The sequence below is a fragment of the Methanobacterium paludis genome (assembly GCF_000214725.1).
Lineage (GTDB): Archaea > Methanobacteriota > Methanobacteria > Methanobacteriales > Methanobacteriaceae > Methanobacterium_C > Methanobacterium_C paludis.
Genome location: NC_015574.1, coordinates 2158015 through 2215415 on the forward strand (window position 1 = coordinate 2158015; position 57401 = coordinate 2215415).

At 36.2% G+C, this 57401-nt stretch carries 61 protein-coding genes and 5 tRNA genes (1 of these 66 running past the window's edge); 37 read left to right on the forward strand and 29 right to left on the reverse strand.

Features of this window, described 5'->3' with window-relative positions; translation table 11 throughout:
* The 3 genes in view from mcrC to mcrB are tightly spaced (at most 30 nt apart) and all read right to left on the reverse strand, a layout consistent with a single transcriptional unit that may run on beyond the window.
* On the reverse strand, positions 1–104 hold the 5' end (the start) of the coding sequence (gene mcrC / locus MSWAN_RS10175; RefSeq protein ID WP_013826566.1) for a methyl-coenzyme M reductase I operon protein C. The gene continues 493 nt to the left of window position 1, outside the view; the window shows 104 of its 597 coding nt (coding positions 1–104); it begins with the start codon at positions 102–104; the stop codon falls past the left edge of the window.
* Position 105: 1 nt separating this feature from the next.
* Entirely contained in the window at positions 106–540 is a 435-nt protein-coding gene (mcrD, locus tag MSWAN_RS10180; RefSeq protein WP_013826567.1) for a methyl-coenzyme M reductase operon protein D, read from the reverse strand.
* Positions 541–570: 30 nt separating this feature from the next.
* Positions 571–1902 carry a coenzyme-B sulfoethylthiotransferase subunit beta gene (gene mcrB, locus MSWAN_RS10185; RefSeq protein ID WP_013826568.1) on the reverse strand — a complete coding sequence of 444 codons (1332 nt, stop codon included), beginning with the start codon at positions 1900–1902 and terminating at the stop codon, positions 571–573.
* 276 nt (positions 1903–2178) lie between these two features.
* Between mcrB and mmp10 the strand changes: the two genes are divergently transcribed.
* Entirely contained in the window at positions 2179–3432 is a 1254-nt protein-coding gene (gene mmp10 / locus MSWAN_RS10190) for a methyl coenzyme M reductase-arginine methyltransferase Mmp10 (protein WP_013826569.1), read from the forward strand.
* Positions 3433–3727: 295 nt separating this feature from the next.
* On the opposite strand, the gene MSWAN_RS10195 is transcribed toward mmp10, so the two are convergent.
* The 8 genes from MSWAN_RS10195 to MSWAN_RS10225 all read right to left on the reverse strand — a co-directional run bounded on the left by MSWAN_RS10195 (position 3728) and on the right by MSWAN_RS10225 (position 9387).
* Positions 3728–4390, reverse strand: coding sequence for an MBL fold metallo-hydrolase (locus tag MSWAN_RS10195; protein ID WP_013826570.1), 663 nt, complete (start codon positions 4388–4390; stop codon positions 3728–3730).
* Positions 4391–4581: 191 nt separating this feature from the next.
* Complete coding sequence (locus MSWAN_RS10200) at positions 4582–5430, reverse strand: Mrp/NBP35 family ATP-binding protein (RefSeq protein ID WP_013826571.1); 849 nt, start codon at positions 5428–5430, stop codon at positions 4582–4584.
* Between the two features lie 89 nt (positions 5431–5519).
* The gene (locus MSWAN_RS10205) at positions 5520–5885 is read right to left on the reverse strand and encodes a NifB/NifX family molybdenum-iron cluster-binding protein (RefSeq protein WP_013826572.1); all 366 of its coding nucleotides are present in this window, start codon (positions 5883–5885) and stop codon (positions 5520–5522) included.
* Between the two features lie 13 nt (positions 5886–5898).
* Positions 5899–6210, reverse strand: a complete 312-nt coding sequence (locus tag MSWAN_RS13150; RefSeq protein WP_265101184.1) for a hydrogenase maturation nickel metallochaperone HypA — start codon at positions 6208–6210, stop codon at positions 5899–5901.
* 118 nt (positions 6211–6328) lie between these two features.
* Positions 6329–6490, reverse strand: coding sequence for a DUF134 domain-containing protein (locus MSWAN_RS13155; RefSeq protein ID WP_265101169.1), 162 nt, complete (start codon positions 6488–6490; stop codon positions 6329–6331).
* A 284-nt stretch (positions 6491–6774) separates the two neighbouring features.
* Complete coding sequence (locus MSWAN_RS10215; RefSeq protein ID WP_013826573.1) at positions 6775–7869, reverse strand: metallophosphoesterase; 1095 nt, start codon at positions 7867–7869, stop codon at positions 6775–6777.
* Between the two features lie 58 nt (positions 7870–7927).
* A complete protein-coding gene (locus tag MSWAN_RS10220; protein WP_013826574.1) occupies positions 7928–8839 on the reverse strand; it encodes a methanogenesis marker 7 protein in 912 nt (303 codons plus the stop codon).
* The gene (locus tag MSWAN_RS10225; RefSeq protein ID WP_227716958.1) at positions 8824–9387 is read right to left on the reverse strand and encodes a V-type ATP synthase subunit I domain-containing protein; all 564 of its coding nucleotides are present in this window, start codon (positions 9385–9387) and stop codon (positions 8824–8826) included. The genes MSWAN_RS10220 and MSWAN_RS10225 overlap by 16 nt, the downstream gene beginning before the upstream one ends.
* 146 nt (positions 9388–9533) lie before the next feature.
* On the opposite strand from MSWAN_RS10225, the gene MSWAN_RS10230 reads away from it, so the two are divergent.
* The 5 genes from MSWAN_RS10230 to MSWAN_RS10250 all read left to right on the forward strand — a co-directional run bounded on the left by MSWAN_RS10230 (position 9534) and on the right by MSWAN_RS10250 (position 14071).
* Positions 9534–9746 (forward strand): TRAM domain-containing protein, encoded by a 213-nt coding sequence (locus MSWAN_RS10230; protein WP_013826576.1) that lies wholly within the window; start codon positions 9534–9536, stop codon positions 9744–9746.
* 48 nt (positions 9747–9794) lie between these two features.
* On the forward strand, positions 9795–10463 hold the full coding sequence (gene comB / locus MSWAN_RS10235; RefSeq protein ID WP_013826577.1) for a 2-phosphosulfolactate phosphatase: 669 nt from the start codon (positions 9795–9797) through the stop codon (positions 10461–10463).
* Between the two features lie 199 nt (positions 10464–10662).
* Positions 10663–11823: a TraB/GumN family protein gene (locus tag MSWAN_RS10240; protein WP_013826578.1), complete on the forward strand. Its 1161-nt coding sequence runs from the start codon at positions 10663–10665 to the stop codon at positions 11821–11823.
* A gap of 328 nt (positions 11824–12151) precedes the next feature.
* Positions 12152–12364 (forward strand): DUF1922 domain-containing protein, encoded by a 213-nt coding sequence (locus tag MSWAN_RS10245; protein ID WP_013826579.1) that lies wholly within the window; start codon positions 12152–12154, stop codon positions 12362–12364.
* A 117-nt stretch (positions 12365–12481) separates the two neighbouring features.
* Positions 12482–14071: a GTPBP1 family GTP-binding protein gene (locus tag MSWAN_RS10250; protein ID WP_013826580.1), complete on the forward strand. Its 1590-nt coding sequence runs from the start codon at positions 12482–12484 to the stop codon at positions 14069–14071.
* A gap of 114 nt (positions 14072–14185) precedes the next feature.
* Here the strand turns inward: MSWAN_RS10250 and MSWAN_RS10255 are convergent, their stop codons facing one another.
* Positions 14186–15049: a TIGR00269 family protein gene (locus MSWAN_RS10255; protein WP_013826581.1), complete on the reverse strand. Its 864-nt coding sequence runs from the start codon at positions 15047–15049 to the stop codon at positions 14186–14188.
* Positions 15050–15084: 35 nt separating this feature from the next.
* Here MSWAN_RS10255 and MSWAN_RS10260 point away from each other — a divergent pair, with 35 nt between their 5' ends.
* A complete protein-coding gene (locus MSWAN_RS10260; protein ID WP_013826582.1) occupies positions 15085–15384 on the forward strand; it encodes an MTH1187 family thiamine-binding protein in 300 nt (99 codons plus the stop codon).
* 268 nt (positions 15385–15652) lie between these two features.
* Here the strand turns inward: MSWAN_RS10260 and MSWAN_RS10265 are convergent, their stop codons facing one another.
* Both MSWAN_RS10265 and MSWAN_RS10270 read right to left on the reverse strand, forming a co-directional pair.
* Complete coding sequence (locus MSWAN_RS10265; RefSeq protein ID WP_013826583.1) at positions 15653–16747, reverse strand: DegT/DnrJ/EryC1/StrS family aminotransferase; 1095 nt, start codon at positions 16745–16747, stop codon at positions 15653–15655.
* Positions 16748–17139: 392 nt separating this feature from the next.
* A complete protein-coding gene (locus MSWAN_RS10270) occupies positions 17140–18084 on the reverse strand; it encodes a CPBP family intramembrane glutamic endopeptidase (RefSeq protein ID WP_013826584.1) in 945 nt (314 codons plus the stop codon).
* Between the two features lie 189 nt (positions 18085–18273).
* Here MSWAN_RS10270 and MSWAN_RS10275 point away from each other — a divergent pair, with 189 nt between their 5' ends.
* On the forward strand, positions 18274–19461 hold the full coding sequence (locus MSWAN_RS10275) for a tRNA (guanine(10)-N(2))-dimethyltransferase (RefSeq protein WP_013826585.1): 1188 nt from the start codon (positions 18274–18276) through the stop codon (positions 19459–19461).
* A 160-nt stretch (positions 19462–19621) separates the two neighbouring features.
* Here the strand turns inward: MSWAN_RS10275 and MSWAN_RS10280 are convergent, their stop codons facing one another.
* Positions 19622–20308, reverse strand: coding sequence for a hypothetical protein (locus MSWAN_RS10280; RefSeq protein ID WP_013826586.1), 687 nt, complete (start codon positions 20306–20308; stop codon positions 19622–19624).
* 633 nt (positions 20309–20941) lie between these two features.
* Between MSWAN_RS10280 and MSWAN_RS10285 the strand changes: the two genes are divergently transcribed.
* The 4 genes from MSWAN_RS10285 to MSWAN_RS10300 all read left to right on the forward strand — a co-directional run bounded on the left by MSWAN_RS10285 (position 20942) and on the right by MSWAN_RS10300 (position 24245).
* Positions 20942–21706 carry a DUF4013 domain-containing protein gene (locus MSWAN_RS10285; RefSeq protein ID WP_013826587.1) on the forward strand — a complete coding sequence of 255 codons (765 nt, stop codon included), beginning with the start codon at positions 20942–20944 and terminating at the stop codon, positions 21704–21706.
* Between the two features lie 89 nt (positions 21707–21795).
* Entirely contained in the window at positions 21796–22494 is a 699-nt protein-coding gene (locus MSWAN_RS10290; RefSeq protein WP_013826588.1) for a DUF4013 domain-containing protein, read from the forward strand.
* Positions 22495–22597: 103 nt separating this feature from the next.
* Positions 22598–23317 (forward strand): DUF4013 domain-containing protein, encoded by a 720-nt coding sequence (locus MSWAN_RS10295; RefSeq protein WP_013826589.1) that lies wholly within the window; start codon positions 22598–22600, stop codon positions 23315–23317.
* 211 nt (positions 23318–23528) lie between these two features.
* Positions 23529–24245, forward strand: a complete 717-nt coding sequence (locus tag MSWAN_RS10300; protein ID WP_048188093.1) for a DUF4013 domain-containing protein — start codon at positions 23529–23531, stop codon at positions 24243–24245.
* A gap of 419 nt (positions 24246–24664) precedes the next feature.
* On the opposite strand, the gene MSWAN_RS10305 is transcribed toward MSWAN_RS10300, so the two are convergent.
* Positions 24665–24895: a hypothetical protein gene (locus MSWAN_RS10305; protein ID WP_013826591.1), complete on the reverse strand. Its 231-nt coding sequence runs from the start codon at positions 24893–24895 to the stop codon at positions 24665–24667.
* A 120-nt stretch (positions 24896–25015) separates the two neighbouring features.
* Between MSWAN_RS10305 and MSWAN_RS10310 the strand changes: the two genes are divergently transcribed.
* From MSWAN_RS10310 to cofG, 6 genes are all read left to right on the forward strand, one after another.
* On the forward strand, positions 25016–25498 hold the full coding sequence (locus MSWAN_RS10310; RefSeq protein WP_144011581.1) for an Lrp/AsnC family transcriptional regulator: 483 nt from the start codon (positions 25016–25018) through the stop codon (positions 25496–25498).
* 277 nt (positions 25499–25775) lie between these two features.
* Complete coding sequence (locus MSWAN_RS10315; RefSeq protein WP_048188096.1) at positions 25776–26825, forward strand: histone deacetylase family protein; 1050 nt, start codon at positions 25776–25778, stop codon at positions 26823–26825.
* Positions 26826–26834: 9 nt separating this feature from the next.
* A complete protein-coding gene (locus MSWAN_RS10320; RefSeq protein ID WP_013826594.1) occupies positions 26835–27509 on the forward strand; it encodes a DUF2100 domain-containing protein in 675 nt (224 codons plus the stop codon).
* A gap of 392 nt (positions 27510–27901) precedes the next feature.
* Positions 27902–28879: a GTP cyclohydrolase MptA gene (gene mptA, locus MSWAN_RS10325; RefSeq protein WP_013826595.1), complete on the forward strand. Its 978-nt coding sequence runs from the start codon at positions 27902–27904 to the stop codon at positions 28877–28879.
* A complete protein-coding gene (locus MSWAN_RS10330) occupies positions 28851–29291 on the forward strand; it encodes a DUF2120 domain-containing protein (RefSeq protein ID WP_013826596.1) in 441 nt (146 codons plus the stop codon). The genes mptA and MSWAN_RS10330 overlap by 29 nt, the downstream gene beginning before the upstream one ends.
* Before the next feature lie 140 nt (positions 29292–29431).
* Positions 29432–30511, forward strand: a complete 1080-nt coding sequence (cofG, locus tag MSWAN_RS10335; RefSeq protein WP_013826597.1) for a 7,8-didemethyl-8-hydroxy-5-deazariboflavin synthase CofG — start codon at positions 29432–29434, stop codon at positions 30509–30511.
* A gap of 84 nt (positions 30512–30595) precedes the next feature.
* On the opposite strand, the gene MSWAN_RS10340 is transcribed toward cofG, so the two are convergent.
* From MSWAN_RS10340 to MSWAN_RS10350, 3 genes are all read right to left on the reverse strand, one after another.
* A complete protein-coding gene (locus MSWAN_RS10340; RefSeq protein ID WP_013826598.1) occupies positions 30596–31207 on the reverse strand; it encodes a DUF429 domain-containing protein in 612 nt (203 codons plus the stop codon).
* A gap of 159 nt (positions 31208–31366) precedes the next feature.
* Complete coding sequence (locus MSWAN_RS10345) at positions 31367–31897, reverse strand: nitroreductase family protein (RefSeq protein ID WP_013826599.1); 531 nt, start codon at positions 31895–31897, stop codon at positions 31367–31369.
* A gap of 67 nt (positions 31898–31964) precedes the next feature.
* Positions 31965–32690 carry a class I SAM-dependent methyltransferase gene (locus MSWAN_RS10350; RefSeq protein WP_013826600.1) on the reverse strand — a complete coding sequence of 242 codons (726 nt, stop codon included), beginning with the start codon at positions 32688–32690 and terminating at the stop codon, positions 31965–31967.
* Positions 32691–33025: 335 nt separating this feature from the next.
* Here MSWAN_RS10350 and MSWAN_RS10355 point away from each other — a divergent pair, with 335 nt between their 5' ends.
* The 9 genes from MSWAN_RS10355 (at position 33026) to comD (ending at position 43813) form a co-directional block, all read left to right on the forward strand.
* Complete coding sequence (locus MSWAN_RS10355) at positions 33026–33286, forward strand: hypothetical protein (protein ID WP_013826601.1); 261 nt, start codon at positions 33026–33028, stop codon at positions 33284–33286.
* Between the two features lie 663 nt (positions 33287–33949).
* Complete coding sequence (locus MSWAN_RS10360; RefSeq protein ID WP_013826602.1) at positions 33950–34798, forward strand: formate/nitrite transporter family protein; 849 nt, start codon at positions 33950–33952, stop codon at positions 34796–34798.
* Positions 34799–35175: 377 nt separating this feature from the next.
* Positions 35176–36267 (forward strand): formate--phosphoribosylaminoimidazolecarboxamide ligase, encoded by a 1092-nt coding sequence (locus MSWAN_RS10365; RefSeq protein WP_013826603.1) that lies wholly within the window; start codon positions 35176–35178, stop codon positions 36265–36267.
* A gap of 506 nt (positions 36268–36773) precedes the next feature.
* The gene (psmB, locus tag MSWAN_RS10370; RefSeq protein ID WP_013826604.1) at positions 36774–37397 is read left to right on the forward strand and encodes an archaeal proteasome endopeptidase complex subunit beta; all 624 of its coding nucleotides are present in this window, start codon (positions 36774–36776) and stop codon (positions 37395–37397) included.
* Positions 37398–37513: 116 nt separating this feature from the next.
* Complete coding sequence (locus MSWAN_RS10375; RefSeq protein ID WP_013826605.1) at positions 37514–39418, forward strand: beta-CASP ribonuclease aCPSF1; 1905 nt, start codon at positions 37514–37516, stop codon at positions 39416–39418.
* 658 nt (positions 39419–40076) lie between these two features.
* On the forward strand, positions 40077–41069 hold the full coding sequence (locus tag MSWAN_RS10380; protein WP_013826606.1) for a HEAT domain-containing protein: 993 nt from the start codon (positions 40077–40079) through the stop codon (positions 41067–41069).
* A 53-nt stretch (positions 41070–41122) separates the two neighbouring features.
* Positions 41123–42151: a phosphoribosylformylglycinamidine cyclo-ligase gene (gene purM, locus MSWAN_RS10385; protein ID WP_013826607.1), complete on the forward strand. Its 1029-nt coding sequence runs from the start codon at positions 41123–41125 to the stop codon at positions 42149–42151.
* 120 nt (positions 42152–42271) lie between these two features.
* Positions 42272–43300 carry an L-sulfolactate dehydrogenase gene (gene comC / locus MSWAN_RS10390; RefSeq protein ID WP_013826608.1) on the forward strand — a complete coding sequence of 343 codons (1029 nt, stop codon included), beginning with the start codon at positions 42272–42274 and terminating at the stop codon, positions 43298–43300.
* 21 nt (positions 43301–43321) lie between these two features.
* A complete protein-coding gene (gene comD, locus MSWAN_RS10395; RefSeq protein ID WP_013826609.1) occupies positions 43322–43813 on the forward strand; it encodes a sulfopyruvate decarboxylase subunit alpha in 492 nt (163 codons plus the stop codon).
* Positions 43814–44005: 192 nt separating this feature from the next.
* Here the strand turns inward: comD and MSWAN_RS10400 are convergent, their stop codons facing one another.
* Both MSWAN_RS10400 and MSWAN_RS10405 read right to left on the reverse strand, forming a co-directional pair.
* On the reverse strand, positions 44006–44650 hold the full coding sequence (locus tag MSWAN_RS10400) for a flavodoxin family protein (protein ID WP_013826610.1): 645 nt from the start codon (positions 44648–44650) through the stop codon (positions 44006–44008).
* Between the two features lie 74 nt (positions 44651–44724).
* Positions 44725–45279, reverse strand: coding sequence for a flavodoxin family protein (locus MSWAN_RS10405; RefSeq protein ID WP_013826611.1), 555 nt, complete (start codon positions 45277–45279; stop codon positions 44725–44727).
* 251 nt (positions 45280–45530) lie between these two features.
* Between MSWAN_RS10405 and MSWAN_RS10410 the strand changes: the two genes are divergently transcribed.
* The gene (locus tag MSWAN_RS10410; RefSeq protein WP_013826612.1) at positions 45531–45959 is read left to right on the forward strand and encodes a MarR family winged helix-turn-helix transcriptional regulator; all 429 of its coding nucleotides are present in this window, start codon (positions 45531–45533) and stop codon (positions 45957–45959) included.
* A 126-nt stretch (positions 45960–46085) separates the two neighbouring features.
* Entirely contained in the window at positions 46086–46631 is a 546-nt protein-coding gene (gene comE / locus MSWAN_RS10415; protein ID WP_013826613.1) for a sulfopyruvate decarboxylase subunit beta, read from the forward strand.
* Between the two features lie 315 nt (positions 46632–46946).
* Here comE and hisE read toward each other — a convergent pair whose 3' ends face one another.
* The 5 genes from hisE to MSWAN_RS10440 all read right to left on the reverse strand — a co-directional run bounded on the left by hisE (position 46947) and on the right by MSWAN_RS10440 (position 50840).
* Positions 46947–47234 carry a phosphoribosyl-ATP diphosphatase gene (gene hisE, locus MSWAN_RS10420; protein ID WP_013826614.1) on the reverse strand — a complete coding sequence of 96 codons (288 nt, stop codon included), beginning with the start codon at positions 47232–47234 and terminating at the stop codon, positions 46947–46949.
* Entirely contained in the window at positions 47231–48043 is an 813-nt protein-coding gene (locus MSWAN_RS10425) for a CBS domain-containing ParB/RepB/Spo0J family partition protein (RefSeq protein WP_013826615.1), read from the reverse strand. The genes hisE and MSWAN_RS10425 overlap by 4 nt, the downstream gene beginning before the upstream one ends.
* A 22-nt stretch (positions 48044–48065) precedes the next feature.
* On the reverse strand, positions 48066–48293 hold the full coding sequence (locus MSWAN_RS10430) for a DUF504 domain-containing protein (RefSeq protein WP_013826616.1): 228 nt from the start codon (positions 48291–48293) through the stop codon (positions 48066–48068).
* Between the two features lie 82 nt (positions 48294–48375).
* A complete protein-coding gene (gene gatB, locus MSWAN_RS10435) occupies positions 48376–49731 on the reverse strand; it encodes an Asp-tRNA(Asn)/Glu-tRNA(Gln) amidotransferase subunit GatB (protein WP_013826617.1) in 1356 nt (451 codons plus the stop codon).
* Positions 49732–49826: 95 nt separating this feature from the next.
* Positions 49827–50840 (reverse strand): radical SAM protein, encoded by a 1014-nt coding sequence (locus MSWAN_RS10440; protein WP_048188101.1) that lies wholly within the window; start codon positions 50838–50840, stop codon positions 49827–49829.
* 696 nt (positions 50841–51536) lie between these two features.
* Between MSWAN_RS10440 and MSWAN_RS10445 the strand changes: the two genes are divergently transcribed.
* The 8 genes from MSWAN_RS10445 to MSWAN_RS10480 all read left to right on the forward strand — a co-directional run bounded on the left by MSWAN_RS10445 (position 51537) and on the right by MSWAN_RS10480 (position 53893).
* A tRNA-Asn gene (locus tag MSWAN_RS10445) sits at positions 51537–51609 on the forward strand.
* A gap of 4 nt (positions 51610–51613) precedes the next feature.
* Positions 51614–51687 (forward strand) — tRNA-Ile (locus MSWAN_RS10450).
* A gap of 47 nt (positions 51688–51734) precedes the next feature.
* Positions 51735–51809, forward strand: a tRNA-Glu gene (locus MSWAN_RS10455).
* 72 nt (positions 51810–51881) lie between these two features.
* Positions 51882–51966 (forward strand) — tRNA-Leu (locus MSWAN_RS10460).
* Positions 51967–51987: 21 nt separating this feature from the next.
* Positions 51988–52060, forward strand: a tRNA-His gene (locus tag MSWAN_RS10465).
* Between the two features lie 408 nt (positions 52061–52468).
* A complete protein-coding gene (locus MSWAN_RS10470; protein ID WP_013826619.1) occupies positions 52469–52774 on the forward strand; it encodes a hypothetical protein in 306 nt (101 codons plus the stop codon).
* Positions 52775–52900: 126 nt separating this feature from the next.
* The gene (gene hjc, locus MSWAN_RS10475) at positions 52901–53308 is read left to right on the forward strand and encodes a Holliday junction resolvase Hjc (RefSeq protein ID WP_013826620.1); all 408 of its coding nucleotides are present in this window, start codon (positions 52901–52903) and stop codon (positions 53306–53308) included.
* Between the two features lie 78 nt (positions 53309–53386).
* A complete protein-coding gene (locus MSWAN_RS10480; protein ID WP_013826621.1) occupies positions 53387–53893 on the forward strand; it encodes a CARDB domain-containing protein in 507 nt (168 codons plus the stop codon).
* A gap of 307 nt (positions 53894–54200) precedes the next feature.
* Here the strand turns inward: MSWAN_RS10480 and MSWAN_RS10485 are convergent, their stop codons facing one another.
* The 3 genes from MSWAN_RS10485 to MSWAN_RS10495 all read right to left on the reverse strand — a co-directional run bounded on the left by MSWAN_RS10485 (position 54201) and on the right by MSWAN_RS10495 (position 57354).
* Positions 54201–55271 (reverse strand): AI-2E family transporter, encoded by a 1071-nt coding sequence (locus MSWAN_RS10485; RefSeq protein WP_013826622.1) that lies wholly within the window; start codon positions 55269–55271, stop codon positions 54201–54203.
* A gap of 179 nt (positions 55272–55450) precedes the next feature.
* On the reverse strand, positions 55451–56248 hold the full coding sequence (locus tag MSWAN_RS10490; protein ID WP_048188458.1) for a dihydroorotate dehydrogenase electron transfer subunit: 798 nt from the start codon (positions 56246–56248) through the stop codon (positions 55451–55453).
* 203 nt (positions 56249–56451) lie between these two features.
* Positions 56452–57354 (reverse strand): dihydroorotate dehydrogenase, encoded by a 903-nt coding sequence (locus tag MSWAN_RS10495; protein WP_013826624.1) that lies wholly within the window; start codon positions 57352–57354, stop codon positions 56452–56454.
* Between the last annotated feature and the right edge of the window lie 47 nt (positions 57355–57401).

A 57401-nucleotide genomic window follows, 5' to 3' on the forward strand; every position in this document is an offset into this window, starting at 1 on the left:
TCACTTCCACACTGTGCAAAGGTTCCTCTCTGGGCAATTCCTCCTCCTTCACCCATTCCCATGGTTTCTCTGCAATCTACAACATGTGTGGATTTTCCAATCATGTTATTTTTTCCTCTTGAGTATTTTGGCCCTTTCACTGAGTTTGGCGTTTTGATCGGTCAGACCGATCATTTCTTCTGGAACTTCGTCCAGTTTGTCTCCATACTTTATCTGATCTGTTACTGTTTTCTGTTTCCTTATGAACAAACCCATGTGTATGTTGTAGCCAAAGGGTAGATTATCCTCACATATTTCACGTATTTCATCTATTGTCTCTTCCCCGTCGATTTCCATTAAAACTCGACCAGTTTTGACTTGTAAATCTACTTCTTCCCCTTTGACGATTATAATCCTGCGATCTGGGTTTCCTGCTTCAGGAGGAAGTCTTTGTCCATGTAGAACCATTCTTTTAACGCCTGCAACCTTATCAAGATCATTTAACAATCTTTCAGTTGTATCAGCGCTTAACAATCTGTGTGGAAATATTTCAATGTCCATTTACTGTCTTACCCCCAAGTGTGGATTAATTTAGACCTGATCTTTTATGTTGACTGCTGCCTCCACTACATATTTGAGTGGTTCTCGGAATGCATCAACTTGGCTGAATACTTCTTTTATTAATCCGGAAGTTGCTTCTGGGGAAAACATCTGTGTACCTGCATCTAAGGCCATTGCGGCTGCTACACAAGGTATAGCGAACCCTTTACTGTGCCTTGTAACAATGTGGTTTCCGTTGAATATACCTGGACCTCCACCACCGTATATGGAGTGGCTGAAGAAGGAGAATCCTACAGCTGTACCTTCTACCCTACCAAAGTCTACGCCTGGTAATCCTGTTTCAAATTCCATTATATCATTGAAGTATAGTAAAGATGAAGCAACGTTCTGTGCAGCCCTTGAGGCACCTGCATTAACCATTGCGGCAGAAGTCATACCTGCTGCTGCATATGCGTTCCATTTTGCGAGGTCGTCTGTACCGTATAGTCCAAAGCCGTTTAGGTCTTTTTCAACACCTATAACACCGTCAGCTTCAGCCCTTGCAACTGTGTCAGCTACAACGGATCCAACTGTACCTTCTTTACCGTTTGCTTTAACTAAATCAAATACCATGTTGTCAGCGTTAAATCCTTGGTATGCAAGTCCGAGGAGGTGCATCCTTTCAAATGCTCCTACTGCGTCTCCCATCTCAAACATTGCTGATTGTTCTAATAAGCTAGATAGAGCAGTTGTCTGCATTGTGTTTTTGAGTGTTGTTGCTACAACGTGGTTTACCATGATGTTCCTTAATGCGTAACCTACACCTTCAAGTTTCTGAGGCACATCAAGCATTGTTGCTAAGTTTCCACCCATATAATCAACTGTCTGTGGGTATCTACCTAAAATAGCTGCTTTAACCATGTTTGCATCGTACATGCTTACATCACAAACATCTATTATGGCTTGGATAAATGCTGAAGCAGTTACTGAAGCTGCTGCTGAGTATTCAGCTGCTGCATCAAACCTTACGGTTGGTATCTGCACAAGTACCCTTTTTCCACCTGCTAATAATTTTACGTTTGTGTTGTCAGTTTCTTCAACTTGGATAATTTCTTTTGCTTTTTCTGCAATGGCTTCAGCATTTCCAACTAGGTCAAGATCTAATTCTCTACCTAAGATTTTACATGCCTTTCCACCGACAGTTGCGTTCCTTAAAGTGTTTTCTGTACCTTCTAGGTTTACAGCTACAGTCCTTTTTACACCCTGAATGATCCCTTTAATTGCTGGGTTCCTCAATGGACTTAGAGCTTCTAATGGTACTTGTTCTTCAACGAGATTGCCTCTGTCGTCGTACAAGTCGATCTTATCTTCAAACTTTGCCATTTTTTCCCTCCTACGAATTCTTGTACACCATTTCTTTTGTACTACAAATTTCTGTGAACTATTATTGATTCAGTTCACAGTGAGGTTACCCTCTTAGTACTCTTTTGATATACGGAACTCAATCTTTGGCTTATATGTTATTAAAGTTTCTTCTTGAATCAATTAGAAAGATTTATAAATGAGGATAAGTTAAAAGTTTCCTAGTGTTTAAGTTAGTTCTTAAGGTACTTTAATACCCAAAATTACTTATTTTACATATTAAAAGAAGTAGGTATTATGCAGATAATAGCAGATGTAGGTGGAATACCTGGTAAAGACTGCAGAGGATTCTGTAAATATTGTTATTTCAGAAAAGTAAAGGGTAACGATCCTCTTGGATGTAGATATTGTTCACCAGGGAAGGTTGGTTGTGAAAAATGCACAACCGGAGTTAGAGAAACAAAAAACGAATTTATACCTCCTTTCATGGTTGTAAACTCGGTCCAGAATTCCCTTATGATGGGTAACTACCTTGAAAATGATCTCAAGGTGAATATAAGCGGAGGAGGCGACGTTAGTTGTTATCCCTACCTTCAAGAAGTTACTTCAGCATTAAACCAATGGAATCTTCCCATACACCTTGGTTATACAAGCGGCAAAGGAATAGACAATTCAAAGACTGCAGAAGACCTCATGTCTCAGGGAGTTAACGAAGTAACTTTTACGGTGTTTTCAACAGATCCTGGCCTCAGGAAAGAGTGGGTTGGAGACCCAAATCCTGAAGAAGCTTTGAAAGCTCTTAAGCTGTTTTGTGAGAGCTGTGAAGTTCATGCAGCGTCTGTAATAGTTCCAGGTGTAAACGACGGTGAAAAACTCTTTGAAACCTGCAGCAAACTCGAAGAATGGGGTGCAAAGGCGTTCATACTCATGAGGTTCGCAAATTTCAGAAATCAAGGTCTTATTTTAGGTAACGAACCCATTTTGGAGGGAGTAGAACCACACAGCTTAAATCAGTTTGAAGAACTCGTTAGAAGAGTTAACGATGAGTTCAATCTTCGAGTTACAGGTACACCACTTTGTGATCCTGAAAATGACACACCTTTTGCAATTTCAAAGGATAAAAACAAGGAATACTTGGATATTCTTTCGGAAATTAAATCTGAAGCCACAATATTAACAAGTAAAACTGCAGCACCATTTATAGAAAAAATAATTAGGAATATTGGAGCTGATGACTTTGTAAACGTTGTTGCGGTGGACCAGGATATAGGATGTTTAATTACCCAGCAAGATCTTGAAAATCTGGACCTTAAAGAGCTCAAAGAGACTGTAATATTTCCTGGACGTGCCTTTGTACATAATAAAATGGCTGAAAAGGTTCTGACTAGGGATGGTGTGGATAGGATAGTCATGCGAGGCCCCGAAAAACTTTCCGTTGATGGTGAGATGAGTGGAACGCTTACAAAAGAACAAGTTCTTAAAAAAGAATTGATAGCCTTCGAAGATTTAATTGAATATATAAATTTCTTCGGGGTTCGAAAAAATAAATAAACTAACTATTTTTATTTTTGTTGTATTTATTCTATAATAAAATATTTTCATCTAATAAGCCCAATTAAACTTTAAAATTGTTAGTTCACCCATTTTAAATGCTTTTTTAAATTTAAATTTGTCTCAATTCTTTGTCAAAATCAAAATATTCAGTATAATAATATATAACTCAAATTCTAAAAAATTTTAATTAAACATAAAATCTAATAAACTGGTTTTAGATAACTTAACAGTTGATTTGGTTGTTTTAGGTGAAGTTGACTTCCAACCAAATTTCCAAACACAAATAAAAAAATTATCTCAATTCATTAAAGCTTATGTTTCCACATTCATGATAACTATCGGGAAAAGCTGTTTTTATGTCATTTTTATGCCTTGTACAGTGACATGGCATTAAAAAAGGTATTTCTTCAAGAAAATCGATACTCTGTAAGTCATGCAACCCCCCTACAACACCATAAATCTTCCCAAATCTTTTTGCAGTTTTAATTATATTTTCAAGACCGGGATGTGCACAGCCCGTCAAAACAACCACTCCCTTAACTGTTTGGAGTATTAAAGATTGTTCAATTTTTTCATTCCCCAGTTCACCTGTTGAATAAACTCCTTCACATATTTCAACTGGATTTGAAACCTCAAAAAGATTTGAATATCTCTTTATTTCATTTTTAAGATTTTCTGAGAAAGATTTAGGAACATACACTTCTGGAAAATCAGTGCCAGCCAAAATGTGATTCAGTCCACTTATATGATCCCAGTCCTGGTGGGACAAAACCAAATTTTGGATATTTTCAGGTTTTACATCAAATAATTCCATATTATGAAGCAATACGTTACCATCCCACCCTGTGTCAAATAAGACGTTGTTTTTATCTGTTTCTACAAGACATGAAAATCCCCAGCTTTTCATGAAATTTTTAACGCCTGATTCATTGTTGTAAAGGATTTTAAGGTTCATTTTACACCTTTGATTCATTGTATGTAATTTGATATTCTAATTATCCTATAACAAATACACATTTTACCGGCCTTTTCAAAAAAATGGGAGATTTATAGAGGATTTATAGGAGATTTATAAGCATATACCACACATATGTTACCTATGGCTTATAAATCGTTTTACTTTCTATTTATTCCTATTTAAATGGTTTACTTCTCGATTTCAAACTCTATTTTACCCACAATTTCTAGGAATTTCTTTGATAGTACTGATTCGGGGTGTTTAACCACCATTGGTGATCCTTCATCTGGTGCTGTTGGAGCCTTAGGGTCTATTGGCAGTCTACCTAGGAAAGGAATACCCATAGATTTTGCCATTTGTTCTCCGCCGCCTTGACCAAATATTGGGGTTTCTTCGCCGCAGTGGGGACAAACAAAACCGGACATGTTTTCTATTACACCAATGATTTTGATCTTCAACTGTCTGGCCATGTTAACAGATTTTTCAACATCATCAATTGCAACGGACTGGGGCGTGGTGACCACAACAACCCCATCAAGGAATGGAAGGGTCTGTAAAACGGTTAATGGTTCGTCACCAGTTCCCGGAGGATTGTCTATGATCAGTACATCCAAGTTTCCCCATGAAACATCTGCTAAAAACTCTCTTATTGCTCCAGTTTTTTGCGGACCCCTCCAGATAATTGGTGAGTCATGAGACTCAAGTAAAAATGCCATGGACATCACTGCTATGCCTTCATCAGTTTTCACAGGCAGTAATGAATTTCCTTCAATTTCAATCTTCTTTTCCTCAACTCCCATCATCTTAGGAACGTTTGGTCCGTGTATATCTGCATCCATGATTCCCGCTTTATATCCCTTCTTGGAAAGGGCAGCTGCCAGGTTCACAGCAACCGTGGATTTACCAACCCCTCCCTTTCCACTCATAACTGCAATTTTATATTTTATATTATTCATATTCTTTGTAATTTTGATATTTTGCTCCATTAAAGCTAATTTCTGTTGTTCTTGAGGGTTTCCTTGATGTTCATTGACCATTTAATTCACCAGCATATTTTAAGATATTTTAAGATTTACTCAATAACCTATTAAAAACGAACTTCTATTTAAAAATAAATAAAACGATTTTAATTGTCTTTAGGACAGGAGTTCTCATTTGTTGAAGAAAGTTTTCCTGCGTTCCATTGTTTAATTACATCTTCAACAGTTCCTGAAGCTCCTGAAAATATGGTTATACCATTTTGGGTTAATATGGATATTGCCTTCGATCCCAAACCTCCGCAGATCAAGATATCAGCACTTGATTCTGCTATTATTTCAGCAGGGGTCATAGTTCCACCTTCATGTCTCCCTGTACATTTTTTAGATTCATAACATTTAATTATTCCATTTTCAACTTCGGCAAAGACGAAGTAAGAAGTTTTACCGAAATGTGCTGACATTTCAGCGTATGGGCCTATATCGCTTTCTGTAGGTACGCAAATCATGGTCATTTTTGTTACCTCCTTACTCTGCACCGCATAAAGATGTGTCACATTTGGGACATTTAGCTGTTCTGCATGGGATTCCCGGAGTTTTTTCAGATTCGTAACCACACTGGGGGCATTTGCATACCCTTGGAGCACCGGCACCCATCCGTGCGCCACTTCCTCCTCTCCTTCCTAAACCTGGTTGTCCCATCGCTTTGGGAATTTCTTCCTCAAGAGAAATTGTGTATATGTCTTCAGATTCACAGTCAGGACATTTCTCATATTCTTTTTCAGGACTGTGCCATTCAAAGCCACATACCCTGCATTTATACCTTCTTTCGTTTGTCATATAGTTTCCTCCAATTATTTCTATTATTTTGCCTTCGACCAGTGCTTGGGCAATCTTTTGCCGGGACAAATTTATAACGGTGAAATGTGGGCTGTGAAATTCCCATTAACGTAGTTGCTTACTTTTGCTGTATCTGCTGATAATCTCGAAGTCTCACTGCCTCAAATTCATCTAAATTTATTTTTATAACTTCAAATTGCCCGTTATTTTTAGTATCTGGTTTAAAACACCTTACTGATGGTTCTCCAAATATTTTCCTGCATCTTCTTGGTCTAGGCATGTTATGAATATATATTCATAACTCTATTTAAAACTATTGAAATTTAATCAAAAAATTAATCAAAAAAAGATTTAAAGCCCATATCCGGATTTAATCCCAATTTAAACTTATTTAAAACTTATTTAAAACTTATTAAAATTATACATATTCTAAAAACAGGAAAATAACTAATAAATTAAAGAGTTTCTAAATCAAAACAAGATAAAAAAAATAGAATAACTTTCTAATTCGAAAACAAGTTAAGATAATAAACAAGTTAAAAAAAATGATATATCTTTAAATATTTAACCTTGAACTCCACTTCTCAAATTAATCAATGTTATCTCACATTTTGATCCCAGTCTCATAGGCGGTCCCCATGTCCCGGTACCTGGAGAAACGTATAAATAAGTCTTCAATTGTGCACCATTATACTCATAAATGCCCTTCACATACGGGAACATTAATTTGACCAGAAAATTAAAAGGAAACATCTGGCCTTTGTGTGTGTGGCCTGAAAGTTGCAAATCAACTCCTGCTTCATTTGCAGTCTTCAATCCCCGTGGTAGATGATACAAAAGGACTGAAGGTTTTTCATTGTTAATATCAAGTTGAGATAGTACTTTCTTCAGATGATCCTTCTTAAAAGAGTAGTTTACACCAACTATCTGCAATCCACAACACTCCACCATCTCATCGCAAAGAATCTTAATTTTTATATCCTTTAAAACCCGGAAAACCTCATCCAATCCTTCATAAAAATCATGATTTCCAGTTACAAAGAATACTGGTGCATCTAAATCATTTATAGACTTGAAGGTATGAGTGTGAAGCCTTGCACTTCCATCCACCATATCTCCAGTTATTAAAACAATGTCAGGTTTTAATTTATTTGTTTCAGCTACTATCTTTTCCATATAACCAGAATTTCTTATAGAACCTATATGAATATCGCTTAGTTGAACAACCTTTAAATCTTCATTTAAACCAGTTATATGAATGTTGATTTCTTTTGTATTTAATAATAAGCTGTTAACAATTGAATAAATACTTAATGCAAGTGTTAATATCCCTATTATAATTCCTGCTGTTTCATGAGGTATTTTAACAAAAAATGACAATATTCCATAAATTACCAGGAAGAAGAGTAAATAAAAGGATATTCCCATCCATGCAGAGGCTGCAGCGTAGAAAATTCGGGTTAAATTGTTTGAGACAGTTTTTTCAATAAGTGTGGCTACAGGATATGAAGCTGCTGCAGTGAACATGAGAATGTAAAAAATTATGTTCTGGGACATGCCCAATAAAAATGCCATCCCATAAAAAACAAAGTAGTTAAGGGCTAAAAATCCCACAAAGAACAGGGATAGAAAACTTGCAAACTGAAGGATTCTTCTCATGGATAAACCTCTACTAAATGGATATTCTAAGATAAAAAAATTTTAATATTAAACCATATTAGATAATTGAAGTCTCTGGAAGCAGTTTGACCAGTGTATAATCGTACATAAACGATTTTTTTATATCTGAGATATCACCAAGGACATAGTCGTTCACAACAACCTTTGAAATTTCCTCATGGTAATCATCATAGTTTAATTTGACCCTTACACCATCAAGCTGGCTTACAACCGGTAATGGAGAATAAATCTCTTTTACAGCAGGCACCTGATTTTCTATCTCTGTTTTTACAAGTATGGATGGCACAATCGGTGGATCGTCCGCCATTTCAACCCTTTTCTTGTCAAGAATTCCCTCAACAACCTCAACAAGTTTTCTAAGTGCCCTTATATCTTCTCCCCTTTTAAGTCTCCTTGGAATTCTACCAAGACCCCCAACATAAGCGTCTGCCCCCGGTATTTCAGAAACGTCAATGTTGGGAGCTCCTGTTACTACCACAGGTATTTCTATATCCTCAAAGAGATGAGTTTTATTTGTTATGCATTCTTTAAAGCTTCCAAGGGCAAATACTGCCAGATCATGCTCCTCTATGAGGTTTTTTTCGTCTTCGGATATTCTGGATATCCCTTTTCCAGCGCCCCTGGCGAGTCCTATCATGTTATCCTTTGCACCGTATCTACGTAGATATTCAGAGATGTCACAGGCAGAATGGGGAAGATGCTGCCTTGCAAGGGTTGGTGAAACTACCGCTATTTCAGTACCGGCCATTGGAGCAATTTGAACCTTTCCAAGAAGTTGCTTTGCTTTTTCCTTTACCTTGTCAACGTCTTCAATTGGGACTGCAAGCGTTAGAACTAGATCCATTTGACTTGTGGTCTCCTGGAGCACAAAACCCCCAAGATCTTCTATAAGCTCATTCATTTCTTCGTGCTTGTGAATTCCACCAGTATAAGTCAGAGTTTCATACATAAGTTTTTCTCCAGAATGTTGTATCTCAGTTCAGCCCTTTTAATTGGGTTTAAGGGTGCATTTTTATGGGATGGTATCTCAACAGCCCTGAACCCATTGAGCTTTATTTCATCTGTTATCTCATCTTTCATGTAATCCGGATAAACCAAAAAATCATATGTATTTTGATCATCGTTTTCGTGGACAACCGTGAATCCAAGATCCTCCACAATATCCTTTAAAAAATTTGAATATACTTTAACTTTTATTTTTCGATTTTCATTGGAAGAATCCAGAACACCTGCATTTCCCACGGATGATACGGGCTGTGTACCAAACATATCTGAAATCGTTTTTATACTGTTATTTATCTGTGAAAATGTGTTTAACTTTATTTTTATTGACTTCTTATTTGTATTTGTTTCTGAAAGGACTACCGCAACGTCTGCACCTGCAGAATCCGTATCTTTCATCACAGTAAAATCCCGGACACCTGCAAGTCTCAGTATTTCCTGACACATGGGTGTTGTAACGATCTTCATATCAGCGAACCTCATAAAATAATTCAAGAGTTACTCCTATAATAATATATTTATAAAGCTTGAAACAAGGCTTAAAATTTTACTTTATTATTATGCTACACAAGATTTATATAATTAGTTAAACAGAATAAATTATACTAAGACCGTTTAAGTTGGTCTGGGGATGTGAATAAATGTTTAGAGTAGATCAAAGTCCAAAAACAGCTCCTATTCAAGAAGGGGAAGAATACGACGTTAAAATTGAGGATGTAGGTAAAGAAGGAGATGGCATAACCCGTATAGAAGGTTTTGTTGTGTTTGTGCCGGATACTAAAGCAGGTGACGAAGTTAAAGTGAGGATAACATCTGTAAGAAGACGTTTTGCTTTTGCTGAGAAAGTCGAGTGAATTAAGAGATTTTTTTTAAATATTTTTTTCTATTTTTTTGGTGTTCAAATGAAAGTTTCCCTAAGTCTAGAAAGATCAAACTCCCGCGACGTTGCAATAATGGTAGATACATTAAGGGCCAGTACCACCATGACGGTTGCACTTGAAAATTTCAAGAAGATATTACCGGTAAAAAACATAGAAGAGGCAGAAAAACTTGCAGATAAATACAATGCAGTTCTGGCAGGCGAAAGAGACGGAGCACGAGTAGAAGGTTTCGATGCAGGAAATTCACCTGTTGAAATCAAAAACTTTAAAGGAGAAATTCTAGTTCTCACAACAACCAACGGAACCCGGGTACTTGAAGGAATAAATTCAAAAACTCTTGTAGGATCCTTTATAAACGCAAAAGCGGTGGCAGAAAAGGCGGTTGAAATTGCAGACAGCCACATTGAAGTTGTGATGGCCGGAGTGAATGGAAAATTTGTCATAGAAGACTTTCTTGGAGCAGGTGCGATAATATCCAATCTGCAGGATCAAGAACTGGATGAAGCAGCTATTGCAGCCTGCATGGCTTCTCATGATAAAAAAATGGTGAATGATGCCGTTAAAAATTCAAAATCTGCAGCTGGACTCTACAAACTAGGATTGGGCAAAGATGTTGAATTTTGCCTCAATCGAAATATATATGATACTGTTCCAGTATACAAAAATGGAACAGTTGAAAAGATGCTGTAGTTCAATAACTTAATAATTAATGAATTTCAAAGTAATACATAACAGTTAATGGATAAAAACATCTAAGTTAGAGCTTATAAAAGAATCTAAACTAACCAATTTAAAAAATAGCTAAAAAATGGAGTATATCCTTATTTTTAAGGATTATTTTTAATTTTTACAAAAGAAACTCTAACTTAAACATATAAAGTGAGACCAAATGGCACCAGAAAATCTTAAAATAATTGGCACAGCCCATGTATCGGATAAAAGTGTTGAAGAAGTAAGACAAACAATACTTGAAGAAAACCCCGATGTTGTGGCAGTTGAGCTGTGTCAAAACCGTTATCTAAATATGATGGCTGAAAAAAACGGCCAGCAAAAGCAGGATGTCCCAATAAAGGAGATCATAAAAGGGAACAACCTTACCATGTTCCTTGTGAGCACCTTCTTATCCTACTTCCAAAAGAAAATAGGGGAAGATGTGGGAGTTAAACCTGGTTCTGAAATGATTGCAGCCATAGAAGCTGCTGATGAGGTTGGGGCGAAGGTGGCACTCATTGATAGGGACATTCAAATAACCCTGAAACGCGCTTTAAACCAGATGAGTTATTTTGAGAAGGCAAAATTTGTATATGGTATAATAGCTTCATTTTTCAGTAAAGAAGAGGCCATAGAAGATATTGAAAGCATTAAAGAAGGAGATACATTGGCAGAAATTATGGGGTATTTTAAAGACATGTCACCCAAAGCCTTTGACGTGCTAGTAACAGAAAGGGACGCTTTTATGGCCAGTAGACTCCTTGAAATCAACGAAGAAAATGTTGTGGCCGTTGTTGGAGCCGGACATCAGGAAGGAATAAAAAAGAACATGGAAAACCCCAAGGATATTCCCCCGCTTCAAGAGCTTTTGAACATCAAAAAATCAAAAATTCCCATTGGGAAGCTCATTTTATTCTCAATACCTGCTATTTTTATCATAATTTTTGTACTTGCATTTATAAACGGTATAAACATCAAAACCAGCATAATGCAATTTGTATTGCTCACAGGAGGGCTTTCGTTTATCGGTTCAATTTTATCGGGTTCAAAAATATACTCTGCAGTAACAGCATTTTTAGTGGCCCCCGTAACCTCTATACATCCACTTTTAGCTGCAGGATGGTTTTCAGGGATAGTTGAAGCCAAATACAGACATGTTTCCATGGACGATATGTCCAACATCACAAAATGCGAAAGTTTCAGGGAGCTTCTAGGAAACAACCTTTTCAGGGTGCTTCTTGTAGTCGTAGGGACAGATATAGGCTGTACAATCGGTACCCTTATCTCTATACCAAATGTGTTCTTACCTCTCTTCAACAAGATATTTGGATTTGGATAGTAAAAAAGTAGAATAGAATTAGAAATAGATAAGGTTAGAAGAATCTATTTAAAAATTTTTGAAAGAATTTTTTTATTTATCACTAATTTTTAAGAATAAAACATCAAATAGACTTAGCGAACTATTTAATGACTGATGTTTGATTTTTTATTATACTGAACGAAGTTTACTAGACTCAAAGATTTAAATGAACCAAGATTTAAATGGAACATAAAAACATATTCCAAATAAACATTCCAAATAAAATTATATCAAATAGAGTGATACAAGATCAAATAGTATTAAAAAAAGTTCAAAGGATAAAAAAATCGATCTGAAAGTGATATCCATGTACCTCATCTTTAGATGTGACTGCGGCCGCACAATGTACTCCAAAGAGGAAGTAGCTCGCAAAAAATGCGTTTGCGGTAAAAACCTTAAGGTTAAGGAGAGGAGAATCCTGGCCAAAACAGACAATGCTGAATCAGCTTCTCAAATGGTTAGAAAGTTTCAAGAAGAAAAGTACGGTGGGTTACAGTTCACCACAGCCGATAGGATCTGATATTGATAAGAAATGGATCAATTTTTTGAACTAAGCAACCTCCTAAAACTGAAAAAAATATCCTAAAATTATCTTAAATTATCCTAAATATTAATCATCACCCCAAGACTGGTTCTTATGACCGATAATATCTACGATATTACAAAAAAGGGCGAAAGAAAAAACATAGAATTCAAAGAAAATCTTAAAACAGATTACCATCTCAAAAAAGACCGAAAACAGCAACTTGCAAGCCAAATGAAGTATCGTATGGAACGGGGCAATGGTGAAGCAATTTATTTCATAGGGGTTCATGATGAAGGCCGCCTCATAGGACTTTCAGATGATGAACTTGAAGAATCTCTTTTTGTTTTAGAAAATATAGCGCTTGAAATTGGTGCCATTATTTTAGATGTAGAAAAGCATCCTGCAGACATGGGACGCGTTGCAAAAGTTCTTATAGGTAAATCACAGAGCCTAAAAAAAGAACATCTTTTGATAGGGGTTGCAGGGCATGTTGACCACGGTAAAAGCACCCTTGTGGGTACTCTGACAACAGGAACCCTCGACAACGGGTCTGGTGGAACCCGAATATTTCTGGACGTGCAGAAACATGAAATAGAACGTGGTTTATCCGCAGATCTTTCATTTGCAGTTTATGGATTCTGTGATGGCAAACCGGTTCGTCTTAAAAATCCCCTGAACAAAAAAGAAAAGGCTAAACTCGTTGAAAAATGTGATAAGGTTGTTTCCTTTGTTGACACAGTGGGACATGAACCATGGCTCCGCACCACTATAAGGGGCATAGTCGGGCAAAAACTTAACTACGGCCTCCTTGTTGTAGCCGCAGACCAGGGACCTACACACATCACAAAGGAACATTTAGGGATCATACTGGCCATGGAACTGCCTGTGATCGTTGTAATGACCAAAATTGATATGGTGACAACCGAAAGGATTCGAGAGGTTCGAGGGGAAATATTTGACCTTCTGAAACTCGTTGGGAGAATCCCTTACTCGGTGAAAACCATCAAAGACGCTGATTTTGTGGCAGAAAACATGAATCAACACATAGTTCCAGTTATAAAAGTATCTCCTGTAACAGGTAATGGTTTAGAAATCTTAGACGAACTATTTTTACGATTGAAGATCCCATCAAACGGAGAAGATATCAAAAAACCGTTTATGATGTATATAGATAAAATATACTCTGTTTTAGGCGTTGGAACTGTCGTAAGTGGCACAATAAGGCAGGGTAAAGTTAAAAAGGGAGATAAACTCATTTTAGGACCAACAGGGACCGGTGAATTCATGGAGGTTAGTGCAAGATCCATAGAAATGCACCACTACAAAAAAGAAAACGCAGAAACTGGAGAAGTTGTTGGAATCTCAATAACAGGGGCAACCGTTGACAATATAAGGAGAGGGATGATTATCTGCCATACTGATTACCATCCACAACCTGTAAGAGAATTTGAGGCAGATGTTGCCATATTAGTACATCCAACAACCATTAAAAAAGGTTACGAGTGCATAACCCACATAGAAACAATTGCAGAAACTACAACATTTGAACCTCGGGATAAAGAGTACATGTCAGCAGGAGACACAGGTAAAATCAAGATGCGATTTAAATATAGGCCGTACTCTATTCATGAGGGTCAGAGGTTGATATTCCGCGAAGGAAGGAGCAAAGGTGTGGGAACGGTTACAAGGATCATTGAGTAGATTGTGCAAAGATTTGTTGGAAAAGTATTGTTATGCTAAAAAAAACAAACTTTGATAAAAGTTGCGCTGATGAAACTTTAAATAACTGTAATTATCAAAAAAATTGGTTCAAAATCATTCTGGAATAACAATACGATTTTTTATATCTTCAACCATTTCACATGCCTTACAAATTCTTAAAGATGAAGGTTCACCGCACAATTCACATTCTCCAAGTTCCACAACTATTTTATCAAATTTAAAGGTTTTATCAAAGGATTCAAGAATTGCGATCTTTGTACCGGGCCTTTTACCCTCAAGACGGTTCAGATGATCCTTCATTTTGGCACGAAGCGATGTGTGACTGTAAGGGCATTCTGCAAAGTGCACATCAATGCCATTGAGTATGGCCCATATTCCAACATCTTTTTCAGGTATTTTCCACAGCGGTTTTATCCGGGGGACCAATTTTGGGTGGATTTTATCGAGTTTAGGCCCAAATTTAATGAACCTTCTGAAATCAGCCCTTGCAAAGCTCATTAAAAAGGATTGTATTTCATCATCCATGTTATGGCCTGTTGCAAGTTTATCAGCACCCAGTTGATAGGCTGTTTTGTTTAAAAGAGTTCTTCTGAATACTCCACAAGGTATGCAGGAGCTCTTGTAAAAATCGGAAATATCATCAAGCAGGAATCCAAATTCATCTTTGAAAGACTTTTCAACGAGCTCAACACCCAGATCCCGTGCAATTTTGCGTGCTGTTTTTATACCCTCACATCTGTATCCTGAAATTCCCTCATCAATGGATATTGCAACCATTTCAAAATCAAAATCATCCATGAACTTCGATAGAATATAAAGAGTTAAAACACTGTCTTTTCCACCTGAAAGTCCAACAACAATCTTTTCTCCAGGTTCTATGAGTCTGTAGTCTTTGATGACGCTTCTAGCAGTGTTTTCTATGTAACTGTTGAAACTTTCTTTATCCAGCTGTTTCATAAAAATTATATGACAACCCAAACATAAATAAAACTATGATATCTGCAGAAATTACCATAATCCCAATAGGAACCTCTGGAACAAGTCTGAGCCAGTACATAGCTGCGGCTGTGTCTGCTCTGGATGAGGTAGGTATAAAATATGAGATAAGTGGAATGGGAACCCTAATGGAAACAAACAACCCTAAAGAACTTTTTAAAGCAATAGAAGCTGCCCATGAGGCAGTGTTCACAGAAGGAACCAACAGAGTTGCAACAAGCATTAAAATAGACGACAGAAGAGATACAGAAAGGACAATGAAAGATAAAGTAACTTCTGTCAAAAAAAAGCTCTGATGAAAAGTATTATTTGATCCCCTGACACGATCTCAAAGACTCTTAATTTAAAAAGAGCCAGCTGATTAAGTTTAACTTCTCATATTTTATATGAATATTTTATAGAGGTTAGGAATAACTTAAAGAATATAACTTAATAAAAATCTTATTTTTTTAGTTTAAACAAAAAAAATAATGCATCAACACATCCTAAAAAAGAAAAGAAGTTAATCTAAAATTAGATTTAATAAGGATCTTAAAACTAAAAAAATTTGAACTTAAAGAAGTTTTAGAGAACCGTTTTAGAAGCTTTTTCAAGAACAGATACTATTTTTTCAAGGTCTTTTAGACCAATTGAAGGGTGTACGGGTATTGATATTACCTCTGAAGCTGCTTTTTCAGCTTCTGGGCATGAAGCCTCAATTCCAAGGTCCTTGTAAAGTTTCTGGGTGTAAATTGGTTTTGGGTAGTGTATACCTGTTCCAACCCCTTCTTCGTTTAAGAATTTGATTAATTCATCTCTCTTGGCTTTATCAACGCGTATTGTGTACTGATGGAACACATGCTTCACATTTTCCGGTGCGTAGGGTGCTTTAATTCCATCTATTTTTTCTATGTGTTCTGTGAGGTATGCTGCGTTTTCACTTCTTTTTGCGTTAAATTTATCAAGCTTTTTAAGCTGAACTATACCTATTGCAGCTGCAATATCTGTCATCCGGAAGTTATAACCCAGTACAACATGGGTGTAACGTTCACTTTCACCATGGGCCCTTATTATACGGGCAGCTTCTGCAATTTCGTCGCTGTCTGTGGTTATCATCCCGCCTTCACTGGTTGTCATATTTTTAGTTGGGTAAAAACTGAAGCATCCTGCATTTCCTATTGATCCTGCTTTTTTACCTTTGTATATAGCTCCATGGGCCTGTGCAGCGTCCTCAATGACAACAAGATCATGTTCTTCTGCTATTTTGCATATTGGATCCATGTCTGCTGGCTGACCGTATAAGTGTACAGGAATTATGGCTTTTGTTTTGTCTGTTACGGCTTCTTCTATTTTTTTGGGGTCGATGTTGTAGGTTTCAGGGTTTATGTCGGCAAAAACAGGCTTTGCACCCACGTATAGTGCAGAGTTTGATGTTGCAGCGAATGTGAATGGTGTTGTTATAACTTCATCACCGGCTTTTATGCCTGCAGCAAGGAGTGCTGTGTGCAGGGCAGTTGTTCCAGAGCTTGTTGCAACCGCATGTTTAACTCCAATGTATTTCGCGAATTTTTCTTCAAATTCAGCAACCTTAGGTCCCTGGGCAATGAATCCTGACTTTAAAACTTTAACTACTTCTTCTATTTCCTCATCAGCTATGAGTGGTTTGGCAATTGGTATCATAGTTTCACCTTTTTTTGATTTAAAATAAATTGAGTTATAAAACAAGATTTATAAACCAAATTCAAGCTTACAACATATTATAACTCTTTATACGCTTTTTTTATTCCATAAAAATTTAAAACTCAATTTTTTGTTAAATTTTTTGTTAATATTACAAAACAAAGGGTGTAATTCTCTAAAAAAACAAAACAATTCGAGACTTTGGGGTTTCATCAACCGATCAAATCCCACCCTTCATTACTATAATTGGTATGCAAGATTTTATATAAATATTGGCCATCTTAAAAAGAGAGTTGAGGGATCCTAAAAAAAGGAATTACATTTAATTATTCTATGATTATTGTAGATAGAAGTTGAGGTATTTCGTATGATCAAAGTTAAGATATTGGAGCTTACGTATCAATATTATTATCAATGTTCTTCAACCTGAATACATTGAATAAATCGTCTTTTTTATTCCAGAAAACGACTGTTATCATGATTAGTGCTGCTATAACTAATAAAAGTATTCCTGAGTAGGGATCAGATGCTTGTACCGTGATTGCAGATGGTAGGTTCCCAAGCCCCGAATCTGAGGAGTTGTAAATCAGAGCAATGAACACGTTGTTTGCTATGTGGGCCCCCATGGCAGTTTCTATCCTGTTTTCTCCTAACGCTATTGTACCTAACATCAAACCTATTATAAGCGTGCTTAAAACTATCGATAAACTCATTACTACGTCCGTTCCGTTAAAAAAATGCATTAATGCAAATATTACGGATGTTGCAATTAGGGGTATCACTGGTTTTTTTGAGAACAGCCCAAATCCTTGCATAAGATAACCTCTAAAGAATATTTCCTCAAACGATGCCTGTATAGGAAAGGTTATTAAAGTTAAAATCAGTAGAAGACCGAAGGTTTTGGAATTAAAGGTTATTGAATAACCTAGCTCCCCAGACCATACTAAAAGAGGTACAATACTGAATGCCATCATTATAGCTGTCCATATGCTTGCACCCTTCAATATTTTCATCCAGCTTATTTTTCCCACTGTGTTTATGAGAGACATTAAACTTCTCTTATGCAGAACCTTCACAGAGATGTAAAAAAATAGGAATGAAATTATGTATTCAACAGCCACCATAGCCAACATGAACAGGGGATCTGACAGTAATGAATTAATATCTAAATAAAAACCGCGAGTCATTGCATAAATAGAATAAACCAGTGAAATGATTATAATCAAAATTGCAGTGATGATAGTGCCCACTCCAAATGTCAAAATAATGGTTAAGAAATAACGCCACCAGTTATTTTTACCTTGAGATGCATTATCTAAAAATGATATTCGCGACATCTATTTTCCCCCAATACAACAAGAAGATTTTATAAATGAATGTGGAATTAAATATTGGATCACATAATGTTTAGGTATTTACCCCTTTAGGTACTACATGTATAATCTAATGTCTCACAATAATAATACTTCTGCAAGTTACTAATGTAATATTACATATTTAAAGGTTATTACTGGCAGGTCATCAACATGGACTATGAAAATAATGATAACATACGTAACGAGAACATAACAATTCACGAAGGAAAAACCACCATAAATGTGCCCCAATTTGAGAAAGTATCGGCTAAAGCCCCAGTATTTTACAACTCAGTTATGGAACTTAACAGAGATCTCTCAGTGGTGGCCGTGACTGTTTTTAGAAGGGAAATTGATCATGACATCAACATCTGCGATGCCTTCGGTGGAACTGGTATAAGGGGAATAAGATATGCTAAAGAAATAGAAGGCGTAGAAAGTGCATATATAAGTGATTTAAACCCTCTTGCAGTCCAGTTTGCAGAGGATAATATCAAAGCCAACGATATGGACAACGTTAGAGTTTGTAAGATGGATGCCAACATCATGCTCCGCAAATGGAAAGGTAAGTTTGATGTTGTGGACATAGACCCCTTTGGAACACCTTCACCATTTGTAGAGTCAGCTGTAGCCAGTATAAGAGCAGGAGGAATGCTTTGCGTCACAGCCACAGACACTTCATCTCTATGCGGGACTTACACCAGTCCATGCATCCGAAAATACGGCGCTAAACCCCTTAAAACTGAATACTGTCACGAAAATGGTATAAGAATACTTGCAGGTTTCATTGCAAGGACCATCTCCAAGTACAAAAAATACGTAGACATTAAATTTTCTCACAGCACAGAACACTACATGAGAATCTACGCAACCGTTGGGAAGGGTGCCAAAAATAGTGATGAATCCCTAAAGAATTTAGGCTACATAGCCCACTGCGATAACTGTCTCAACAGAATTGTGATACATGGAATAGCGCCAAAGATTCCATCTGAGTGTCCCATATGTGGAGGAAAGTTCAACATTGCAGGTCCCCTGTGGTGTGGACCCATAGTGGACCAGGATTTTACAGGAAAAATGCTCGAGGTTGTACCCCAGATCAAGATCAATAAAGAAAAAGAGGCATTGAAACTCTTAAATACATGTTATGGGGAGGCAAATGCACCAGTAACATATTATGAGCTCCATAAAATCTGTAAAAATCTGAAAGTAAGTGCTCCGCCAATATTGGATGTGATGAAAGTACTCAAAGATTCCGGATACTTCGTTTCAAGGACACATTTCGATCCAACAGGCATTAAAACAGATGCTCCGATTGAAACAATTAAAAAAATCGTTTTAAAGGTAAAAAAAATGTCTTAAATCCATGAAAATAAGAGATGGGTAAAGAGGAATAAACTTAAAATATTTTGATATTTCCCTATTTGATTCTTCCTTGATCCAGTTTTTTCTTTTTTAGATTCTTTTTAGGAAATTCTGCTAAAAATCGCTAATTATAGAAAAAAGAGTGATAATTTTAAAATCACTCGTAATTCAACATGTTGTGTGTGTAATAGTACTGGAGTTCTGATGCATGCTGTAGCTCGAAGTTCCTGTAGGGATCATTTATGTATGGGAATATCGAACCTGCAATTACATAGTAATAAGCTGCAAAACGACCATACTGCTTCCAGCATATGTAATAATATAATGGAAAACCACATCCCGGATTGATTATCGGACTTCCAGCCCTTACAGTTCCGTGCCAGACCATAGGTATTGCTCCTTGTTGACCGTGTGCCTTGGCTTCTTTCATCACTTCAGCCCATGCAGCGTCATAAGTGTCGAACTCCTTACCATTAACCACGATCTTCCATTCATTATCTGGAACTCCGAATACGAAGTACTGTAATGCTTGACCCCAATCTATGTTCGTTGTTGAACCTGCAGATGACTCGAATGCCATTTCAATTATGTACACTCCACTGTCGTTATAACTCAAGTAGTTCGAAGTTCCCTTGAAATGCACAACAAGAGCACATTTAGAACCTTTTTCCTGAGCATATTGCGCTAACAGTTCAGAATGGGAATGGCCCGGATACATGTCCGGGTTTGCCAGTTTGACAAAGCTTAACCTTCCAAGCGGTTGAACATCACCGGTTTCACTTGAAATATAAAGATAACCGCCAAATAAAATGAGTATTACCAATAAAATTAAGTACCATTTCATTCGTTCACCTGTAAATTCTCTAAATGTTAATTAAGTAGTAATTTGGATATTTTTGATATTCTTGATGATTTAATCAATTATCTTCTTTAATCTGTGATTAAATCTATTTTTATTCTTCTTAACTTTTTATTGTATATAAACATTGTTCTGTACCTCCCTAGAACTATTTAGTTAAGAATGAAAAGAACCCATAAAAAAACGTATATTGTCCTCACAAGACGTTAAAAATTATTTTTTGATACATATGTTTATTAACTATTTTTATCACTTTGATGCTTAATCTAATTAAGTTGAATAATTATTTTACATAAAAATTAAATTTACGACATAAAAATAAGCTTAAAAATAAGTTAAACCAGTTAATTTTGTAAATAATCCCTGTTTATAAACATAATACTAAATTCAATATTAAACAGTTTTTACTGCCTTAAAAATAACATATAAGTTAATTTATATTGGGAATGTATTATTTTTGAACATCTTCTTAAAGACTTCGCAGATTATTAAACAGTTTTAGTTTTATTCACAAATTGAGTTTACATCTTCAATGCTTATCACAATGGAAAAACCAAAATGTTTATTCGAATAGTTACAAATAATGAGTTGCATTAAAAAAAAAGAGGTGAAATAAGTATGGATGTAGGAGGAATCGTTTCAGATGCCATTAAATATCCAATTTCCGATTGGAAAAAAATTTTGATGCTTGGAATAATTATAGTAATAAGCAGCATTTCAGGTCTTGCAGCATCAATAGGTACCACAAATAGTGGAGTACTAACGGTTTTGGGCATTATTGGATTTTTAGTTGGACTATTAATATCAGGTTACATACTTAGAATCATAAAAGCATCTTTAGCAGGAGTTTCAGAGATCCCTGATTTTGATTCATGGCCAGATATGTTTATAGACGGAATAAAAGTAGCAGTAGTTGGAATAGTCTATGCAATACCCGCTATTTTAGTTATAATAATATCAGTAGCAGCAGCAGCGATAAGCTTAGGAATTTCAGAATTGTCAAATCCTTCAGCAGCAGCGGGATTGCTTATGGGGGCAGGAATTGGAGGAACAATTGCATTTTTATATTTATTAATAATAATTCCAATAATTGCGATGGCAATAGCAAACATGGCTTACAACGATACATTCGGCTCAGCATTCAAATTCAACGAAATACTCAATAAAATTGGAAGTATAGGTTGGGGAAACCTTATAATTTGGTACATAGTTATGATAGTCCTTTATTTTGTCATGGCCTTAATAGGAGCAATTATAAGCAGTATTTTCAGTATTATAAGCCCCGTAGTGGGATCTGTGGTACTGTTCCTGTTCATAATGCCCTACATTTACATGTTCATTGCACGATCAGTGGGACTGGAATATATCTCAGATAACTCATAAAGAACCACCATTATCCTTTTTATCTTTTTCTTTAAAGGATAACAGTATATAGTGAAAATAAATGTTTAAAAACATGAATAGGTGAAAAGATGAATGTTAGTGATATTATATCCGACTCCATTAAGTACCCGTCCTCCAACTGGAGTAAGGTTCTTATTTTAGGAGTAATACTTATAGCTTCGATTTTGATTGTTCCAATTTTTTTATTCTATGGATATATATTCAGAATTATAAAAGCCACCCTTGCTGGGCTGGATGAACTTCCTGAATTTGATGAAATTGGGGAGATGTTTGTTGATGGTTTGAAGATCTTTGTTGTGGCCATTGTTTACGCAATTCCAGTATGGATAATATCCATGATCGTGGGATTAATTACAGGGACAGGAATGGGAACAACAACTGCAAGTTTAGGTCCTGCAATGTTATGGGCAGTTATGGCAAGTAACATTGTTTTAATCATTATTGCAATTATAATAGGGCTTATAGAAGTTGTGGCCATTGTAAACATGGCTTACTACGATGGAGAAATTGGAGCAGCATTCCGTTTCAATGAAATACTTGATAAAATAGCACAGATTGGATGGGGAAAATATATTGTAACGTACATTGTAATCGCAATAATAGGATTCATAGGCTTTTTAATAGGACTGCTTACAATGTTCGTTCTGATAGGTTTCATCCTACTTCCACTTGTAATTGCTCCGTACATTGCCATGTTCGGTTCCCGTGCAATTGCCATTTTATTTGCAAACAAAACCGAAACAAGCGAAGACACATCAATTGACTAAAATAACCATCTTTTCTTTTTATTTTTTAAAAATGAAATTTCATTAAAAATAAAGTTATTTCCATAAATAACGCTGTTAATTGACCATAGCGAGGTGAAAATGTATGGACATAGGAGAAATTGTATCCGATTCAATTAGATATCCATCATCTGACTGGACAAAGGTTATTATATTGGGCATCCTATTCATAATAAGTTTTTTAATTATTCCTATATTTTTAGCGTTAGGATATATATTCAAAGTTTTGAAAGCATCATTAGCAGGTTTAGAAGAACTTCCCGAGTTCAATGAATGGATTGACATGCTTGTAGACGGTATTAAAGTATTTGTAGTTTATATTGTCTACTTCTTACCTGCAATATTGATCATGATATTCTCAGTTATTTCAATTTGGTATTCAATAATGTCATTTGCAGCCATGCAAACTGTTGGTACTATGATGTCCCCAGAATTGCTATTTGGAATGTTTGGAGGAACTGCACTTGCGGGAATAATTATTTCAATGATTTACATGCTTGTAATAACCCCCGTAATGGCAATTGCAATTGCAAACATGGCTTACAACGATGGTGAGATTAATGCAGCATTCAGATTCAGTGAAATATTTGAATTAATATCCCAGATAGGATGGGTGGACTTAATAATATGGTATATAGTCCTGATATTAATAGGAGTTGTTGTAGGGGTATTAACTGGCATATTAGGTATTATCCCAGTAATTGGGTGGATCATCTCCATTCTGGTTGTTTATCCTTACATTAACATCTTTTATGCGCGGTCTGTGGCATGGTTATACGCATCTGCATTCGAAAATTCTGAATAAATCCCCATTTTTAATTTTTTAAACTGGGCTGCATGATAGATGTATCAGAATGAATCTGAAAAAATGGAGAATAAATTTTCTCCACCATTTTTTTAAAACTTTTCTAGTTATTCTTTAAATTTTTGTTAAAAAATAAATATAACTAATATAACTCGAAATCAATTTAATATTGAGTAGAGTTAAAAATACTCAAAAAAATAATGGTGAAACTATGGACGTGGGAGAAATATCATCAAATGCCTTAAAATATTCATTATCCAACTTTAAAAAGGTTTTAATACTAGGAATATTAACCATAACCTCTTTTCTAATAATACCCGGGTTCTTAGTTTTAGGATATCTCTTTAAAATACTAAAAGAATCATTAAATGGATTTGATAATCTTCCTGAGTTTAATGAATGGTCAAAAATGTTTATAGATGGCCTTAAAGTGTTTTTTGTAATTCTTGTTTATTCAATAATCCCCGCTGCGCTCATAGGTGTAGGTATGAGAAATTCTATACTGCCACTTATTAATACACAAGGCACAGGGCCTTTAATCCAATCAACGTTATCATTTGGGATTTTAAGTGGGTTAACCATCATAGGCATTTTATTAGGCATTTTAGTAAGTTTTGTAATTGCAGTTGCCCTTGCAAATATGGCATGTCAAAATAAGCTGGATGCTGCCTTCAGATTTGGTGAGATATTCAAAAGGATAGGAAAAATAGGGTGGGTCGATTATATAATCTGGTACATCGTGATGATACTTGTGGCGATCATAGTATACTCCATCTCATCCACGCTGATTCTAATTTTTATCGGCATTATATTGGTCCCTCTAATAATTACACCTTATTTTGCAATGTTTTATGCCCGATCAGCTGCACTAATATACACTTCCACAGAATCAGAGGTTTGGCAACGCCATCCACATATAAAACATTGAACTAATTTTTATTTTTTTTATTTCTCTCTTTTTATCTGTCTAAGGAACCCTATTTAGATAGACAAAAATTGGATGTAACAGCTCCTAAATTGGTAAAAATGAGGCTAGATCATGCATAACATCTTATAGAGATTTTTAAATTATCTAAAGATTGATTTGTTTGAAAGAGTTGGATTATTTGAAAATATATCAAAAACGGAATTAAAAAAGTTGCATTGTATAATTAGTAATGATATGGATTTTTCTTAAAGGTAAGTTCAGGGTTTGAGCATTGTTTATACTACAGCAACAATAACGTAAGATTAATATATATAAATATTAAATAATCGATTTAGTAATCTATGATTGTCATAGTACTGAGGGGTATTGTATAAATCATCATCTAGGAGTTCAACTGACTAAAGATTTCAGTTAACATTCTATTCAACAGGGTACTCGATGCGCAGTTTATAACTTGCCTTTTCGCTCAAAAGGACCGTTCCAGGTATAAAATAGTCATCAAACTTCTTAACCTTTCTCACCATACATTGGTCTATCTTGACCTTCTTCGTATGGTGTCTACACTCTTCGTCGTTTATCATACCCTTTTTAACCAGTGCTATGTACCTCATCTTTACGGTTTCCTCGTTTAATAGTTTCACTTGTACCATATATAATAAAGTTGATAAACATTACATTTATATTATTTGCATTAAAATATGAAATTTGTAGAATTATGTATAGAAAAAAATTGATAAACATAGACATTGTTCAGTTAAATGGTGAATTATATGAAAAATGGTGACGAAAAATATAGCATAGCAGATATAGATGAAACAGACAAAAAAATCCTTGATTTGTTCAATGAGGACGGTAGAATGTCTTACAGAAAGATCTCCAGAAGACTGGACATATCAATTGGAACTGTTCATAACAGAATAGAAAAACTCATGAATAACGGTGTTATCAAAAAATTTGCACCAGTAATTGACCACAGCAAACTCGGTTACAACCTCACAACCGTAATTGGAGTTAAGGTTAAAGGAGGCGTCCTCAAAAACTGGGAGGACAAAACAGCTTACCATAAAAACGTTCTTTGCATGTACGATGTAACAGGGGAATTTGATGCCATATTGGTGGCAAGATTCAAAGACACCAAACAACTTGACCAGTTCGTAAAAACCCTTCTTAAAGAACCAGACGTTCAGAGAACCTACACACAAACAGTTCTCAATATTGTAAAAGAAGACGTAGGTTCAAGCAGGATGGTCTGATGTTAGTGATCTTTAGTTATGATATTGATCTTCATCGATTTTAATCATCTCAAGCTAATTAATCACTAATTTAAGATATCAATTATTTTAATCTTTAAATCCAGTTTAACTGTGTTTTAGTTCAGTTTAACTCTATTTAATCATTTATCCATTATATTTTTATAGATTTTTTATTAAAATTATTAAATATTGTAATACTATTTCATTCTATCATTTCAACTAAATCTTAAGGGCATATTAGATTTTCCCCTAAAATTTAAGGAGAGTCTTCAAATTGATGTCTCTGGTCTATTCAGATGATTACAGAAAACATGAAACAGGAAATCATCCGGAAAATAAGGAAAGACTAAATGTTATCATGAATTCCCTGAAAGAAGAGGGTTGCCTGGAAAAAATTGATGTATTAGAACCTGAAGCTGCCATTAATGAAGATATCTTGAGGGTCCACACAAGAAGCCATCTTGAAAACGTGAAATCCTTCTGCAAAGATGGGGGAGGATACTGGGACTTCGATACCTTCGCATCACCAGAAACCTACAAAATAGCTAAGCTTGCAGCAGGTGGGGCAATAAAAGCATCAGAACTTGTTTTAAATGGTCAGCAGAGTGCTTACTCCCTTGCAAGGCCTCCAGGACATCATGCGAGAAGAAACAATGCTATGGGCTTCTGTTTTTTTAACAACCTTGCCATCGCCCTTGAATATCTTCGGGACGTACGTAACATGAAAAAATTCTTGATATTCGATTTTGACGTCCACTACGGTAATGGAACCGCCGAAACATTCTATGAAGACCCTAACGTACTTTACATATCAATCCACCAGGATCCAAGGACAATTTTTCCCGGAAAAGGGTTTATAGAAGAAACGGGTGCAGATGGAGGTGAAGGCTACAACCTGAACATTCCCATGCCTCCAGGATCAGCTGACAACGATTACATTTTCATGCTGGACCAGATTCTTGAACCCGCAGCCAAGGAGTTTGGAGCTGATTTTTACTTTTTAGATGTTGGTTTCGACGGACACATGGACGATCCATTCTCAAGAATACAGCTTTCTGATGATTTTTACCCATGGATTGCAGGTAAAATGCTTGATATTGCAGGACCCATGGTTCTAATCCTTGAAGGTGGCTACAACCTTGCTGCCCTCTCAAGGTGCAATGTGAAACTAATAAATGTGTTGATGGATCAAGTAACTAATGAGTACAGCAAATATGAGAAAGATGTTTACACAAGAAAAATGAACGTTTCAAACAAGATTTCAAATGAAACAAAGAGAATATTTTACAGGATCCAGGACATGTTTTCACCATTTTTTGAATTTTGAGGCGATTTTATGGAAAAATTCAGACTTAAACAGACCCAATCATTACTGAAAGAAGCAGAAAAATCCAAAAACACTGCAGAAAAACTTAAAACTCCTAAAGAAGGTAAAATCGACGTAGATCTTTTTGTAGAAATTTTAAATGATATGATAGAAGCAGAAGAATTCATATACTCGAGCAGACCCTCCCAAAAACTCGACGATAACAACGCAAAACTATTCTGCAACAGTATCATTAATATAAGACATAAACTCGATGAAATTCTTGCTGATTTTGGAGTTATTGAGAAGGAAAGTGTGGAAGAAGAGATCAAAAAGCTTTCAGAGAACTTTTTAATTTTAACAACCAAAAGCAGTTTTAAAAAGGCACTTAACAAGCTTGGGGTGGAACCACAACGGATAATCGTTGCAGGAGTGCCGCTTGAAGTGGAAGACATGAAACTCATAAACCCAAAGATTCCAGAAAGTGCATTTGGAGCCATAAAAAAGAAAATAGACCATGTGAAACATGATATATCACGTAAAAAAGATCAATTCAATCCAACAGATATTCTTGTGGTTGTTGAGCATGACAAATCAGGAGAAATTCTTGGATCAAGAGCCCATGAACTTTACAACGCCCATATTATAGTTACAGATAATTTGAAGGACATAACTGCCGAAGAATTCAGAAAATTTCTACCCTGAATTATTCAAATTCTTTTTTGTGTAGTTTTTTTGTGTAGAAGTTACTATGTTAAAGGTGCTTACATCATCAAAACGTTCCATTTCTTATCCAGAACGTTCCATACAAAATTAATTCGATCTATCATGATTTTGATTTTTATACCAAAGTTAATATTATAACAAAAGACAATATAGGTGGAGATACATTCATTTATAACATTCATTTTATAGTATTGTTATTAAAAGGTTAATCTACCAGTATATGGCACTCAAATATTAAAAATTATTAAAAAATTAAGAAATTTGCAGAAACTTCAATAATAAATAGTCAATATTAAAGGTAGTGGAATTGATATTGATTTTTTAGAATATTACAATTATTAAAAATTTGAATTACCCAGGGGTGAAAAAAATTGGATTTGAGTTTTCCAGATACACAGGATAACATACCAACCATTCCTGTGCAACTTACCAGGGTTGGAGTTACAGGGGTTAAAAAACTTTTAAAAATTGAAAGGGACGGAAAAAGACCCATAGTTCTTTTACCAACCTTCGATGCCTTTGTCGACCTCCCAAGTACACAAAGAGGGATCCACATGTCAAGGAACCCTGAAGCCATAAGTGAAGTTCTTGAAAAAGCTGTTGGGGGAACAGCAGTTGAGATAGAATCTTTATGTGCCGAAATCGTTAGCTGCCTGCTTAAAAAGCATAAATACGCCAAAAAGGCAGAAGTGAGCATGAAAAGCGACTACATGATCATGAAACATTCACCTGTTACCAAGGTCAAAACACAGGAAATGACCAAGATCATGGCAGACTCTGTTGGTTACAGAGAAGGGGACAGCTTTAAAATAAGGAAAATGATCGGTGCAGAAGTTGTTGGAATGACGGTCTGTCCATGTGCACAGGAATCAACAAAAGAATCTGCAAAACAGGAATTACTTGAATTTCTGGATGAAGAAACAACCCAAAGAGTTCTTGATACGGTCTCTTTTGCATCCCACAACCAGAGGGGAAGGGGTATGATCATGATAGAAGTTCCGGAAAACCAGACTGTCCGTGCTGAGGACATTATACAGATCATAGAAGATTCAATGAGCTCACCAGTCTGCGAACTCCTGAAAAGAGTCGATGAAAATGCTGTTGTTGTCCATGCACACAAAAATCCAAAATTCGTTGAGGACTGTGTCAGGAACATGGTTCAAAGGATAGTAAAAGAGTTCCCATACCTCCCAGATGACACCATGGTAACTGCCAGACAAGTTAACGAGGAAAGTATACACCGCCATAATGCATTTGCAGAGAAGGTGGCCACTATGGGTGAGCTAAAAGAGGAAATTAAACAGGTGGAGGCTAGCGACATTGATACAGATACACGAGGTTGCAGGTAAAGTAATGACCCAACTTGAGGCCTTCCATGGATCAAAACCAGCAATAGATACGCCTCAAATACTGATAGTTAAGGGAATGTCGAGGAAAAAGATAAACCCCGAGGATCTTGAAGATGTGGTTTCAAACGTCTTAAAAAACCTTGGAGCCAAGAAAATTGACATGGTCTCTGAAGATGCAACCAACATAATAGGGATTATGGATGAAAACATAAGGTCTAAGGTTGAAATCCAAGGAGAAACCGATGTTTATGGGATATATCGGATGAAACAGTCATTTGAAGCCATGAACTGCCATCTAGAATATTCTCTTGGACTTATTGGTGACATAGCACTTTTTTTAGTGATATGGAAAGACAGAAGCGGAGTAGGTCCACTGTTCGTTGAACTGGTAGTATCCAACATGGAAGCATGATGCCACTAAATCTAGACACATCAGAAGAAATCTAGACACATCATGACGCTTCAAAATAAGTGGTTTGATAAGAAATTATTGAAATGGTTATATAAAGTTGAAATAGATATAAAAGGATTATTGATAAATGGAAGATGTAAATGTCCAAAATATCAAAAGAACATGTTTCATCGCTTTTAAATGGTAAATGTGATGATATAATATCTTTAATGGCTGCTGCAAACTCTAAAAGGAGTAACAGCACCATCACTTATTCTAAAAATGTTTTTTTACCCCTCACAAATATCTGCAGGAATGAATGTGGATATTGCACCTTTAAAAAGGACAAAAACGATTCAGATGCAACCATTCTCATGAAACCTACCGAAGTCATGAAAACCATGCATCGTGCTGATGAATATGGTTGCAGAGAAGCTCTTTTTACATTTGGGGAACATCCAGATGATGTTCAACAAGTTAAGATAGCCCTTGAGGAGTTGGGCTTCGAGAGTATGCTGAATTACCTCCACTTTTTATGTGAGGAAACCCTGAACCAAACGGATCTACTACCCCATAGCAACCCAGGGATCCTTAAAAAAAGTGAACTTAAATTTCTGAGAGAGGTTAATGCATCAATGGGGCTAATGCTTGAGACAACAAGCCAAAGGTTGATGAAAACAGTAGCTCATGAGAAAAGTCCAGGTAAAGATCCTAAACTCAGAATTGAAACTATTGAAAATGCGGGAAAACTTAAAATACCATTCACAACAGGACTGCTTATCGGAATAGGAGAGACAGTTGACGAGCGGGCAGAATCTCTTCTGGAGATAAGGAAGCTTCATGATAAATATGGGCACATACAGGAAATAATCATCCAAAATTTCAAATCAAAGCCTGGAATCCCAATGCAAGACTTTAAAGAGCCCTCACTTGCCGAAATGGTGAAAATGGTAGCAGTTACAAAAATGCTGTTCCCCGACGCAGGGGTTCAGGTTCCACCAAACCTGAACAGGGATACGACCCAGATTTTCGTTATGGCCGGTGCAGATGATTGGGGCGGAGTTTCACCCATTACAAAGGATTATGTGAATCCAGAGGCACCTTGGCCTGAGCTTGATGAACTCCAAATGATTACAGAAGAGTTGGGCTTTCAAATGGATGAAAGACTACCAGTTTACCCAAAGTTTCTGTCAGAAGAATTCCTGAGTGACAAAATATTCGAAAAAATTGGGAAAGAGTAGTATGAAAAAATAGTACTAAATAATACTTGATTAAAATAATTATGATTAGGCTACAGTTTCATTAAACTTTACAATTTCATAAATTTATTCCTCAAAAACTTTTTTTAAACAGTTTACATTTTTTGGAAGAATTATTGTACCCTCTTCAGGATCTCCAAACTCCATATAACAGTTTTTAATGTAAAATAAACCTGTGATGGCCGTAAGTGCAGCATCCAGTTCATGTTCCGTAACTCCATCGGGTAGTTTGAAGTATTTACTTAGATCACGGTACAGATCATCGAATCCCAGAACTTTCTGCACAGTTCTCGGATGAACCTCTATAACCTTGTATTTTCCCTTTAATCTATTTGAAAGACCTATTCCTCTTTCCGTGAGCATTCTCATCCCCCGAAAAGTAAGGGGTAACACACTTCCATACTTTCTTATTTTTCTCTCAGCTTCTCTGAAATGTCCTCCAACCTTGCTGCAGCTGCAATCTTTTGAGAGGCAACATCCGCCTTTAGGAAGAGATAAAGGCGCGTCGATGGTAATTAAAGATGGAGATATCAGGTCTGTTTTCTTTAATATTTCTTCATCTTCATAAAATACGTCAAATTTGATATCCAAAATTTTTAAATCATTTGAAACATTTAAAATAGAAATTCCCGTTGGATTTTCGGGTTTCCCTGCTAAATCTATGCCTAAAATTTTCATTTTTTAGTTACAACTTCATGTATTATGTCTTACTCATTAAGTTCATTCATTGTCTTATTAATTTAATTTTATTTGTTTGTCACAATTTCCAAATTCTGGTGGATTGATTACCAATTACTTTTACTAAAATTTGTCCCAAAAGCTCTTAGCCAGATATGATCATTGTTTACTGAACTTTTCCCAGTGCATCAGCTCTCCAATTTCCCGTCTTGTTGGAGGATAAGGTTTTTCGTCAGGGAATCCTACGGGTACAACTGCAACAGGTCTTAAAAAGTCCGGAAGATTCAGTATATCATGTGTAACAGCTTCATCGAACGTGCCCACCCAACATGCACCTAATCCTAGTGCATGGGCTGCAAGGAGCATGTTCTCAGTTGCGCATGCAGTATCTTGTATGCAGTAAAGATCTTTGCCCCTATCACCATATATTGACCCTGATCTCTCTTTGTTTGCACATAAAACCATTATTACTGGGGCTTCAGATACAAAATCCCGCAAATAAGCTGCTGCAGAGAGTTCAGTCTTTATCTTATCATCTCTCACAACTATAACTTCCCAACTCTGTATATTCCCTGCTGAAGGTGCCCACATACCAGCTTCCACAATTTTATGTATCAACTCATCACTGACAGGTTCTTTTTTGAATTTTCTTATGCTTCTTCTTCCTAAAATGGCCTCAAAAACGTCCACACTACCACAACCTTGAGCTATCCCAAAATTTTTATGATAATTGTATGATACTTTTGTCAGGCTTCATTCATCCAATTTTTGCATCCACAACAACGTGATAAACACCGGGAGAATAGGGTTTTATAATTCTCTTATTCAATATTTCAACACCACGGTCCCCTGCAGCTTCTTTTATCCTTTCAACAGGCCTTATAAACTTTAATTTATCCGGAACAGATTCATGATAATGCACCACTCCACCATCCTTAATTACTTCCATTGCAGTAGGAAGGTACTCATGGGTGTTTCCAATGTAGCCCATTAAAACCCTGTCTGCAATTCCCCTTGGTGCAGTTTCCCTGCAATCCCCAAGAATGGGCTCGACTATATCCTCAACCTTGTTCAAAACTGTGTTCTGGCACAGATAACCGTATGAAACAGGATTTATCTCAACTGAATAAATTTTAGCTGGTTTTGAGTGCACTGCCATTGGTATTGAGAAGTAACCAATTCCTGCAAACATATCCACAATTGTTTCACCATCTTCAGATATTGTAGACATTCTTTTACGTTCTCCAGTGTTGCCCTTTGACCACATGACCTTTGCAACATCCATTTTGAAGAGGCAATGATTTTCTTTGTGAACAGTCTCTGTACCATCACCCAATAAAACTTTAACTTCAGGTTCCCTCTTCAAACCATTAATACGACCTAATTTAACCACCCTATTGACCCCAGGTATTTCTAAAAGCCCATTGGGGTTCTCAACATCCTGTTTTACAACTAGAATGTCACCTATTACTTTACCCTTCATAAATTTAGTTACACTTGCGGATAATAAATAATTTGTTCAACAAATTAATCCACGCCACTTAAATAATTTATTTTTAATAATACTCCTAAAATTAGTTTTTTTTATCCTACAAAATGAAATTTTAATAAAATTTATAAAACACTACAGATTATTTACTTTACTTTAAATTAGGACTTAAATCATGCCCATCCATACTGTGCTAAAATCAGTAGAGCCAATAAATCAAATTTTAAGTTGTTAAAACTCTCTTTTTCAATAAAAGAGACAATAGAAAGTTTTTTATATATAAATGAGTAAAATATTATTATTAAATATTATTAAATAGAGGCGATTAAATGTCAAAGGAACTTGAAAAAGAAATACAAGAACAAATAAGAGGAATGTTAAACAGGGGCGAACTCGAAAAAGAAATACAGGACCAAATAAGGAAAGTGATAAATGGAGGCAAACTTGAAAAAGAAATACAAGAACAAATAAGAGGAATATTAATCAGGGGCGAACTCGAAAAAGAAATACAAACCCAAATAAGAGGAATGCTAAACAGAGGCGAACTCGAAAAAGAAATACAAGAACAAATAAGAGGTAAACAAAAATAAATCAAAAATCCGCCTAAAATTCAATAATTAATTTTTTTAATGTACTTTTTAACGTGATTTTCCGAATTATACCTATCAGATCTCTATCCACCTATCTGTACTTACATTATTAGTACATTGAGTATTTATCAGTACATTGAATATATTTCAATACGCTCATTTTCGGGAATATAGATAAAAAAAGTTTTTTACAAATTAAATTATTCCTTTTAAAATTGAAGTTGGTTTTAAAATTATGACATCCATACTCCACAAAATATCATAACTTGGTTAATTGTTGTATGAATTTTTAGTTAATAAAAAATTAAAATAAGTTATTTTATGGGAAATTTTGATGAAAATTTAACATGTTAAAACATTACAAACCTTCTGTTCTCTCTAAAATTCATTCAAAAACTTTTTTCAGTAGAAGGGATCATACTGAATGAGTAATAACATTTTAGTAACCCCATAAACCTGCCAAATAAGTTTTATTAAGACTTTAACTGTTTATAATAGATATTTCAGCGCTTAACCTAATATCTAGACGAATTAACCGATATTACGAGCATAGCGAAATGCAAAATATCCCATATCGGATATAAAGGTTTCTATTTGCTTACCTTTGCAAAGAGTTATATTACCTAATAAGAATCTTTAAATGTTAAATATGGAGGTGAAACTATGGGATCGTCTTTCAAGTCACCTGCTGACACAGCTAAAGCCTGTGTAGATATAGCCGAGCTAAAAGAAAAATCTCCTTTGGGAAATTTAATTCTTTTAAGCTTTTTAGCAGGTGCATATATTGCATTCGGAGGTCTTTTGGCCGAAGTAGTTACTGGAGGTATGGCAGCAGCAGGCGCCCCTCCAGGATTAGTTAAATTAATATTCGGTGCAGTGTTCCCTGTAGGTTTGATACTGGTCGTTATAGCTGGTTCTGAGCTGTTTACTGGAAACATTATGTACATGCCATTTGGAGTATTAAAAAATAAAGCAAGCATACTCGGACTTATCCGAAATTGGGTAGGAAGTTGGGTTTTCAACCTTGTAGGTGCTGTATTTGTGGCTTACTTTTTAGCAGTTGCAACAGGTATCCTAACAGCAGATCCTTGGGCAGCTACTGCAATGACTATCGCTAAAACTAAAGCGCTTGGTGGTGCATCATTCATAGCCGCAGGAAAAGTTACTAGTTCCCTCACTTGGACACAAGTTTTCTGGAGAGCTGTAGGTTGTAACTGGTTAGTTTGTCTTGCTGTTTATGTTGCTATTGCCTCAGATGATATTATTGGCAAAATAGTGGGTATATGGTTCCCAATATTCGCGTTCGTAGCAATAGGATTTGAGCACGTCGTTGCAAATATGTTCTTTATACCTGTTGGAATATTCCTTGGTGCCGTAACATGGTCACAGTTTTTCATAAACAACATGATACCAGCTACCTTAGGTAACATAGTAGGTGGAGCAGTATTCGTAACATGTATCTACTGGTACACTTATCTTAGAGGAACAGATAAAACAATACCTGCAGATTAATCCAACACTTTTAAGTGGTTTAACCTAAAACCACTTCTCCATTTTTTAGGCGAAAATTTAGAAACAATCATGCGATTTTTTTTCTTTTTTAATGTTGATCCAAAAAATCAACTTTGGAATTTTTTTTATATATTGCCCATTTGTTTGAATCTTGCAGTTAAAAACACATACCAAATACTAACTATTTTTTCTATTATTCTTCGTTTAAGTCCTATGAATCAGGGTAAGAATATTTTTTGCAATAATTTTATAGCTTAGCCCTCTAAATAATAAAACGAAAAGATTAATATTAAAACAAATCATATTCAAATAAAATAACATAAATGAATTCAAAAACGAACCATATTCAAGTAAAATGACATGTGGAGGAATTCAAAATGAGCAAAGTAAATAGACAGGATATTCTTAGTATTTTGGATGGATACGACAAGGATAATATAACAATTGCGACATTAGGAAGTCACACAGCCCTGCACATACTCAAAGGGGCAAAAAAAGAGGGATTTAGAACCGCAGTGGTCTGCGAAAAAGGACGTGAAGTTCCATACCAAAGGTTCAATGTTGCGGACGAATATATAATCGTGGACAAATTCAAGGACATAGTGAACGAAGACGTGCAGCAAAAACTCAGGGACATGAATAGTATAGTGGTCCCACATGGTTCATTCGTTGCATACGCTGGACTTGACAATGTAGAAGACAAATTTTACGTTCCAATGTTCGGTAACAGAGATGTACTACGCTGGGAAGCTGAAAGAGACCTTGAAAGGAAACTTATAACTGAATCCGGTATCAGAATGCCATTTAAGTATGAAAATCCATCTGATATTGACAGAGCAGTTATGGTAAAGTTCCCAGGCGCACGTGGAGGTCGTGGATACTTCGTTGCATCATCACCTGAAGAATTTGATTCTAAAATCGATTCAATGCTTAAGCGAAAATGGATAAGCGAAGAAGACATAGCAAAAGCCCACATTGAAGAATACGTTTCAGGTTGTAATTACTGCATCCACTACTTCTATTCAGCACTCAAGGATGAGGTAGAAATTCTGGGAATGGACAGCCGTTACGAATCTAATATAGATGGAATCTGCAGGATCCCAGCCAAAGATCAGCTTGAAGTAGGTCTTGATCCCTCCTATGTAGTGACAGGAAACCACCCAGTTGTTATGAGAGAATCACTACTTCCACAGGCCTTCGAAATCGGAGACAACCTTGTTAAAACCGCAAAAAAACTCGTAAAACCTGGAATGAATGGACCTTTCTGCCTACAAAGCCTCTGCACAGACAACCTGGAGATAGTTGTCTTTGAAATGAGTGCAAGGACAGACGGAGGAACCAACACATTTATGGATGGATCTCCATACAGCTACCTTCTATTCGGGGAGCCAATGAGCATGGGCCGTAGAATATCAAGGGAAATTAAAAATGGAATATCTGAAGACAAGTTAGACATTCTTATAACATAAATATCCTGTTTTTATAAATTGGTTTAATTTCAAATTTAATTAATTCCAATTTTTTTTTATCTCCTTAAAGGTCCTTTAAAAGTTTTATTTTTATTTATTTTTTACATTAACTAGAGAATTCATAGCTTATCCTAGCAAAATAGATTAAAAGATTTGTATCTTAATTAAAAAGTTAATTAAAAGGATAATAATTGAAATTTTCTTATAAAAATCTTATTTATCGAGTTACTAAGAGACCTACTTATTATTGTTGGAACCTAACATCTGCCTATAAGTTAGTAAAAAATGGACAATAAATGGATATTTAATTAAAGGAAAAGATTATAAGTAGTTTAAATGAAAATATTGGGAAAAGAAAGTTTTAAAAGAGATATAATGAAGGATCTAATTAAAAATTAAGAAACAATAAAACTAGTAATATTTATATAGAATGAATCTTACATATAGGCATAGAAAGTTTATTTGAGAACTATTTTTATTTGCCGTATTTTTTTCGAGGTGTATTTATGAACGATAAAGATCTATTAAAAGGGACTACAACTGTTGGTTTAACCTGTAAAGACGGTATTGTTTTCGCTACAGAAAGAAGAGCCACAATGGGTAATTTAGTAGCCCACAAGGTCGCAGAAAAAATATTTAAGATAGACGACCATATAGGCGCCACCATTGCAGGGTCTGTTTCTCATGCACAAGTCCTCATGAAATATATAAGCGCCGAAGTAGCACTTTACAGGCTCAGAAATGGTGCTATAATCAGCGTTGAAGCCGCAGCAACCCTCACAGCAAACATATTACATTCATCACCACTCTACGTTCAGACATTGTTAGGGGGAGTGGACAATAAAGGACCATCACTTTACTCACTCGACCCATCAGGTGGTGTGATGAAGGACATGATGATATCAACAGGTTCAGGATCACCAATGGCTTATGGTGTCCTTGAAGATCGTTACAATGAAGATATGTACGTTGATGAAGGTATTGATACTGCCATCAGAGCCATAAAATCTGCGATGGAAAGAGATACATTTTCAGGTAACGGCATACTAGTTGCTACCATTACTGCGGAGGAAGGCTTTAAAATGCTATCCGCTGAAGAGGTAGAAAAAAAAGTTAAAGAAATAAACTAATTTTCAATCTTAAATTTTTATTAAACTTTTTTATTACAATATAATTTGAAAATATTTAATTTGGAAAGTAAACACCAAAGTTTACGATTTATTTTCTATTTTTTAGAAGTGATTATATGGGTTCAGAGATTCAAGAAATTAAAAATACAATAGTACAAAGATTACCCAAACGAGTACAAGTGGCAAAGGTAGAATTTGAAGGTCCCGAAGTTGTGATCTACACCAAAAATCCCGAGATAATAACGGAAAATGGTGATCTCATAAGGGATCTTGCAAAAGATATCAGAAAGAGGATAATTATTCGATCAGATCGTTCTGTCCTCATGGAACCGGAAAAATCCATAGCAAAGATTCAGGAGATAGTTCCTGAAGATGCTAAAATAACCGATATCTCCTTTGACGATGTAACTTGTGAGGTAATAATAGAAGCCAGGAAACCGGGGCTTGTGATCGGTAAATACGGTTCAACATCAAGAGAAATAGTAAAACAGACAGGTTGGGCACCTAAAATTCTTAGGACACCACCCATAACATCTGAGGTTATACAAAGAGTAAGGAGGACACTTCGAAAGAATAGTAAAGAGCGTAAAAAGTTCTTACAGACACTTGGAAACAGAATTCACAGGGAAATGCCATCAGAAAATGAATGGACAAGATTAACATCCCTTGGAGGTTTCAGAGAAGTTGGAAGATCCTCACTATTTTTACAAACAACGAACAGTAAGATATTACTTGACTGTGGTGTTAACGTCGCAGGCACAGATGATAAAAGTTCATATCCCTACCTAAACGTTCCGGAATTTGTACTAGATGACCTGGATGCAGTTGTAATATCTCACGCACACCTTGACCACTCAGGATTCTTACCATACCTTTACCACTACGGATACGAGGGACCTGTATACTGCACAACACCTACAAGGGACTTAATGACACTCTTACAGCTTGATCATATAGATATAGCCCATAGGGAAGATAAACCATTACCATTTAACATTAAACACGTTAAAAAAAGCATTAAACACACTATTACCCTTGATTACGGCGAAGTAACTGATATAGCCCCAGATATCAGGTTAACACTTCACAACGCAGGACATATACTTGGTTCTGCCATCACACACATGCACATTGGTGACGGTCAGCACAACTTCGTTTACACTGGAGACTTCAAGTTTGAGAGAAGCAGACTCCTAGAGCCGGCAGTTGCCAAGTTCCCAAGGATAGAATCCATGGTCATGGAGAGTACCTACGGTGGCCACGAGGATGTGCAGCCAACACGCAACGATGCTGAGAAGGAACTTATAAAAACCATTTATCAAACACTGCAGCGTGGAGGAAAAGTTCTTATTCCAGTATTTGCTGTCGGACGTGCCCAGGAAATCATGATAGTTCTTGAAGAGTATATAAGGCACGGAATCATTGAAGAAGTTCCAGTCTACATCGACGGAATGATATGGGAAGCAACTGCAATCCATACAGCACGCCCAGAGTACCTAAGCAAGGACCTCCGGGATCAGATATTCCACATGGGTAAAAACCCATTCATATCAGACGTTTTCCACAAGGTAAACGGAGGAAACAACCGTCAGGAAATAATCGAAGGAGAACCATCAATTATCCTTTCAACATCTGGAATGTTAACAGGAGGAAACTCAGTTGATTACTTCAAATGGTTATGTGAGGACGAAAAAAACTCTATAATCTTTGTGGGATATCAGTCAGAAGGATCCCTGGGTAGAAGACTTCAGAAGGGTTGGAAAGAGATACCACTCAAAGAAGATGGTAAAACCAATGTTTACAATGTGAAAATGCAGATCAAGACTGTTCAGGGTTTCAGCGGACACTCAGACAGAAGGCAGCTCATGGATTACATAAGGAGATTGTCCCCAAAACCAGAGAAGATCATGATATGCCACGGAGACAATTACAAAACACTGGACCTTGCATCAAGTATATACAGGCAGTACAAGATCGAGACCAAAACTCCTATGAACCTTGAAACCATCCGGATCCAGTAACAGGAATTATTGATCAGATCCAACTTGATCCGAAATTAAGAAAGTTATTTCCTTACTTCCTATTTTTTTGGGATTTGATCTTAACTTTGGAGACTGTATCTTAAAGCTCTTTTAATGATTGCAATCTTTAAAATGGTTGCAAATTGATTCTTTTTAACTGATTCTACTTTGGATTTTTTTAAGATTCCCGAAAATTTTTGAGTATTAATTTTGAACTTAGTTTTGAACTTTTGAAAATCGATCCAAGATATAAAAAAGGTTTTTAGTCATTTATATTCCAATTATTCCAAAATAAAATGGATTATATATTAATTAGGGATTTTATCCAAAATTTGTCTATTTTAAATCCTTTAAACTTTTAAAAAATTTCAAAAAATAATTTAAACTTCATAATAACAGTTTTTATGGTATAAATATCTTAAAAAAAGGATATTAGTGGGACTAAATGCATAAATCCCTTCCAAAATCAAAAATTTTATATTTAATTTTATAAGATTTTTAGGTACTGATATTATCCCTAATTTTGAATTGAAGCCCAGAAATTCTTTATTAACAGTACCACAAAACTTAATAATTTGTAATTACAACATATTAATACTTATCTATCCAAGTAATATCTCAATTAATTTTTTAAAAACCATTTGAGGGGGGGTAGAGGTTGCATGGGGCTGAAATAACTTATAAAAAAGATTATTGTCCCATTAAGGTCTTTAAAAATTCAAATTTGGGCAGAAAACAAATTTACAAAGAGTATCTGAACAAAAATAACCTTAAAGAACTTGAAGATCTAGAAATGGTCTTGAACAGCCTGATCAAAAGCACCGTAGATCAAAAGTCAAAGGTAGGACTAGAGATCGTACTACTCCTCATATCACATAAAAGAAAAGACGTAAAAGCCTGCGCATTAGGAAATTTATACATTTTAGCCCGTGATGAATCGGTCAAAAACATTGCTATTAACGAATTAAAGGCAATGATATCTGATGAAAATCCACATGTCCGCAAATCTGCATTAGATTCACTGGAATTATATGCAAACGAAGCCAATACCCTGGAAGTAACTGAAATTATCTTGGAACTGTTAACTAGAATAAGAAAAAACATTCAAAGCATGAAAAATAATATTAAAACCAGTGCTAAACGTTTTAAATCCTTAAAAGTCAACAGTAAACTATTTTTAAACACATTTGGTAAGTTATTTAATAAAATACCAATCAATACACCAAAAATTAAGCAACGAATCACTCACTTTTACAATATACTGAATTATTTAACATACAAATACACCCTATTCTCCAAGATAGCCGAAATGTTTCCTGAACTAAGTGACATCAACGTTTTATTTGAAGAAAATTTTATTGAACAGGGAATAATACCATATTCAAGCATATCTAAGTTTGAATTAAAGCAAAAAGACCCTTTAAATGAATTAGCAACAATTTATGCCAACACTATCCTTGAAAAAGGACATTTACGCAGATTAAAAGCTTTTCTTGATGACGAAGATTACAGTATTCGAATGACTGGAGTTAATGCTTTAACCAATACAGCAAACATATTAATTAGTTCCAAAAAGAAAACATTTATAGAAAGTCTAAAGATCTCTTTAGTCAAGGTATATCCATTACTTAAACGAACTATCAGTACATAACATATTAAAAACAACAATAATTAAAATAATATCAAGAATTACACGGTGAATTTATGGTAACATACTCAGAATCAGGTGTTGACATAAGTCTTGAGGAGGCAACAGTTTCTGCGCTAACCTCAAAACTAAAGGAAACCCTTAACTTCAGGAACGTAATGACAGAAAGCGGACATTTCGCCGCACTGGTTAAACTTGGTGATAAAGCCATTGCAATGAGCACAGATGGTGTTGGAAGTAAGATACTCGTAGCTGAGATGATGAAAAAATACGACACTGTAGGTATAGACTGCGTTGCAATGGTAGTAAACGACATACTATGCGTTGGAGCAGAACCCATAGCAATGGTGGATTATTTGGCCGTTGAAAAACCCGATCCAGAAGCTGCAGCCCAGATAGGTGCAGGACTTGCAGAGGGAGCCAGACAGGCCAATGTTGCAATGATTGGCGGCGAAACTGCTTCATTACCCGAAATCATTAAGAATTTCGACCTTGCAGGTACAGGTATGGGGATCGTTGACAGCGATAAGGTAATAACAGGTAAAGATATTCATGAAGGCGACGTTTTAATAGGAATAGAAAGCAGTGGAATTCACAGCAACGGATTGAGTCTTGCAAGGAATATATTCTTTGAAGAATCTAATTTTAAAGTGGATGACCCCCTTCCAGATGATCCAGATACATCTGTGGGTTCTGCATTACTAAAACCAACCATAATATATGTAAACCCCATTACTGAACTTTTAAAAACGGATGTTGATGTCCATGGACTTGCCCACATAACTGGCGGCGGATTTACAAATCTTAAAAGGCTTAAAAAAGGCATTGGTTATGATATAAATAATTTACCCGAACCAAATCCTTTATTCATGTCTATATATTCTTTAGGCGTGCCGTTAGATGAGATGTATCATGTTTTTAATATGGGCATAGGTTTTGTTGTTATTGTAAGAGAAGACGATGCAGACAGAACCGTAAAGATTATAGAAAAGTATAACAAAGCTTATAGAATAGGGTATGTCTTCGAAGACCCTGAAGAAAAGGTTAAAATAAAAGCCTTTGATGAACGTATTATCACGTTATAATTTAATTAAAGTTTGTAAATTTTAAATTAATTACTTTTTGTGAATTAATTACTGAATTACAAACTAGTTTTAATTTATAAACTAATTCAACTTATAAAATCAAATTTTGAAGGTGCAGAGATGAATATAACAATAGAACAGGAAAGATCAATAGTTATCGAGATCCTAAAAAGGATGGACGTGCCCGAAGAAGACGCAGAAATCGTTGCAGATGTAACCGTAGACGCAGATCTCAAAGGGTTCACATCCCACGGAATTGGCAGATTCCCCCAATATATTAAAGGATTAAAGTTAGGTTTCATAAACCCCAGCTCAGAAATAACAATTGAAAAGGAGACTGTTTCAACAGCCCTTATAAATGGTAACCATGGATTTGGACAAGTTGTAACGTACAAAGGTATGGAACTTGCAATGGAAAAGGCACATGAAACAGGTATAGGACTTGTTGGGATACACGATTCAAACCATTTCGGTGTTACAGGCTACTACTCAGATATGGCCCTAATGAAAAACATGATCGGAGTAGTAATAGCCAACACAGAACCTGCAGTGGCCCCTTTAGGTGGAAAAGAGCCAATAATTGGTACAAACCCCATAGCAATCGGCATACCCTCAAACAAAAATTACATATCTGTAGATATGGCAACATCTGCATCAGCAAGGGGAAAACTTATTGAAGCAGCACGTAAAGGTGAAAAAATCCCTGAAAACGTTGCACTGGACGCCGAGGGACATCCAACAATAGATCCTGAGGAAGCCCTCAAGGGTTCAATACTACCATTTGGAGCCCACAAAGGTTACGCACTTTCATTCATGATAGAAATACTCGCAGGACCCTTGGTAAAGGCTGCTTTTGGTAAAAAAGTCACTGGAACGGCCAGTTCAGATGAGATATGTACCAAAGGAGATCTTATAACAGTCATAGACCCTACGAAACTCTGCGACATTGAAAAGTTCAAAGAAGATGTAGACGATTTCGTAGAAGAAATTAAAGCTCCTGGAAATGTTTTCATACCCGGGGACATGGAAGTGCGCAACGTTGAAAATCACAAAAAAGCAGGAATTGGCCTGGACGATAAACTCTTAAATCAGCTTAAAGAAATAGCTGAGGAAGTATCATTCGATCTTGAGGGTTTTTTAGGTGAATAATTCTCAAATTAAGGTGTGTTAATGGACAGTAGCCAAGCAGTTTATGATGCACTCAAGACAGCAGGGATAAACTTTATAGTCACCCTGCCATGCGTTAACCTTGGAAAAATACTGGATATGGTAGAATGCGACCCTGAAATAATCCATGTACCAGTTACAAGGGAAGAGGAAGGTTTTGGAATCTGTGCCGGGGCATTCATGGGTGGGAAAAAACCTGCAATACTCATGCAAAATTCAGGTCTCGGTAATTCTGTAAATGTGCTGGCATCACTTTTCAAGCTTTACAACTTCCCAGTTCTCATGATCATGAGCCACAGGGGGACTCTGGGTGAGAAGATATCTGCCCAAATGCCCATGGGAAAGGCCACACCAAAGGTTCTTGATGCACTGGACATACCTCACTTCAATCCTAAAACACCTGCAGAGGCATTGAAGGTTATTCCAGATGCATGGAACCTTTCAGAAACTGGAGGCACACCTGTGGGGATATTGCTTGATATCACATTTTGGTGATGAAAACAAATTTAACCTTTAATTTCTTTTTGATCTTCTTTTTTGATTAGATACTAAAAAGAAATTTTTTTACTGATTTCTTTTGAAATATATAAAACAAGTTTTTATTTTTCTGATTTATTATTCGTTACCTTTAACTCTTTGAATCTATCATTTATTTATTTGATTATTTTACTCTGATTAAAACAGCTTTTACTTTCTTGCAAATCTTGCACCCATATCAAAGGCTTTTTCACAGTCCTTTGGAAATATCTCTTCTTTTCTTTTAAGTTTTGCTTCAGGGTCAAAACGTGAAGAAACATATTTAGAGTAATCGTTGAATTGATAAGTATCTGTAACAATTAATGACTCCGATTTTCCAATTATGCGTTCAACAAAACTTTCTGAAAGTTTAAACTGTTCAAGGTAACCTATTTCTTTCATCACTTCCTCAGTTACCCCCATGGTATAAATAAAACCTACAGGTATCCTTTTAGGGAAAAGTGTTGATCCTTCATTATCATAAACCAGATAAGGGAATATTAACCTCTCAAAAAAGGATCTCATCTCACCTGTGGCTGTTCCAAGGTAAATTGGAGATCCAAGGATCAGTGCATCGCTTTCAGTGATTCTATCAAGAATTGGGGTTAGATCATCCTTGATGTTGCATCTACCGTAGCTTTTTCCACCCTTCAACTTACAGGCAAAACAGCTTTTACAACCTTTATAATTGATATCATACAGGTTTACAAGTTCTGTTTCTGCCCCCTGTGATCTGGCCCCTTCAAGGGCTTTTTCAAGCAGCGTTGCAGTGTTCCATTTCTTTCTCGGGCTTCCATTAATTGCAATGACCTTCATTGTATACCCCCAATTTATCAGCAATCCAATGTTATTTCCCATCAAGTAAATTTTCTTTATTTCAACAAATAAACCTAACTGACCAAGTTTTTACCTGATTCTCTGGCTTTTTTCAAGACCTCTTCCTTGTTTTTAACTTCACCAGGGGCCTGGTTTCCGTTTGAGGAAAGTACTTCCTTGACGTTGTAGCCTAAAAGGTTGAACATGTCTCTTGTGGAATTTATGTACCCTTCAAACATTTTTTCGTCTGGGTTTCCCTGTGAGAAAACAAGTGCCACGTCTTTTTTGCCGTATTTTTCTTCAAATCCTGTCATGAAGAATGCGTAAAGTCTATCTGTGAATAGTTTTGCCTGGGCTGACATCTGCCACATGTAAATAGGAGCACCCAGTACGAAAGCATCGGCTTCTTTTATTTTTTTATAAATGGTCTGCATGTCATCGTCTGTTGCACAATCGCCATTATTACCTTTGCAGTGCTGGCAAGCCTGGCAAGGTTTAATATCCATTTTATTCAGATTGAAAATTTCTGTTTCTGCCCCTTCCTCAGAAGCTCCTTTCAACATTTCTCCAACGAGAATCTCAGTATTCCCGCCCTCCCTTGGGCTTCCTACAAATCCTACTACTTTCATGTTAAACCTCCAAATTTTGTATCTCAACAACAAACTGTTGTATGTACAAACATATATAAGGTTTTCTACCATACTAAAAAAAGGAACTGTCTTTGGTAACAATCCATGAATATTTTGTTGATGCTAACTACCAACAATATTTCATTTAAAGAATAATTTTTATATCAATAAGAACATATTATTTCCCAGCTTAAAAACAGTTTTTTCATTTTTAAGTATTTTATAACCATTAAAGTCAAGGAGAAGAGATCATGGGCGATGGATCCCTGTGCAATTGTTTATACTTCACAAGCAACCGATTATCAAGAGTATTAACTAAGATGGCAGAAGAAGAGTTCAAATCAACGGGCCTTTTCCCATCACAAGCCCTAGCACTCATGATAATCAACGACAAACCCGGAATATCCCAGAACGATCTCAGCCGTGAGCTTGATATAAAACCCTCAACAACATCCCGTTTTATAGACAAACTCGAACATAAAAACCTTGTCAAAAGAGAAGTTAAAGGAAAATCCTCTTTTCTTTATTCAACAGCCGATGGATTGTCTTTAATGGAAAAAATAGATACCTGCTGGAAGAACCTTTTTCAACGGTACTCCACAGTTTTAGGGCAGGAAGAAGGGGCAAAATTAACTAATGCCATTCATAATGCAGTTGACAAACTTGAAAAAGAATTATAACCCTTAATTTAATTAATGGTGATCATTCTAAATCATTCATGGAATATGTAGAATAATGGGGAAATTTTAGAATAATTGAAATTTTTATTTTTATGAAAATGTAATTGAACAATAAGGTGCAAAAAAATGAAGAGAATAGACGCTATTTCCAAGATCATCCAAGAGCTTGATGATGAACTGGTGATCTGCAACATAGGATTCCCATCAAGGGAGCTTTACCATGTCAAAGATTCTAAAACCCATTTCTATATGTTGGGTTCAATGGGCATGGCATCATCCATTGGTTTAGGACTTGCAATGTCCGTTGACAGGAAAGTCGTGGTCTTCGACGGTGACGGCTCCGTGCTTATGAACATGGGAAGTCTTGTAACCACCTACAATCAGAAACCAGAGAATTTAATACTGGTAGTACTTGACAACGAGTGCTACGGCTCAACAGGATGCCAGACCACCTACGCTTCAAACCTTGACCTTGGAAAAGTAGCTGAAGCCGTTGGATTTGAGAGAATTTTCTTCTTTAAAGATGAAATAAACTTTAAGGATGTATTAAAAGTTAAAGGTCCTGTTTTTGTCCATATGAAGGTTGAAAAGGGTAATGCAAAAGTTCCAATAATTGATATGCATGCTACAACCATCAAAGACAGATTTATGAAAGAAGTTTGCAGAGAATAAGAATACGGATTATAATTTTATAGATCTAAAATTTATTTTCTTTATTCTTTAAGGTTTCTATAAGGATAATGATGGAAATAATCAAAGTAATTTTCTGAAATTACACAGAATTTCCTAAATTATGCTGGAATTATATCTGAATTATCTGAATTATTTTTGCAAATATCTAGATGTCAAATTTAAATGTAAAATTTGCAGATGTGAACCTAAGTTATGAAGAATAAAAATGAGTATAATGAAAATATGGAATAGAATTGATTAAAAAAGAATTGATTAAAAATAGGAAATATAGAAAAAGAATAGTCAATTTGTCTTTTAACTTCTTCTCCTTTTGAATTCATCTAAAATCTCGTCCAGTTCCACACCTTTATAAACCATAAGGACCATTGTGTGGAAAAAGAGATCTACAGCTTCATAAACAAGGTTTTCATCGTTTTTAGAGGCAATTATAACTTCAGCAGCTTCTTCACCTACCTTTTCAAGTATCTTGTCCTCTGCCCTTTTGTCGCTGTCCTGCATAAGGTGTGATGTGTATGAATCTACGGGGTTATCGCGTCTGTCCTCCAAAACCCTGTAAACCTCCCTTATTATCTCTTCTTTCACTTTTTAATCTCCTTTTTAAGGCTGAATTCCTTTTTAATGCTTCCTGTTATTGCGATAAGTGGGTGCTGTGCGTCGTCTATTACTTCAATATCCTCAAATGAGAATATACCATTTTTATCGGCTGTTTTCTCAAGTCCAAGTACCATATCCTTATCAATCTGGATCACATAAGAATCAATCTCATCGTAACCCAGTTTACGGGCTGCAACTGTCCTATGATGTCCATCAACAAGAACAAAACGGTTTCCAACTTTAACAACTATGGTTGGCTCTGCAAGACCCCTCTTAAGTTCGTAAGTCCTTCCCTGTAATTCATCGGCGTATATTTTGTCCTGGGTCGGTCTGAGATTCTTTATTGGCACTTTCATACGCACCAGTTTGGTTTTGATGTCATAAAGTTGTTCCAGAGTTTTTTTGAAGTAGTTAACCTTCAGTGGAGTGGACCTCTCGATGTGTGAGCGGACAATATCAGTATTTGTTAATATACCAACCAATTTACTTGCTTTATCCACAACAGGAAGTCTTGATATCCCCATACGGAACATTACCCTTGCTGCATCCGTTATTGGCATTTCATGGTCTGCAACCACCACGTCCGTTGACATTATACCGCTGACCTCGGGTACCCATTCTTTGAGGAGAAGATCAAAAGCCGTCACCATTCCAATTACTTCCCCATTGGTTTTAACTGGAAATCCATCGTGTCCTGTGGCCTTCATAAGCTCTATAACTTCCTCATTAGGCGTATCAGGTGTCACTGTTATAACATCTCTGGTCATATAATCTTTTACTAAAGCTGAACTCGTCATTCAAATCTCCTATAACTTAGAATCACTTTTTCCATAATACTTTATTATCAAATTCTATTTTAACAATTCTATGATATGGAATATGTGTTCCTTCTTTTAATATTAAGAATCCACCTTCTAACTTTTCTATAGAAATTCCATCAATTGTTTTAAGGTTTCCTTGTACCCCTCTATGGATGTAGGTTATTTTTGTTCCATCAATCTCCATTTCAGGATGCCATAAAATCATGTTTATGATGTTTTTCGCCATCTTGAAACCTATTTCCTAAATTTATTAAAAATCTATTCTAAATAAACTTAGTTTTTTGGTTTATAGCAAGTATGTTTAAATTCTATTCCTTCAGATATCCCTCAATAAGCTTAAAAGTTTCACCGGGATCAGCTTTACCCCTTGTAATCCTCATAACCTGTCCTATTAAGAAGTTCATTGCATTTTTCTTACCTTCATGGTAATCTGAAACAGCTTCAGGGTTTTCATTTATGGCCTGTTTCACTGCATTCATCACAACATCTTCCTCAACAACACCAATTAGGCCTAAATCCTCTGCGATCTTATGGGGCATGACATGGTTTTTAGGCAGCTTCTCCACGATCCTTTGTCCTGCTTTAGTTGTGATTTTCTTATCTTGTAACATACTGAGAAGATCTATTATTTGTGCAGGGGTTATTTCACTTTCCTTGAAGCTCATCTTGTTGTAGTAAATCACTCTTTTCAGTTCATCCCTCATCCAAAGTGCTGCAAATTCAGGATCCACAGTTTTTGCAACTTCTTCAAATGCATTTGCAAGCTCTAATTCAGATGTAAGAACTTTTGCATGGGTTTTTTCGATTCCATACTCCTCGACAAACCGATCTGTCTTTATATGTGATGGTTCAGGCATTGCTTCCCTTATGGCCTCAACTCGAGCTTCTTCAGCAAGCATTGGAGGTAGATCAGGATCTGGTATGTATCTGTAATCTTCTGCTTCTTCTTTAAGACGCATTGGAACCGTTATCATCTGTGACTCAAGAAATGCTCTTGTTTCCTGTTTTATTTCTATTCCTCGTTTAAGGAGGTTTTTCTGACGAACCATCTCAAACTTGAGGGCCTTGTAAGCCCCTTTTATGGAGTTTATGTTCTTGATCTCGGCCCTTTTACCGCCTTCAAGGGAAATGTTCACGTCTGCACGCATGGTTCCCTCTCCACGTGCACTACCACTGTACTCCAACACCCTTATAAGTTCTTTAAGAAATGTACGTGCCTCTTCGGGCGATTTCATGTCCGGCTCTGTCACGATCTCAATTAAAGGTATTCCAGACCTGTTAAAGTCAACGATTCCAAGATCCGGTTTGTACTGGCCCGGGTCCTCCTCAAGGTGAACTTCCCTTATTCTTATACCGTTGAGATCTCCCTCGTACCCTATTGGTACTGAGGTTCTCTGGTAACCTGAAGACAGGTCAGGGTAGTCGTAGTGTTTACGCTGGAAGTAGGTCATATCTGGTGATATTTTACAAGCAAGCATTAAGGCTATTTTCACAGCCCCATCAAGTGCCTCTTTATTTGGAGGGTATGGCTTGGCTCCGGGTTGATTCAAACAAACATGACATATGTTTGAGTTTGCAGGAGCATCCTGATAATTTGTATGGCATGTGCAGAATAATTTAGAATCAGTTTCAAGCTGAACGTGAATTTCCAATCCGCATTTCATCTTAATGGTTATTCCTCCTTGAAAATTAAATGAATTTTACTGTGAGTGTAAATTTTTTATTTGAATATTTTTTTAATAGTTAATTTTTTTAATAGTTAACCCTTATCTTGTTCTGATTTATTATTGAGACACTGATCAATATATCTTTTTATAAAGGGCTCAACTTTTGGATCAGGAATTTTACCTGTCTTCAGCATGCAAAAATCTGTAAAAGTACCTTCAAGTTCTCGACCTGCCCATAAAACCTCATTTTCGGCCCTTTTAGCATATCCTGTTCCAAACATCTTAAATAATGGGAACTTGGTAATTCCAGTGGCACCTGCAAGAATTAGAGGACCTATGTTAGCCAGGTTATCTGTCCAAGTGCCTGTGATTATCTTAAGTTTAGGAAATTTAATCCTGGTGGCTGCAACAACCCCTGCATAATATAAAGATGCAGGTTGAGGCTCGTTCTCATAGATAGTATCTTTGTGTGGGTTTAGAGAGTAGAAAGTCACCCTGTTTATTCCAACGGTTTGTATCATGTCCCAAAGATATTTCAGATCATCTGGAGTTTCTCCAAGACCCAAAATAATTGTTATTGCTTTTTCAAACCCTAGATCTCCTGCAAGTTCAAGCATCTCAACTATATCGTCAAGAGATTTGCTTGGACAGATTTTATCATGAAGTTCAGGGTTTGCAACTTCCACAGCCCCAGTTACCCCTGCTATTTCTTCTCCGTAGGCATCAAGATCTTTCGTTATGCCCACGTTAAGCCAGACAGGTTTTCCAGTTATCTTGTGGATACTTTCACATATGTTTTTTATCTCAGGAGTAGTGAAAGCACCATAACCACCTGATAGAAATTCTACATTCCATCCCAATCTCTTTGTGAGTTCTGCTTCTGCAAAAATTGATTCTTCACTTCTACGTGCCTTTGCTGGTTCTCGGATCTTGGACTTCTGGGAGGACATATAACAAAATGCGCAGTCTCCCTTTTCGCACCACCATGAAAGGAAAATTGCCCGTTCAAGGGATATTTTATTCCCATGTTCTTTTAAGGTGATTTCGTTGGCCTTGTTGATGAGTTCAATGGTTTGAAAGCTTTTGATTTTTCTGATGAGATTCATGTTTACCTTTTCTCTCAATTTAGTGAATTTCATTGGGAATTCATTGCTGAAGAATTCAATAGGCATTGCTGAAGAATTCAATAGGGAATTAATTTAATTCAAATATTTCATGTATTAATTCGTGTATCCCATTTTTAACGTTCGTTTAACTTAAATTTTTAATTAGTGAATCATTCTCAAGTTCAGTTTGATCTTGTCTATGATCTAAACAATATTAATTTTGTTTTAATAGATAAAAATTTTTTACGTTGAAGTTAGGTTGATAAAATAAATGACACATTAAACAAATAATAGATATACTAGAATATAGTTAAATAAACTTTGGAAATAAATAGGATTAAAATAAATTTAATGTGGTTATTTAATGAATTATCCTGCTAAAGTTAAATGAAAATAGTACGTTAGATGAATTGGTCATGGAACTGTTCATTTAAGTTAAATTTTTAATGTAAGCTAATTTAAAATCGGTACGCCCCTTTAACTCTATAAAATATGATTTACTATTATTTTATGATTATAGTTCATTTTAAATAGTACAATTGGGCATATAGAGATTTTAAGCACATGCTAAAATCCAAGTCAAATCCAAAACGTTTATATAATATAAATATCTACCTAGAACATACATCTTGGTATGCTGTGTTTTGTAAATCTTGCAAACTTTAGGTAGTACTTTGCAGGCTTTCTTGGCATTCTGCCGCCGTAGCTCAGTAGGTAGAGCGTTCGACTGTTAATCGATTGGTCACAGGTTCGAGCCCTGTCGGCGGCGCTCTGGGCCCATAGCTTAGCCAGGTAGAGCGCCCGGCTCATAACCGGGCGGCCATGGGTTCGAACCCCATTGGGCCCATTTTGTATTCATTAATAAAATATTATTTGAAAATTCGATAAATAATTGCTCCGGTGGTGTAGTCCGGCCAATCATTTCGGCCTTTCGAGCCGAAGACTCGGGTTCGAATCCCGGCCGGAGCATTTTTAAATTTTGAAGTTTTAGTTTGAAATGATTTTAGATCATTCTAACAACATACCATGCAATGTGCAATTGCGGGGGTGCCCGAGTCAGGTCAAAGGGGACAGGCTTAGGACCTGTTGGCATAGGCCTACCAGGGTTCGAACCCCTGCCCCCGCACTCAAAAGATAAATTTCATATGCCGGGGTAGGGTAGGTGGTTATCCTACGGGACTGTGGATCCCGCGACTCGGGTTCGAATCTCGGCCCCGGCCTTAATATTACCAAACAATTGTCAAAACTACTATTTTTTAAACCTAAATTTGAGAATTATAAAACTTATTCTTATATGTTTCTTCTTCAGTTTTCTTTGGTTACGGATGATCTACGTCTTTTCCAGTCAGTTTACTAAAACTTCTGAAGTCAAAACTTTTTTAAATGATATCAGAAGTCTTTATGCCATTTTATTTCCTATTCTGTATTCTTATTCTGATAAATTTTCCATTTTGTTTACTATCTAAGTTAGCTACCATTTTTTTGTTGATAGTGTTTTTCTATAGTGCTTGAAAATTAAAACAGGAATTAAAGACAATACACATTGAATTAGAAAAATTACTTATACAATATTCTACAGAATTGCTTTTATATGAGTTACCTATTAACTTAGCAGTGTTGTGGCAGTCATGATAAAAATGGAAAGAACTTGTGGTTCGATTAAATGTGATGTTATACAAAACGGGGAAAAAATAGGGCATATGGATGGGGTCAACTTAACGCAATGGTTTGTTAAGAATAAATACCGATACACTGGAACATTTTCAAGATTTATTACAACAAATCCCCTTGAAAGCCATTCCGGAATAAACGTGGACATAATATTTGGTGATAGAACTATTGTCATCAAAGATGCCCGAGTAGAATGGATGAAAAGCACCACCAGAAACGGCACGTTCCACGCTGAGAAAGTGGAAAGTTATGAGATTCAATAACTGTGTTTCAATTGATACCTGGTGAAATAATGGTTACATAGTGAAATAATGGGGAATAACTATTTTTTCAAAAAATATTTTAAAAATTAAATTTTGATGTCCAAATTATTTTAAAGTCTGATTAATATGAGCAAAACAGGATCAAAGGAAGAAAGAGACCTCGTAAAAATGTTATGGGATGCAGATTGTGCAGCCATGAGAGCCCCAGCATCAGGTGGTGCAACTAAAAAACCTCTTCCTGATGTGATTGCAGGTAATGGAAAGATCTATCTGGCCATTGAAGTTAAATCATCCTCAAAAGACAGAATATATATCGATTCTCCAAAAATAGAGGGCCTGCTAGAGTTTTCAGGGACTTTTGGAGCCCAACCCTACCTTGGAGCCAAGTTCAACTACATGAAATGGCGGTTTTTAAAATTAGAAGACCTGAAAAAAACTAAAAACGGAAATTACAGGGTAGACAGAGAGTTGGTACTGGAAAAAGGTCTGGAACTGGATGAGATTATTGGGAAAGACAGGCAGATGAAATTCTGATCAATTTATATATCAATTTGTATACGATTGTATACGATAATTTGTAACATAGACTAAAATTTCAGGGAAGGTGTTTAAATGGATCGAAAAATAACTATACTGGTTTTAGTGATCTTTATTTGTTTAATTGCAGGAGCAGCTGCCATTGTATTTACAACAAACACCGTTAATGACGGTATAGCTCAAGAACAGAATACCACACAAACGAACGAATCGAATACATCTAATACAACAGTATCTGGAATTCAAGTGTTGGCAACTCAAAAAGGACCATCAACAGCTCATAAAGGTGAGAACATAACCATCAATTACACCATTGCCAACACTGGCAGTCAGACCGTGTACAATGTTAAAGCCCTCGACCAAAATTTTGATAAAACTCTAGGAACCCTAAAATCTGGTGAAAGCAAAAACTTCCAGTACATTATACACATACCCACAGATAAAGAAGTTCAAGAGGATTTCAGCTCTAATGCAACCGTATCCAACCCATTTTATATCGGAGGGTTTGCAGTGACATACACAGATGCCAAAGGTTCAACATATTCCTTAAACGCCAACAAACTGGAAATAAAATTGGTATAAATGGTAAATTTTTAGTAAACTTTTAGAACCCTTGACCTTTAGTGGCCTGACCTTGAATTATTCTGTCATTAAGGGATTTAGGGGTTATTTCCCTTTTTTTCTTTGACTTAAGTTGTTAACTCAAGTTCGGATCAATCTTTTAACTAATCTGATTAAGCTGGTTAAACCCAAAGCTGATTAAGCTGTTTAACTGTATTTTTTGAATGTTTCCTTTAGCTAAATCTTTAATCTATGCTAATTTTTATATAACCAACATTAATGGGATTAAGTTAATGGATTAATATTCTTATTCCTATTTTTAGCTCAGTTAAGGTTTAATTTCAACCTTTTCAACCTCTTCAGAACTATTATCACCCTTTTTATAGGCAACAACTGCAGCGTAAGTCACACCAAGAATTAATGGCCCTAATATAAACCCAACAACACCCATTACTATGGGTCCGCAAAGGAATCCCAATAAAAATATCAAAGGATGAATATCTGCATATTTACCGGCAAGTTTGGGCCTTATATAAACATCAATTATGCTTAAAGAAGTTCCCAGTGCCAAAACCTCAACTGCCCTTATGTAGTTCCCAATGAATATATCGTAGATTGCCAGAGCAGCAATTGTTGGCCAGTGCCCTATAATGGGTATGAGCTGGAAAAATCCAGTAAGCACACCAAGGAACAGAGGATATGGATATCCAAGTATTCCAAACCCAATACCCGCTATTGTACCTGTTATAATGGCTGTGAGGAAGTGTCCAACAAATATGCTCTTTAAAACTCTATCTATTTCCTCAGAAAGTCTTTTGAAGTAGCTTTCGAGGTTTTCCGGTACTGCATAAACAATGTACTCCCAGAGTTTGTCACCATCCCTTGCAAAGTAGAAGGTTGATGCAAAAAATATGAAAAGATCAAGTGCAACCATTGGTACAGATTCCAGGAGTTTGAAAAGATATTCAGTCACACTTTTAAGGATATCAGCCGCCGCTACATCAAGTGAGTTAAGAACAGATGTGAGATACGGGGATCCTGCAGGCAGATAATGGTTAACAACAGGATAATTCTGGATGCTTGTACTGCTTATGCTACTTAAATTAATGCTTTTCAAAGATACAATTATTGCAGGGGTTGCCTGTATAATAGTACTTATAAAAAGGGCCAAAACGGCTATAAGGGGGATTATAATAATTATCATTGCCAAAACTATTGCAAAGGACCTGAATTTAAGATAAGGTTCCATTCTTCGGGATAATGGCCTAACACCATATGCAAAAAGAGCCCCAAGTATTATAATACTGAGCATGGGAGTTAAAACAAAGAGGGACAGTACGAGAAGTAATAAAACCACAAAAATAGCAGATGCTAAGGTTCCTTTTAATTTGTAAATCATTTATTTATCACCGTGTATAATTTTAATCTTTATAAAAAAGTATGAATTTTCCAATCATTGATAATGAAATTATTTAATATGATTTATGGTACACCAATTTATAGTACCCATCGATTGAAAATTTTAACATGACTTACATAGTTTACATAGACAATTAAAAAAAAAGTATTTCGAATGTATCATGGCATCTGATGTTTTACACCAGAAGCATCTCTCCTGTACTTTCCAAATTCAGATATCATTCTAACCTCATCTGTCCAGAATACCGGACCTTCAACGCATACTCTCCATCCAACATCATCAACACAGCACTGTCCGCAGATGCCCACACCGCATTTCATGTATCTTTCCAGTGAGAACTGTGCCGGAACCTTGAACTTATCAACAAGCTGGAATACCTTTTTCATCATGATCTCCGGACCGCAGGTAACAACCATATCATAATCATTTTTTAATAATGCTTTTTCAGCCAGATCGGTACCAAAGCCGCAGAACCCTTGACTACCATCATCTGTGCAGGTTAAAAGTTTAGCTCCGGATTTTTCAATTCTTTCTGTAAATACCAGCTCGTCTGCAGTTGCTGCTGCACTTACAACGTCCACTTTCATTCCTCTACGACATGCTTCTTCAGTAAAAGCTATTATCGGAGCCATTCCTATGCCTCCACCCACAGCAAGGATCTTTGAACCTTTCATTTGGAATCCATGTCCATAAGGTCCTCTGAGGCCCAGTTTATCCCCAACTTTCATATTGTGAAGAGCTTCTGTGAATTTACCCACAATTCTAATGGATATTCCAATTTCATCCTTCACAGAGTCTATTATGGAAATGGACATGGGTTTTTCATCCTTGAAGTTCCATACCATCATGAACTGGCCTGGAGCCTCATCTTCCACCTTCCAATCAAAAATAAATGTTTTAACTGTTGGGGTTTCTTCTATTATCCTTTTTATTTCAAGAACTTTTGGAACGTGCATAAATATCATACCTTTATCCTTTAACCATCATAATTCCAATACAGTTTATAATCAATAAATAACCATCAACGCAGACTATTTAAATAACCATCAACGCAGATTATTCCTTCGAATAATTCCAGTAAACCATTTCTTAAAATCCGTGACTCCTTCCTTATTCATTTAATCAACATTCATCACAGTTATTGCAGTTTATGTTGGTTTCATAAATGGGACAATCCCACCATCTCTTCAACAGAGTCGTAACCCTTTTCAATGATAAACTTCTCAAGTCCAGTGCAAAGATCTGCAAATATGTCCAATCCATGGTACATGACTGCTGTTCCAACCTGTACAACCCTTGCACCGGCGTATAAAAATTCAACAACGTCTTTGTAGTCAGTTATGCCGCCAACACCAATTATTGGTACGTTTACAGCTTCGTAAACATCAAAAACACATCGAAGTGCGACAGGTTTTACAGCAGGTCCTGACATTCCACCAAAACGATTGCTGAGTATAGGTTTAGCTGTTTCAAGGTCTATGCGCATGCCCGGTCCCAGGGAGTTTATCATGGTCAGGGCATCACAGCCTGCCTTCTCTGCAGCTACTGCCACTTCAACTATGTCCGTGACGTTTGGTGTAAGTTTTACAAAAACCGGACATCTCACATTCTTCTTAACAGCTTTGACTATTTCTGCAGTTAGATCTGGATCCTGACCTATTGCGGCTCCGCATCCTCCCATTGCATGGGGACAGGATACGTTGAGTTCAACTGCATCTACTTTTCCATCGATCCTTCCGGCTATCACCGAAAACTCATGGGGGTTAGCCCCGTAGATCGATGCAACAGCAGGAACAGATCCATCGAGTTTTTTCAGTTCCCCCTCAAAGTTTTCAACACCCGGGTTTGAGAGTCCAATGGCATTTATGACCCCTCCTGTCACCTCCACAGTTGTGGGATTAACGTAACCCTTGTTTGGCACTAATCCAAATGATTTTGTTACAACAGCCCCCGCCCCACTTCTTGCAGCCCAGTTAAGTGAAGCTGCTGTGCTCCCAAGCACTCCTGCTGCCAGCATGGTGGGGTTTTTCATTTTAATATTGCATAGTTCCGTTTCCAGCATGAATTCACCTACTTATAACCTTGTGATAGAAAGTTTAAATCTTGAAA

Excerpts from the sequence above, each read along its gene's own strand:
- mcrD (WP_013826567.1), bottom strand. The coding sequence starts at position 540 with ATGGACATTGAAATATTTCCACACAGATTGTTAAGCGCTGATACAACT.
- mcrB (WP_013826568.1), bottom strand. The coding sequence starts at position 1,902 with ATGGCAAAGTTTGAAGATAAGATCGACTTGTACGACGACAGAGGCAAT.
- mmp10 (WP_013826569.1), top strand. The coding sequence starts at position 2,179 with ATGCAGATAATAGCAGATGTAGGTGGAATACCTGGTAAAGACTGCAGA.
- MSWAN_RS10195 (WP_013826570.1), bottom strand. The coding sequence starts at position 4,390 with ATGAACCTTAAAATCCTTTACAACAATGAATCAGGCGTTAAAAATTTC.
- MSWAN_RS10200 (WP_013826571.1), bottom strand. The coding sequence starts at position 5,430 with ATGGTCAATGAACATCAAGGAAACCCTCAAGAACAACAGAAATTAGCT.
- MSWAN_RS10205 (WP_013826572.1), bottom strand. The coding sequence starts at position 5,885 with ATGACCATGATTTGCGTACCTACAGAAAGCGATATAGGCCCATACGCT.
- MSWAN_RS13150 (WP_265101184.1), bottom strand. The coding sequence starts at position 6,210 with ATGACAAACGAAAGAAGGTATAAATGCAGGGTATGTGGCTTTGAATGG.
- MSWAN_RS13155 (WP_265101169.1), bottom strand. The coding sequence starts at position 6,490 with ATGCCTAGACCAAGAAGATGCAGGAAAATATTTGGAGAACCATCAGTA.
- MSWAN_RS10215 (WP_013826573.1), bottom strand. The coding sequence starts at position 7,869 with ATGAGAAGAATCCTTCAGTTTGCAAGTTTTCTATCCCTGTTCTTTGTG.
- MSWAN_RS10220 (WP_013826574.1), bottom strand. The coding sequence starts at position 8,839 with ATGTATGAAACTCTGACTTATACTGGTGGAATTCACAAGCACGAAGAA.
- MSWAN_RS10230 (WP_013826576.1), top strand. The coding sequence starts at position 9,534 with ATGTTTAGAGTAGATCAAAGTCCAAAAACAGCTCCTATTCAAGAAGGG.
- comB (WP_013826577.1), top strand. The coding sequence starts at position 9,795 with ATGAAAGTTTCCCTAAGTCTAGAAAGATCAAACTCCCGCGACGTTGCA.
- MSWAN_RS10240 (WP_013826578.1), top strand. The coding sequence starts at position 10,663 with ATGGCACCAGAAAATCTTAAAATAATTGGCACAGCCCATGTATCGGAT.
- MSWAN_RS10245 (WP_013826579.1), top strand. The coding sequence starts at position 12,152 with ATGTACCTCATCTTTAGATGTGACTGCGGCCGCACAATGTACTCCAAA.
- MSWAN_RS10250 (WP_013826580.1), top strand. The coding sequence starts at position 12,482 with ATGACCGATAATATCTACGATATTACAAAAAAGGGCGAAAGAAAAAAC.
- MSWAN_RS10255 (WP_013826581.1), bottom strand. The coding sequence starts at position 15,049 with ATGAAACAGCTGGATAAAGAAAGTTTCAACAGTTACATAGAAAACACT.
- MSWAN_RS10260 (WP_013826582.1), top strand. The coding sequence starts at position 15,085 with ATGATATCTGCAGAAATTACCATAATCCCAATAGGAACCTCTGGAACA.
- MSWAN_RS10265 (WP_013826583.1), bottom strand. The coding sequence starts at position 16,747 with ATGATACCAATTGCCAAACCACTCATAGCTGATGAGGAAATAGAAGAA.
- MSWAN_RS10270 (WP_013826584.1), bottom strand. The coding sequence starts at position 18,084 with ATGTCGCGAATATCATTTTTAGATAATGCATCTCAAGGTAAAAATAAC.
- MSWAN_RS10275 (WP_013826585.1), top strand. The coding sequence starts at position 18,274 with ATGGACTATGAAAATAATGATAACATACGTAACGAGAACATAACAATT.
- MSWAN_RS10280 (WP_013826586.1), bottom strand. The coding sequence starts at position 20,308 with ATGAAATGGTACTTAATTTTATTGGTAATACTCATTTTATTTGGCGGT.
- MSWAN_RS10285 (WP_013826587.1), top strand. The coding sequence starts at position 20,942 with ATGGATGTAGGAGGAATCGTTTCAGATGCCATTAAATATCCAATTTCC.
- MSWAN_RS10290 (WP_013826588.1), top strand. The coding sequence starts at position 21,796 with ATGAATGTTAGTGATATTATATCCGACTCCATTAAGTACCCGTCCTCC.
- MSWAN_RS10295 (WP_013826589.1), top strand. The coding sequence starts at position 22,598 with ATGGACATAGGAGAAATTGTATCCGATTCAATTAGATATCCATCATCT.
- MSWAN_RS10300 (WP_048188093.1), top strand. The coding sequence starts at position 23,529 with ATGGACGTGGGAGAAATATCATCAAATGCCTTAAAATATTCATTATCC.
- MSWAN_RS10305 (WP_013826591.1), bottom strand. The coding sequence starts at position 24,895 with ATGGTACAAGTGAAACTATTAAACGAGGAAACCGTAAAGATGAGGTAC.
- MSWAN_RS10310 (WP_144011581.1), top strand. The coding sequence starts at position 25,016 with ATGAAAAATGGTGACGAAAAATATAGCATAGCAGATATAGATGAAACA.
- MSWAN_RS10315 (WP_048188096.1), top strand. The coding sequence starts at position 25,776 with ATGTCTCTGGTCTATTCAGATGATTACAGAAAACATGAAACAGGAAAT.
- MSWAN_RS10320 (WP_013826594.1), top strand. The coding sequence starts at position 26,835 with ATGGAAAAATTCAGACTTAAACAGACCCAATCATTACTGAAAGAAGCA.
- cofG (WP_013826597.1), top strand. The coding sequence starts at position 29,432 with ATGTCCAAAATATCAAAAGAACATGTTTCATCGCTTTTAAATGGTAAA.
- MSWAN_RS10340 (WP_013826598.1), bottom strand. The coding sequence starts at position 31,207 with ATGAAAATTTTAGGCATAGATTTAGCAGGGAAACCCGAAAATCCAACG.
- MSWAN_RS10350 (WP_013826600.1), bottom strand. The coding sequence starts at position 32,690 with ATGAAGGGTAAAGTAATAGGTGACATTCTAGTTGTAAAACAGGATGTT.
- MSWAN_RS10355 (WP_013826601.1), top strand. The coding sequence starts at position 33,026 with ATGTCAAAGGAACTTGAAAAAGAAATACAAGAACAAATAAGAGGAATG.
- MSWAN_RS10360 (WP_013826602.1), top strand. The coding sequence starts at position 33,950 with ATGGGATCGTCTTTCAAGTCACCTGCTGACACAGCTAAAGCCTGTGTA.
- MSWAN_RS10365 (WP_013826603.1), top strand. The coding sequence starts at position 35,176 with ATGAGCAAAGTAAATAGACAGGATATTCTTAGTATTTTGGATGGATAC.
- psmB (WP_013826604.1), top strand. The coding sequence starts at position 36,774 with ATGAACGATAAAGATCTATTAAAAGGGACTACAACTGTTGGTTTAACC.
- MSWAN_RS10375 (WP_013826605.1), top strand. The coding sequence starts at position 37,514 with ATGGGTTCAGAGATTCAAGAAATTAAAAATACAATAGTACAAAGATTA.
- purM (WP_013826607.1), top strand. The coding sequence starts at position 41,123 with ATGGTAACATACTCAGAATCAGGTGTTGACATAAGTCTTGAGGAGGCA.
- comC (WP_013826608.1), top strand. The coding sequence starts at position 42,272 with ATGAATATAACAATAGAACAGGAAAGATCAATAGTTATCGAGATCCTA.
- comD (WP_013826609.1), top strand. The coding sequence starts at position 43,322 with ATGGACAGTAGCCAAGCAGTTTATGATGCACTCAAGACAGCAGGGATA.
- MSWAN_RS10400 (WP_013826610.1), bottom strand. The coding sequence starts at position 44,650 with ATGAAGGTCATTGCAATTAATGGAAGCCCGAGAAAGAAATGGAACACT.
- MSWAN_RS10405 (WP_013826611.1), bottom strand. The coding sequence starts at position 45,279 with ATGAAAGTAGTAGGATTTGTAGGAAGCCCAAGGGAGGGCGGGAATACT.
- MSWAN_RS10410 (WP_013826612.1), top strand. The coding sequence starts at position 45,531 with ATGGGCGATGGATCCCTGTGCAATTGTTTATACTTCACAAGCAACCGA.
- comE (WP_013826613.1), top strand. The coding sequence starts at position 46,086 with ATGAAGAGAATAGACGCTATTTCCAAGATCATCCAAGAGCTTGATGAT.
- MSWAN_RS10425 (WP_013826615.1), bottom strand. The coding sequence starts at position 48,043 with ATGACGAGTTCAGCTTTAGTAAAAGATTATATGACCAGAGATGTTATA.
- MSWAN_RS10430 (WP_013826616.1), bottom strand. The coding sequence starts at position 48,293 with ATGGCGAAAAACATCATAAACATGATTTTATGGCATCCTGAAATGGAG.
- gatB (WP_013826617.1), bottom strand. The coding sequence starts at position 49,731 with ATGAAATGCGGATTGGAAATTCACGTTCAGCTTGAAACTGATTCTAAA.
- MSWAN_RS10440 (WP_048188101.1), bottom strand. The coding sequence starts at position 50,840 with ATGAATCTCATCAGAAAAATCAAAAGCTTTCAAACCATTGAACTCATC.
- MSWAN_RS10470 (WP_013826619.1), top strand. The coding sequence starts at position 52,469 with ATGATAAAAATGGAAAGAACTTGTGGTTCGATTAAATGTGATGTTATA.
- hjc (WP_013826620.1), top strand. The coding sequence starts at position 52,901 with ATGAGCAAAACAGGATCAAAGGAAGAAAGAGACCTCGTAAAAATGTTA.
- MSWAN_RS10480 (WP_013826621.1), top strand. The coding sequence starts at position 53,387 with ATGGATCGAAAAATAACTATACTGGTTTTAGTGATCTTTATTTGTTTA.
- MSWAN_RS10485 (WP_013826622.1), bottom strand. The coding sequence starts at position 55,271 with ATGATTTACAAATTAAAAGGAACCTTAGCATCTGCTATTTTTGTGGTT.
- MSWAN_RS10490 (WP_048188458.1), bottom strand. The coding sequence starts at position 56,248 with ATGCACGTTCCAAAAGTTCTTGAAATAAAAAGGATAATAGAAGAAACC.
- MSWAN_RS10495 (WP_013826624.1), bottom strand. The coding sequence starts at position 57,354 with ATGCTGGAAACGGAACTATGCAATATTAAAATGAAAAACCCCACCATG.